This is a genomic window from Humidesulfovibrio idahonensis (assembly GCF_054657715.1).
Genome location: NZ_BAAHYE010000003.1, coordinates 1200851 through 1255774, shown reverse-complemented (window position 1 = coordinate 1255774; position 54924 = coordinate 1200851). Strand labels below are relative to the sequence as shown.

Annotated in this window: 54 protein-coding genes and 1 pseudogene (2 of these 55 only partly in view); 25 read left to right on the top strand and 30 right to left on the bottom strand. The window is 65.7% G+C overall.

The features are described 5' to 3' along the window. The 4 genes from eno to ACYQ4W_RS11965 all read left to right on the top strand — a co-directional run. Positions 1-642, top strand: the final stretch of a protein-coding gene (gene eno / locus ACYQ4W_RS11980; protein WP_459856897.1) for a phosphopyruvate hydratase. It extends 666 nt beyond the left edge of the window; only the last 642 of its 1308 coding nucleotides appear in the window; its start codon lies off the left edge, out of view; it ends in the stop codon at positions 640-642. A gap of 95 nt (positions 643-737) precedes the next feature. Further along, positions 738-1346, top strand: coding sequence for a hypothetical protein (locus ACYQ4W_RS11975; protein ID WP_459856895.1), 609 nt, complete (start codon positions 738-740; stop codon positions 1344-1346). A gap of 149 nt (positions 1347-1495) precedes the next feature. Continuing rightward, positions 1496-1876, top strand: coding sequence for a hypothetical protein (locus ACYQ4W_RS11970; RefSeq protein WP_459856892.1), 381 nt, complete (start codon positions 1496-1498; stop codon positions 1874-1876). An 842-nt stretch (positions 1877-2718) separates the two neighbouring features. Continuing rightward, positions 2719-3549, top strand: coding sequence for a penicillin-binding transpeptidase domain-containing protein (locus ACYQ4W_RS11965; RefSeq protein WP_459856889.1), 831 nt, complete (start codon positions 2719-2721; stop codon positions 3547-3549). Positions 3550-3633: 84 nt separating this feature from the next. On the opposite strand, the gene ACYQ4W_RS11960 is transcribed toward ACYQ4W_RS11965, so the two are convergent. Further along, positions 3634-4578, bottom strand: coding sequence for an ACP S-malonyltransferase (locus tag ACYQ4W_RS11960; protein ID WP_459856886.1), 945 nt, complete (start codon positions 4576-4578; stop codon positions 3634-3636). A 9-nt stretch (positions 4579-4587) separates the two neighbouring features. After that, complete coding sequence (gene radA / locus ACYQ4W_RS11955) at positions 4588-5982, bottom strand: DNA repair protein RadA (protein WP_459856883.1); 1395 nt, start codon at positions 5980-5982, stop codon at positions 4588-4590. A gap of 674 nt (positions 5983-6656) precedes the next feature. On the opposite strand from radA, the pseudogene ACYQ4W_RS11950 reads away from it, so the two are divergent. Beyond that, a pseudogene (locus tag ACYQ4W_RS11950) lies at positions 6657-7301 on the top strand (methyl-accepting chemotaxis protein); the annotation flags it as partial. An 81-nt stretch (positions 7302-7382) separates the two neighbouring features. Here ACYQ4W_RS11950 and ACYQ4W_RS11945 read toward each other — a convergent pair. Beyond that, complete coding sequence (locus tag ACYQ4W_RS11945) at positions 7383-8477, bottom strand: adenine nucleotide alpha hydrolase family protein (RefSeq protein ID WP_459856880.1); 1095 nt, start codon at positions 8475-8477, stop codon at positions 7383-7385. 268 nt (positions 8478-8745) lie between these two features. Between ACYQ4W_RS11945 and ACYQ4W_RS11940 the strand changes: the two genes are divergently transcribed. Genes ACYQ4W_RS11940 through ACYQ4W_RS11930 form a run of 3 tightly spaced genes read left to right on the top strand, consistent with a single transcriptional unit; the run spans position 8746 to position 10556 of the window. Further along, on the top strand, positions 8746-10086 hold the full coding sequence (locus tag ACYQ4W_RS11940) for an L-cysteine desulfidase family protein (RefSeq protein ID WP_459856877.1): 1341 nt from the start codon (positions 8746-8748) through the stop codon (positions 10084-10086). After that, on the top strand, positions 10083-10238 hold the full coding sequence (locus tag ACYQ4W_RS11935) for a GNAT family protein (protein WP_459856875.1): 156 nt from the start codon (positions 10083-10085) through the stop codon (positions 10236-10238). Before ACYQ4W_RS11940 ends, ACYQ4W_RS11935 begins: the two co-directional genes overlap by 4 nt. A 24-nt stretch (positions 10239-10262) precedes the next feature. Continuing rightward, positions 10263-10556, top strand: coding sequence for a GNAT family N-acetyltransferase (locus ACYQ4W_RS11930; protein ID WP_459856872.1), 294 nt, complete (start codon positions 10263-10265; stop codon positions 10554-10556). Between the two features lie 84 nt (positions 10557-10640). Here the strand turns inward: ACYQ4W_RS11930 and ACYQ4W_RS11925 are convergent, their stop codons facing one another. Then, entirely contained in the window at positions 10641-11054 is a 414-nt protein-coding gene (locus ACYQ4W_RS11925) for a universal stress protein (protein WP_459856869.1), read from the bottom strand. Between the two features lie 414 nt (positions 11055-11468). Continuing rightward, positions 11469-12713 (bottom strand): MFS transporter, encoded by a 1245-nt coding sequence (locus ACYQ4W_RS11920; protein ID WP_459856867.1) that lies wholly within the window; start codon positions 12711-12713, stop codon positions 11469-11471. A gap of 401 nt (positions 12714-13114) precedes the next feature. On the opposite strand from ACYQ4W_RS11920, the gene ACYQ4W_RS11915 reads away from it, so the two are divergent. Beyond that, a complete protein-coding gene (locus ACYQ4W_RS11915) occupies positions 13115-14359 on the top strand; it encodes an ammonium transporter (RefSeq protein ID WP_459856864.1) in 1245 nt (414 codons plus the stop codon). 125 nt (positions 14360-14484) lie between these two features. On the opposite strand, the gene ACYQ4W_RS11910 is transcribed toward ACYQ4W_RS11915, so the two are convergent. Beyond that, a complete protein-coding gene (locus ACYQ4W_RS11910; protein ID WP_459856861.1) occupies positions 14485-14682 on the bottom strand; it encodes a hypothetical protein in 198 nt (65 codons plus the stop codon). A gap of 145 nt (positions 14683-14827) precedes the next feature. Here ACYQ4W_RS11910 and ACYQ4W_RS11905 point away from each other — a divergent pair, with 145 nt between their 5' ends. Then, positions 14828-15484 (top strand): lactate utilization protein, encoded by a 657-nt coding sequence (locus tag ACYQ4W_RS11905; RefSeq protein WP_459856859.1) that lies wholly within the window; start codon positions 14828-14830, stop codon positions 15482-15484. A 163-nt stretch (positions 15485-15647) separates the two neighbouring features. After that, positions 15648-17204, top strand: coding sequence for a sensor histidine kinase (locus ACYQ4W_RS11900; protein ID WP_459856857.1), 1557 nt, complete (start codon positions 15648-15650; stop codon positions 17202-17204). A 73-nt stretch (positions 17205-17277) separates the two neighbouring features. On the opposite strand, the gene purM is transcribed toward ACYQ4W_RS11900, so the two are convergent. Further along, complete coding sequence (purM, locus tag ACYQ4W_RS11895; protein ID WP_459856854.1) at positions 17278-18330, bottom strand: phosphoribosylformylglycinamidine cyclo-ligase; 1053 nt, start codon at positions 18328-18330, stop codon at positions 17278-17280. A 139-nt stretch (positions 18331-18469) separates the two neighbouring features. Between purM and ACYQ4W_RS11890 the strand changes: the two genes are divergently transcribed. After that, the gene (locus ACYQ4W_RS11890) at positions 18470-18907 is read left to right on the top strand and encodes a hypothetical protein (protein WP_459856852.1); all 438 of its coding nucleotides are present in this window, start codon (positions 18470-18472) and stop codon (positions 18905-18907) included. 116 nt (positions 18908-19023) lie between these two features. On the opposite strand, the gene ACYQ4W_RS11885 is transcribed toward ACYQ4W_RS11890, so the two are convergent. Next, the gene (locus ACYQ4W_RS11885) at positions 19024-19893 is read right to left on the bottom strand and encodes a PilZ domain-containing protein (RefSeq protein WP_459856850.1); all 870 of its coding nucleotides are present in this window, start codon (positions 19891-19893) and stop codon (positions 19024-19026) included. Positions 19894-20019: 126 nt separating this feature from the next. After that, complete coding sequence (locus ACYQ4W_RS11880; RefSeq protein WP_459856847.1) at positions 20020-20520, bottom strand: hypothetical protein; 501 nt, start codon at positions 20518-20520, stop codon at positions 20020-20022. A 381-nt stretch (positions 20521-20901) separates the two neighbouring features. On the opposite strand from ACYQ4W_RS11880, the gene ACYQ4W_RS11875 reads away from it, so the two are divergent. From ACYQ4W_RS11875 to ACYQ4W_RS11850, 6 genes are all read left to right on the top strand, one after another. After that, positions 20902-21195, top strand: a complete 294-nt coding sequence (locus tag ACYQ4W_RS11875) for an FmdB family zinc ribbon protein (RefSeq protein ID WP_459856845.1) — start codon at positions 20902-20904, stop codon at positions 21193-21195. A 126-nt stretch (positions 21196-21321) separates the two neighbouring features. Next, on the top strand, positions 21322-22626 hold the full coding sequence (gene purB, locus ACYQ4W_RS11870) for an adenylosuccinate lyase (RefSeq protein WP_459856842.1): 1305 nt from the start codon (positions 21322-21324) through the stop codon (positions 22624-22626). After that, entirely contained in the window at positions 22626-23189 is a 564-nt protein-coding gene (gene pyrE / locus ACYQ4W_RS11865) for an orotate phosphoribosyltransferase (protein ID WP_459856839.1), read from the top strand. The genes purB and pyrE overlap by 1 nt, the downstream gene beginning before the upstream one ends. 71 nt (positions 23190-23260) lie before the next feature. Then, complete coding sequence (locus ACYQ4W_RS11860) at positions 23261-24532, top strand: L,D-transpeptidase family protein (protein ID WP_459856837.1); 1272 nt, start codon at positions 23261-23263, stop codon at positions 24530-24532. Then, on the top strand, positions 24532-25203 hold the full coding sequence (locus ACYQ4W_RS11855) for a hypothetical protein (protein WP_459856835.1): 672 nt from the start codon (positions 24532-24534) through the stop codon (positions 25201-25203). The genes ACYQ4W_RS11860 and ACYQ4W_RS11855 overlap by 1 nt, the downstream gene beginning before the upstream one ends. Then, complete coding sequence (locus ACYQ4W_RS11850) at positions 25175-27019, top strand: M99 family carboxypeptidase catalytic domain-containing protein (protein WP_459856833.1); 1845 nt, start codon at positions 25175-25177, stop codon at positions 27017-27019. The genes ACYQ4W_RS11855 and ACYQ4W_RS11850 overlap by 29 nt, the downstream gene beginning before the upstream one ends. 318 nt (positions 27020-27337) lie before the next feature. Here ACYQ4W_RS11850 and ACYQ4W_RS11845 read toward each other — a convergent pair whose 3' ends face one another. Then, positions 27338-27889, bottom strand: a complete 552-nt coding sequence (locus ACYQ4W_RS11845) for a thermonuclease family protein (RefSeq protein ID WP_459856831.1) — start codon at positions 27887-27889, stop codon at positions 27338-27340. Positions 27890-28068: 179 nt separating this feature from the next. On the opposite strand from ACYQ4W_RS11845, the gene ACYQ4W_RS11840 reads away from it, so the two are divergent. The 4 genes from ACYQ4W_RS11840 to ACYQ4W_RS11825 all read left to right on the top strand — a co-directional run bounded on the left by ACYQ4W_RS11840 (position 28069) and on the right by ACYQ4W_RS11825 (position 31563). Beyond that, positions 28069-28746 carry a response regulator gene (locus ACYQ4W_RS11840; protein ID WP_459856828.1) on the top strand — a complete coding sequence of 226 codons (678 nt, stop codon included), beginning with the start codon at positions 28069-28071 and terminating at the stop codon, positions 28744-28746. 226 nt (positions 28747-28972) lie between these two features. Next, positions 28973-29248 carry a co-chaperone GroES gene (locus tag ACYQ4W_RS11835; protein ID WP_459856825.1) on the top strand — a complete coding sequence of 92 codons (276 nt, stop codon included), beginning with the start codon at positions 28973-28975 and terminating at the stop codon, positions 29246-29248. Positions 29249-29302: 54 nt separating this feature from the next. Continuing rightward, a complete protein-coding gene (groL, locus tag ACYQ4W_RS11830; RefSeq protein WP_459856823.1) occupies positions 29303-30898 on the top strand; it encodes a chaperonin GroEL in 1596 nt (531 codons plus the stop codon). A gap of 263 nt (positions 30899-31161) precedes the next feature. Beyond that, a complete protein-coding gene (locus ACYQ4W_RS11825) occupies positions 31162-31563 on the top strand; it encodes a bacteriohemerythrin (RefSeq protein WP_459856820.1) in 402 nt (133 codons plus the stop codon). Between the two features lie 423 nt (positions 31564-31986). On the opposite strand, the gene ACYQ4W_RS11820 is transcribed toward ACYQ4W_RS11825, so the two are convergent. The 17 genes from ACYQ4W_RS11820 to ACYQ4W_RS11740 all read right to left on the bottom strand — a co-directional run bounded on the left by ACYQ4W_RS11820 (position 31987) and on the right by ACYQ4W_RS11740 (position 47968). Beyond that, on the bottom strand, positions 31987-33213 hold the full coding sequence (locus tag ACYQ4W_RS11820) for a methyltransferase domain-containing protein (protein WP_459856817.1): 1227 nt from the start codon (positions 33211-33213) through the stop codon (positions 31987-31989). Next, on the bottom strand, positions 33210-33785 hold the full coding sequence (rfbC, locus tag ACYQ4W_RS11815; protein WP_459856814.1) for a dTDP-4-dehydrorhamnose 3,5-epimerase: 576 nt from the start codon (positions 33783-33785) through the stop codon (positions 33210-33212). The genes ACYQ4W_RS11820 and rfbC overlap by 4 nt, the downstream gene beginning before the upstream one ends. A 5-nt stretch (positions 33786-33790) precedes the next feature. Beyond that, entirely contained in the window at positions 33791-34909 is a 1119-nt protein-coding gene (gene rfbG / locus ACYQ4W_RS11810) for a CDP-glucose 4,6-dehydratase (protein ID WP_459856812.1), read from the bottom strand. An 8-nt stretch (positions 34910-34917) separates the two neighbouring features. After that, positions 34918-35706 carry a glucose-1-phosphate cytidylyltransferase gene (gene rfbF, locus ACYQ4W_RS11805; protein WP_459856809.1) on the bottom strand — a complete coding sequence of 263 codons (789 nt, stop codon included), beginning with the start codon at positions 35704-35706 and terminating at the stop codon, positions 34918-34920. 28 nt (positions 35707-35734) lie between these two features. After that, complete coding sequence (locus tag ACYQ4W_RS11800; protein ID WP_459856806.1) at positions 35735-36514, bottom strand: cephalosporin hydroxylase family protein; 780 nt, start codon at positions 36512-36514, stop codon at positions 35735-35737. Continuing rightward, entirely contained in the window at positions 36511-37425 is a 915-nt protein-coding gene (locus tag ACYQ4W_RS11795; protein WP_459856804.1) for an NAD-dependent epimerase/dehydratase family protein, read from the bottom strand. Before ACYQ4W_RS11795 ends, ACYQ4W_RS11800 begins: the two co-directional genes overlap by 4 nt. A gap of 34 nt (positions 37426-37459) precedes the next feature. Then, positions 37460-38476 carry a TIGR00180 family glycosyltransferase gene (locus tag ACYQ4W_RS11790; RefSeq protein ID WP_459856802.1) on the bottom strand — a complete coding sequence of 339 codons (1017 nt, stop codon included), beginning with the start codon at positions 38474-38476 and terminating at the stop codon, positions 37460-37462. 524 nt (positions 38477-39000) lie between these two features. After that, positions 39001-39312: a cupin domain-containing protein gene (locus ACYQ4W_RS11785; protein WP_459856800.1), complete on the bottom strand. Its 312-nt coding sequence runs from the start codon at positions 39310-39312 to the stop codon at positions 39001-39003. Positions 39313-39371: 59 nt separating this feature from the next. Further along, positions 39372-40202, bottom strand: a complete 831-nt coding sequence (locus tag ACYQ4W_RS11780; protein ID WP_459856797.1) for an ATP-binding protein — start codon at positions 40200-40202, stop codon at positions 39372-39374. 108 nt (positions 40203-40310) lie between these two features. Continuing rightward, entirely contained in the window at positions 40311-41930 is a 1620-nt protein-coding gene (gene hcp, locus ACYQ4W_RS11775; protein ID WP_459856795.1) for a hydroxylamine reductase, read from the bottom strand. Positions 41931-42147: 217 nt separating this feature from the next. After that, positions 42148-43215, bottom strand: a complete 1068-nt coding sequence (locus tag ACYQ4W_RS11770) for an agmatine deiminase family protein (RefSeq protein WP_459856792.1) — start codon at positions 43213-43215, stop codon at positions 42148-42150. Between the two features lie 14 nt (positions 43216-43229). Next, a complete protein-coding gene (locus ACYQ4W_RS11765) occupies positions 43230-44315 on the bottom strand; it encodes a deoxyhypusine synthase family protein (protein WP_459856790.1) in 1086 nt (361 codons plus the stop codon). 80 nt (positions 44316-44395) lie between these two features. Then, positions 44396-44950, bottom strand: a complete 555-nt coding sequence (locus ACYQ4W_RS11760; protein WP_459856788.1) for a pyruvoyl-dependent arginine decarboxylase — start codon at positions 44948-44950, stop codon at positions 44396-44398. Between the two features lie 149 nt (positions 44951-45099). Then, on the bottom strand, positions 45100-46173 hold the full coding sequence (gene rlmN, locus ACYQ4W_RS11755; protein WP_459858540.1) for a dual-specificity RNA methyltransferase RlmN: 1074 nt from the start codon (positions 46171-46173) through the stop codon (positions 45100-45102). Next, positions 46173-46376 carry a hypothetical protein gene (locus ACYQ4W_RS11750; RefSeq protein ID WP_459856786.1) on the bottom strand — a complete coding sequence of 68 codons (204 nt, stop codon included), beginning with the start codon at positions 46374-46376 and terminating at the stop codon, positions 46173-46175. The genes rlmN and ACYQ4W_RS11750 overlap by 1 nt, the downstream gene beginning before the upstream one ends. A gap of 9 nt (positions 46377-46385) precedes the next feature. After that, positions 46386-47357 carry a hypothetical protein gene (locus tag ACYQ4W_RS11745; RefSeq protein ID WP_459856783.1) on the bottom strand — a complete coding sequence of 324 codons (972 nt, stop codon included), beginning with the start codon at positions 47355-47357 and terminating at the stop codon, positions 46386-46388. A gap of 14 nt (positions 47358-47371) precedes the next feature. Beyond that, positions 47372-47968: a hypothetical protein gene (locus tag ACYQ4W_RS11740; protein WP_459856780.1), complete on the bottom strand. Its 597-nt coding sequence runs from the start codon at positions 47966-47968 to the stop codon at positions 47372-47374. Between the two features lie 5 nt (positions 47969-47973). On the opposite strand from ACYQ4W_RS11740, the gene ACYQ4W_RS11735 reads away from it, so the two are divergent. The 3 genes from ACYQ4W_RS11735 (at position 47974) to ACYQ4W_RS11725 (ending at position 51624) form a co-directional block, all read left to right on the top strand. Continuing rightward, positions 47974-48684, top strand: coding sequence for a YggS family pyridoxal phosphate-dependent enzyme (locus ACYQ4W_RS11735; RefSeq protein ID WP_459856778.1), 711 nt, complete (start codon positions 47974-47976; stop codon positions 48682-48684). Positions 48685-48833: 149 nt separating this feature from the next. Then, positions 48834-49403, top strand: coding sequence for a DUF4390 domain-containing protein (locus ACYQ4W_RS11730; RefSeq protein ID WP_459856775.1), 570 nt, complete (start codon positions 48834-48836; stop codon positions 49401-49403). Continuing rightward, positions 49360-51624: a sensor histidine kinase gene (locus ACYQ4W_RS11725; RefSeq protein WP_459856773.1), complete on the top strand. Its 2265-nt coding sequence runs from the start codon at positions 49360-49362 to the stop codon at positions 51622-51624. The genes ACYQ4W_RS11730 and ACYQ4W_RS11725 overlap by 44 nt, the downstream gene beginning before the upstream one ends. Positions 51625-51648: 24 nt before the next feature. Here ACYQ4W_RS11725 and ACYQ4W_RS11720 read toward each other — a convergent pair whose 3' ends face one another. The 3 genes from ACYQ4W_RS11720 to ACYQ4W_RS11710 all read right to left on the bottom strand — a co-directional run. Continuing rightward, on the bottom strand, positions 51649-53394 hold the full coding sequence (locus ACYQ4W_RS11720; RefSeq protein ID WP_459856770.1) for a 6-hydroxymethylpterin diphosphokinase MptE-like protein: 1746 nt from the start codon (positions 53392-53394) through the stop codon (positions 51649-51651). A 247-nt stretch (positions 53395-53641) separates the two neighbouring features. After that, the gene (locus tag ACYQ4W_RS11715; protein WP_459856768.1) at positions 53642-54673 is read right to left on the bottom strand and encodes a class I SAM-dependent methyltransferase; all 1032 of its coding nucleotides are present in this window, start codon (positions 54671-54673) and stop codon (positions 53642-53644) included. A gap of 18 nt (positions 54674-54691) precedes the next feature. Then, positions 54692-54924 carry the 3' portion of a glycosyltransferase family 2 protein gene (locus tag ACYQ4W_RS11710; protein WP_459856766.1) on the bottom strand. Its footprint extends 898 nt past the window's final position, so only the last 233 of its 1131 coding nucleotides appear in the window; its start codon lies beyond the right edge, outside the window; the stop codon is at positions 54692-54694.

Genomic DNA, 54924 nt, shown 5'->3' with positions numbered 1-54924 from the left:
ATCCGCGCCATCGAGGCCGCGGGCTACAACCCCGGCTACGAGATCGCGCTCGGCATGGACTGCGCCGCCAGCGAGTTCTTCGAGAACGGCAAGTACAACCTCAAGGGCGAGGGCAAGATCATGTCCGCGCCGGAGATCATCGACTACTACGCCGACCTCGTGTCGCGCTTCCCCATCGTCTCCATCGAGGACGGCATGGCCGAGGGCGACTGGGACGGCTGGATCAGCCTCTCCGACCGCATGGGCAACGACATCCAGCTGGTGGGCGACGACATCTTCGTCACCAACCCGGACATCCTGGCCGAGGGCATTGAGCGCGGCGTGGGCAACTCCATCCTCATCAAGCTGAACCAGATCGGCACCGTGACCGAGACGCTCGACACCATCGAGATGGCCAAGCAGGCCGCGTACACCACGGTTGTCTCCCACCGCAGCGGCGAGACCGAGGACGCCTTCATCTCCGATCTGGCCGTGGCCGTGAACGCCGGGCAGATCAAGACCGGCTCCCTGTGCCGCAGCGACCGGCTGGCCAAGTACAACCAGCTCCTGCGCATCGAGGAGGACCTGGAGGAAGAGGCCATCTACTACGGCCCCATCCTGGCCGAGTCCTGGTTCGCCCACGAGCACGAGGAAGAAGAATAGGCCGAACGGCCCCGAGACGTTAAGATCAGAATGCCCGCCCTTGCGAAAGTGGCGGGCATTCTTCTTCTGAAGCAAGTGGGCACCAAGGGGGCGTGATGGGGAATCCAAGTGCCTTAGATGTGGTATTAGAAGAGTACAAACGCCACACTGAAGAGATTCGAATGCATATAGGGATGCAGCATTCGATAATCAACTATTTTTTCTTTTTTTACGCCGCCGCAGCGGCTGGAGCCATCTCAATTATTTCATCAAAATACATCGAAAATGTAGTATATGTATGTGTCGCTGTCCCGATATTCGCGACTGCGCTTTCCTTGTATTATGCCCAGCAAAACATATATATAGCGAGAAACGCACGTTTCTTGTATTGTTCAATTTCTCCAAGAATTAAAAAGTTAGTGCAACATGAGTCTGGAACTGTCCAATGGGAGAATTTTCTCATAAAAGCGAGATTGTCTCGGTACTCAATTGCCTATGAAGCGCTGTATCTTGTTTTTCATGTTATTCTTATGATTGTCCCATCAGTAATTGCGACATATGTGTATTTTACTCTTACAACAACATCAAACACTGCAGCTGTTTTGCTTGGCGGAAATGCCATGTTGCTGTTGTGGAAAATATCCTTGCCGTTGCTAAGCGTGATAAATGCAATAGGGCTATTCCTTTCAATTTGTGAGTATTCAAAAGTACAGAAAAGCTTTTGAAGGAATGAGTTAGGCGCATTCTGCGGCCTGTGGCGCATGTCACTTGCCGAACCCTTGATGTCTCCTCGCCCCCCCCTCTTTACTTCCCCCGCCAATAGGCGGAATATAGCAGCATAGAGAATCCCCTCAGCCAAGACGCGGGAGGACATATGACTGCGCAATCATCCCTGACCAAGCATGAGAACGAGTTGGAGGGCGCCCTGCGCCAGCGCGTGAACCGCGCCGAGAGCATCCTCGACGTGCAGAACGCCTTTGCCGAGTTCCTGCGGCAGATGCTCAGCCGCATCACCGGCGAGGACGTGGTGCTGGACGAAGGCGACGTGCGCGTGGACCCCAAGGTTGCGGAAGGCTTCGTCCTCGGCCCGGGCATCACGCAGAACCAGAGCTACGCGGCCTTCCTCGAACACTCCGACCTGCGCGCCATATTGCGCCGCCAGGCCGAGGACCCGGTCAAGCGCATCAACCACCTGGACAGGCACACGGAGCGGGCCGAGGCCAAGATGTTCCCGCGCCCGGACCGCAAGTTCTGAGCATTCCGCGCCGGAGCGCCCCGCATGGCGCCTGCGCTGGAGGAAGACAGCGGGGAGGCCTCTGTGCGGACCACATGGCTGCGGCAAGGAAGGGCGTCCCGCGGACACCGCGCCGCGCTGTTTGCCGCCGGCAGATTTTTCCCGATGAGGGCGACCGGCACAGCCCTGTGCGCTCTTGCGTTCGAGTTCCAAGGAGGGGGGCTGGCCGCAGCGCATCACCGGGCGTGATGCTGCATAAGGGCCGCCAATGCGGGGCGGTGTGCGAAACCGCTGCGGCGTCGAAGCGCGGGCGACGAGGACGCCCTTTGACGTTCCATGCCCATGAAATCGGCAGGTTGGACTATGGTTGTGCCGCGAACCGCAACAGCATGCTTTGCCGCACGCACGGCGGCAGAAGGGGCCGTGCGCGCGCTTAGGGCTTATTCCTGCGAAATATAATCCGAAACGGGTTGAGGACTGCAAGCACCCGCCCAACGCCAATGGCCGCACCAGGCTTCGAGCACGCCGAAGGAACGTATTCCACAACTTTCTCCCCATCCCAGCTCCTGCAGCCTTGGTGCGTAATGAATTCATGCCATTGCTCTTTAGAGATGCAGACAGAGCCTTCCGGGATCCTTGAGTGGACAACTGGTGTGTAAAAGCCTTTTGGCAGCCCCTCAGCGTCAAAAATGGCGAAGATTCGCATCAGTATTTCCTCTCCGAGATTACGACTGTCTATAAAAATACAATATAAACAGTTAGTTGTCAATAATATAGGTTGTCGACAAGTCCTCCTTCCCTGGGGGCGATAGCCATTTCCGGCCCCCTTGCACTCTGCGCACGCATGTTTGTATACCCGGCGCATGAAACACCGCGCGCTTCTCCTCACCCTGGCCCTTTGTCTGCTTCCCGCCCTGGCCGCCGCCGCCGACCTGGACCGCCCGGAATTGGCGCGGCTCTTTGCGGAGCGCGGCTTTGTGGGCTGCTTCGCGGTCAAGACCGGGGCCGAGGTCCTGCGCGTGAATCCGGAGCGCGCGGCCACGCCGTTCCGGCCCGCGTCCACCTTCAAGATCGTCAACGCCCTGGTGGCGTTGGAGAGCGGCGTTGCGCCGAACACGGAGTTTGCGCTGCCCTGGGACGGCGTTGTGCGCGAGGTGCCGGCCTGGAACCGCGACCTGACTTTGGAGCAGGCCTTCCGCGCCTCGGCCATCTGGTATTTCGTAGAGCTGGGCAAGCGCAACGGACGCGAGCGACTGGGCGAGGCCATGCGCGGACTGGGCTACGGCAACGCCGACGCTTCGGGCTCGGACCAGTTCTGGATCGACGGCGGCCTGCGCATCAGCGCGGACGGGCAGGTGCGCGTGCTGGACCGTTTGCAGCGCGGCGAAACGGCGTTCTCCACCCGCAGCGTGACCCTACTGCGGCAGATGATGCTCACGGACAAGGGCGTTGGTCCGGACGGGGCCTGGGCGCTGTACGCCAAGACCGGCATGGCCCCGCACGGCAGCGGCGCGGCAGACGCCCCCGTGGGCTGGCTGGTGGGCTGGGTGGAGCGTGGCGGCAGGACCTTCCCCTTTGCGCTGAACATCACCGCCCTGCCGGGAGAGGCCAAGCCCATGGCGAAGCTTGCCCCTGCGCGCCTGGAGCTGGCGAGGATTCTGCTCGACAGGCTGGGCATTCTGCCCGCGAAATAGCGCGCCAGAGCGGTTGCCAGAACGCAAAACGGCCCGGCCACCCCCATGAGGGCAGCCGGGCCGCGGTGTTTAGTGCGCAGGGGGCTACAGCGCCAGCACGGCGTCCAGGCTTCCGGCGCTTTGGGCGATGGCGTCGTCCTTGCCTTCCAGGTTCTGCCCCACCAGCTTGGTCAGCACGCTTTTGGGGCCAAGCTCCACAAAGCGCCGCGCGCCAGCGGCATAGAGCGACTGCATGGTGGTGGTCCACAGCACGGAGGACGTCATCTGCGCCGTGAGCATGGCCTTGAGCACGCCGGGGTCGCGCTCCGACTGGCCGGTGACGTTCATGCACACCGGGAACTGCGCGGGCTGCCAGCGCAGGTCTTCCAGCACCTTGGCGAAGGCGTTGGCGGGCTCGCTCATGAGCGGGCTGTGGAACGCGCCCGAAACAGCCAGCGGCACGGCGCGGCCCTTGGCTTCCTTCACCAGGGCGGCAACGGCGTCCAGGGCGGGCTTTTCGCCGCTGAGCACGAACTGCGCGGGCGAGTTGTAGTTGGCGATGCGCAGGAAGGCGCCGCTGGTCTTGGCGGCGCGGTCCACCAGGGGCTCCAGGGCGGAGAGCGGCAGCTTGAGCACCGCGGCCATGCCGTGGCCCTCTTTGCCCGCTCCGGCCATGAGCTTGCCGCGTTCGCACACGGCCTTGATCACATCCTCCACGCCAAGCACCCCGGCGGCGCACAGGGCGGCGAACTCGCCCAGGCTGTGCCCGGCGGTCCCGACGACGCGAAGCGCCTCGGCCTTGGGCTTGGCGGCCAGCCACAGGCTCACGTTCACCACGGTGAGCGCGGGCTGCAGGGCCTTGGTGTCGCTCATCTCCGGTGCCGGGGCGGCGCCTTCGTCCCCCCAGTAAATTTCGCGCAATTTGAGGCCGGAGTGCTTCTCGGCCAGAAGCCAGAGCTCCATGGCGGCGCTCTGCGCCTCGGCCAGGTCGCGGCCCATGTTGAGCTCCTGCGAGCCTTGGCCGGGGAAAAGGACGGCGGTGGGAAGCATCGTCTACTCCTATGCGTTGTGTTGCTGGCTGTTTGCTTGCGGGGCCGCCTTGCCGAACAGGGCGCGCCGCAGGTCATCAAGGGTCTTGCAGGTTCCGGCGTGGAACAGTGGGCCGTAGCCCAGGCGCGAGGCCTGCTTGAGGCGCGTCTCGTGTCCGGCCACGGGCCGCACATGGCCGTTCAAGTCCAGTTCGCCCCAGAAGGCGGAGCCCTCGGGCAGTGGGGCGTCGTAGTACGAGGAAAGCACGGCCGCCGCAAGGCCCAGGTCCAGACCGGGGTCGCGCAGGGCCAGGCCGCCGCCCTGCTTCACGTAGATGTCGCTTTGGCCCAGGGGCAGACGCAGGCGCTTTTCCAGCACGGCCAGAATCAGGTGCAGGCGGTTGGCGTCGAAGCCCAGCGCCGCGCGGCGGGGAATGGAAAGGAAGGACTTGGTGGCCAGGGCCTGGATCTCCACGGCGAAGGGCCTGCGGCCGTCCATGGCCATGGAGACGGACGCGCCGGAGAGGGTGGCGTCGCGCGCGCCGAGGAAGAATGTCGAAGGGTCGTCCACAACGGCGAGGCCCTTCTCCTCCATGGTGAAGACGAGCAGCTCGTCCGACGGGCCGAAGCGGTTTTTCAGCACGCGCAGCACGCGCGAGTAGTCGCGCCGGTCGCCTTCCAGGTAGAGCACGGTGTCGACCATGTGCTCCAGCAGCTTGGGCCCGGCGATCTGGCCGTCCTTAGTCACGTGGCCCACCAGCACCAGGGTTGCCTGGCTGCGCTTAATGGCCTCCACCAACTCGCCGGACACGGCGCGCACCTGGCTCACGCTGCCGGGTATGCCCTCGGCCCGGGGGCTGGCCAGGGTCTGCACGGAATCGACGATGACCAGGCCGGGGTGCTGGCCCATGTCGGCCACGACGCCCAGGGCCTCGTCGGCGTTGTTGGTGGCCAGGGCCATGAGCCCGGGGCCGAGCAGCCCAAGGCGCTCCGCGCGGCCGCGGATCTGCGCCAGTGATTCCTCGCCGGAAATATACACGGTGCGCGGCGTTGCGGCCTTGTGCGCCTGGCCGAGCTCCGCCTGCCTGGCCGCCAGTTGGAGCAGCAGGGTGCTTTTGCCCACGCCGGGCTCACCGCCCAAAAGCAGCGCCGCGCCGGGCACCAGCCCCGCGCCCAGCAGGCCGTCCAGGGCGGGAATGCCAGTGGGCCGTGCGCGCACCGCGTCGCCGCCCAGGTCTTCCAGGGCCTCGGGGCTGCTCAGGTTGGCCGGGCGGTTCTTTGCGCCGGTGCCGCGCGCGCTCCAGCCGCCTTCCACGGCCACGGCCTGCATGGTGTTCCATTCGCCGCAGCCGGAACACTGCCCAGTCCAGCGCGGGCTTTTAGCCCCGCAGGCCGAGCAGAGGTATTCTTCGCGCTGTTTCGCCATGGGCGCGTTATGCCCGGTTTGCGGCCTCATGACAATCCGGAGCCGGGCCGTCGTCTTCCCGGCCCCCTCGTCCATGGTTCAGCTTCCTGTACCTGTTGATGAATTTGTCAAAATCGCAGAGTTTTGTTGACAGAAGCAGAAAATTCCCTGAAATAATGGATACCCCCTATGCTGCGTTGCCCAAGGAGTTCCCAATGGTGCTTGATCTGAGGAAAAAAATTGTCGGCGGCTTCGCCATCGTGCTTGCCGTGTTCGCGGCGTCGGGGCTTTACGCCATCATGAACCTGCGGGAGCAGCAGACCGTGGTGCACGAGGTCGTGACCAACGACATGCCCATGGTGGATGTGCTGAACGAAAGCGCCGAGCTGCTGCAGGTGTACCGCAAGGCCGAAAAGGACGTGCTGCTGAACATCGGCGCGCCGGAAAAGCAGCAGGAGTACGTCAAGAAGCTGCAAGCCCTGAGCGCGGACACGCACAAGCACCTGGCCGAGCTGGACAAGGCCACCGCCGCCAACGAGGACCTTGCGCCGGAAATCCGCAAGCTGCCCGCCGTGGCGCAGGAGAACTTCGCCAGCTATGACAAGGTTGTGCTGGCCCTGGCCGACAAGCTCGCGGCCGACCCCACCGGCCGGAACATGGACTACCTTGCGGCCAATGCCTTGCTCAGCAAGGAGAAGAACAGCATCCACAAGGCGGAGAGCGTTCTGGCCGAGGTGGTGACGGGCATAGGCGCCATGCGCGACGTTTCCGCCACGCTGCGCGACGACATGCGCACCCTGGGCACTCAGGCAGAGGGCATCGGCCAGATCATGAACGTCATTTCCGACATCGCCGACCAGACCAACCTGCTGGCCTTGAACGCCGCCATCGAGGCCGCCCGCGCGGGCGACGCCGGGCGCGGCTTCGCCGTGGTGGCCGACGAGGTGCGCAAGCTGGCCGAGAAGACCATGGCCGCCACGCGCGAGGTGGGCGAGGCCATCGGCGGCATCCAGGGCGGCACGCGCAAGAGCCTGGACGGCGTGGAGCGCGCCGTGGACACGGTGGAGCAGGCCACGGAAAAGGCCCGGCGCTCCGGCGAGGCCCTGCGCGAAATCGTCGAGCTGGTTGAGGCCTCCTCTGACCAGGTGCGGGCCATCGCCACGGCCAGCGAGGAGCAGTCCGCCGCCAGCGAGGAGATCAACCGCAGCATCGAGGACATCAACCGGCTCTCCGCGGAGAACGCCGGGGCCATGCGCCAGGCCTCCGAGGCCGTGACCGAGCTGGCCGCCCAGACCCGCACCCTGCGCGAGCTCATCGAGACCATGAAGCGCGGCGGCTAGGGCGCCGGCATCCTCAAACGCAAAAGCCCCGGCAGGACAGAACGTCTTGCCGGGGCTTCTTTGCGTCAGCGTGATTGCGCGTTAGGGCTTGCGCTTCTTCCAGGCGTTCAGGGCCGCGCTCTTGGGTTCGGTCCAGCCCAGGGGCGTTTGCCGCGCGGGCGTTACCACCACCTCGGAGACATCATCGCCGCGCAGCACCAGCACGGTGACCGGCCTGCCGGCCTCGGCCTCGGCGCGGGCGCGGGGCGCATAGGATGCGGCGAAGGCGGCCGCGTCGGCCACCACGGCCTCGGGCCAGGCCGCGGCGTCGGCCTCGGCTTCGGTCTTGGCCGCGTACTGCCGCCCCACGGCCAGGGGCCCGATGAGGTCCTTGAGCCGGAAGCGCAGGTCCGTCGGGGTCACGGCCGCCTCCAGGGCGTTGTTGGCCTGCTCGTTGCGGCCGATGGAAAGCCAGTACGGACCGGCCCAGTACTGCCGCCCCAGGTGCGAGAACTCGAAGTCCTCCGGGCCGGGCTCGGCCTTGTGGGTGATGATGGGCAGGTAGCGCGCGGCGGGCTCGGCCTCGGCCAGGCGGCAGCCGCCCGCCGGGGTGGGGATGTCCGTGATGCCGAAGTGCGCGGCCAGTTCGAACTGGCCCTGCCTGCCCCGGCCCCAAATGCCCGGCAGGCGCGTGCGGTCCACAAGGCCGCTTTTCTCCATTTCCGTGGGGCCGAGCTTCTGGGCCGAGAGCGGCCGCAGCAGCACGTCGGCCACGCCCGCGTCCTTGCGGATGAGGTTCAGGGCATCGGCGCGCTGGCTCATGGGCCGCTGGCCAAGCACCTCGCCGGAGACGAGGAATTTCGCGCCGAACTGCGCAAGCAGGCCGCGCGCGTGGCGCAGCATGAGGATCTTGCAGTCCACGCAGGGGTTCATGTGCTTGCCGTAGCCGTGCTCCGGCGCCACCAGCATGTCCAGGTACAGGCGGCGCACGTCCACCAGCAGGGTTTCAATGCCATAGGTGGCGCGCCAGTGCTCCACCAGGTGCGGCTTGCCGAAGAACGGGCTCATGTAGTGCAGGCCTAAAACGCGCAGGCCCTGCTCCTGCAGCACCTTGATGGCCAGGATGCTGTCGAGGCCACCGGAGAAGAGGGCGAGGGCGTCCCAGGTTTTGCCGGAGATATTTGCGGGAATGTCCATGCGCGGGCTCTTACGTGAGGCCGCTGGCAAGGGCAAGGGCAGGGGGCTTTGCCCAGCCGCCAGGGGGTAGGCGGTATGCTTGACGCCCTGCCGCCGCCGCGCATACAGGTGTTTTCCTTGATGTCTCGCGCCGTGGCAGGCCCTGCGGACGGCAAGGGGAGCGGCTTTCCCGCGGCGGAACCCGTCCGGGGAGCTCTGGGGACGTGTTGGTGCGAAATGGCCGGAACCGGCTGATTGTTCATGTGATTTTTCCGCAAGGAGGCGCTGGATGGCGTTCACCGTAAAAGATGTGCTGCGTTTGCAGGTTGCCCCGGCCCTCGGCTGCACCGAGCCCGTGGCCGTGGCCCTGGCCTCTGCCGCGGCGGCCTCGCTTTTGCCCGGCGGACGGGACACGGCGGAGAGCATAGAAGTGTGGGTGGACCCCAACGTGTACAAGAACGGCCTGGCGGTCTCCATTCCCGGCACGGCGGGCCTGTGCGGCCTGGACACGGCCGCCGCCCTGGGCGTTGCCGGCGGCGACGCGGCCCTGCGCCTGGAGGTGCTGGACCCGGTGACGCCGGAGGTTGTGGAGGCCGCCAAGCGCATGCTGGCCCAGGGCCGGGTGCAGGTGAACCTGCTGGCCGACAGGCGCGGGCTGCTCATCCAGGCCGTGGCCAAGGGACGCACGCCGGATGGCGCGGCCCACGAGGCCCAGGCCGTCATCGAGGGCCAGCACGACCGCATCGTCTCCCTGAGCCTGGACGGCGAGGACATCGCCGCAAGCCCGCTGCTGGCCGAGGGCGGCGTGGGCGGCGGCGGGCAGATGGCCGAGCTGGAGGAATGGCTGCGCGGCCTCTCCCTGGCGGAGCTGCTGGTGCTGGCCGACGACCTGGACGCCGAGGACCTGGCCTTTTTGCAGCAGGGCGTGGCCTACAACACCCGCCTGGCCGAGCACGGGCTCAAGTTCGGCTGCGGGCTTGGCGTGGGCAAGACCTTTGAGCGTCTGGCCCGGCAAAAGCTCATCGCCAAAGACCTTTCCCTTGCGGCGCGCATGCTCACCAGCGCCGCGGCCGACGCGCGCATGGACGGGGTCAAGCTTCCGGCCATGAGCTCCGCGGGCAGCGGCAACCACGGCCTCACGGCGGTGCTGCCCATCTGGGCGGTGAAGGACTATCTCGTCTGCACGCAGGAAGACGTGCTCAAGGCCATCGGGCTTTCGCACATCGTCACGGCCTCGGTGAAGGCGCACACGGGCAGGCTTTCCGCCGTATGCGGCTGCTCCGTTGCGGCCGGGGCCGGGGCCACGGCGGGCATCGCCGCGCTCATGGGCGGCGACCTGCACCACATCGCCGGGGCCATCAAGCTGCTCATCGAGGACCTGGCCGGGGTCATTTGCGACGGAGCCAAGGCGGGCTGCGCGCTCAAGCTGGCCACGGCCGCGGGCACGGCGGTGCAGGCCGCGCTGTTCTCGCTGCACGGCATGCGCGTCAGCGCCACCAACGGCATCATCGCGGAATCGCCGGAGCAGACCATGCGCAACGTGGGCCAGCTCTCCACCGAGGGCATGGTGGAGACCGACCGCACCATCCTGGCCATCATGATCGAAAAGAAACTGGCCGGATACGTGTGAGCAAGGCCGCGCCAGCCGATCTTGCCCTGCCGCTCGCGGTCGTGCGGGCAGGGCGGGCCGACCACCTGGAGCTGCTTGGGGTCTGGGAGGCCTCGGTGCGGGCCACGCACCATTTTCTGGCCGAGGCGGACATCGCCGCCCTGAAGCCGTAAATCCTGCACGAGTACTTCGCCCTTGTGGATCTGTACCGCCTGCGCGGGGCCGGGGGCGAGGCGCTGGCCTTCATGGGCGTGGCCGGGCAGCGGCTGGAGATGCTCTTTGTCCGTCCCGGCAATTTCCGGCAGGGATTGGGCGGGCGCTTGGTCCGTCACGCCGTGCGGGCGCTGGGCGTGCGCGAGGTGGACGTGAACGAGCAGAATCCCGGAGCCCTTGCCTTCTACCAACGCCTGGGCTTTCAGATAGTTGGGCGGTCCGCCGTGGACGGGCAGGGCAGGCCGTTTCCGCTGCTGCACCTGCGGCTGCTGGCCTGAGCGCGGCGCAAAAAACGCCCGGCCAAGTCAGCGCGACCTGGTCCGGGCGTTTGTCATTCACAGATGCCGCTTGCCCGCCTGGGGCTAACGCACCACCAAAACCGAGCACGGCGCCAGGGCCACCACCTTGCTGGCCACGCTGCCCAAAAGCAGCCGGCGCGCGCCCTTCTTGCCGCGCGTGCCCATGACCACCAGATCGAAGCCGCCCTTCTCGGCCGCCTCAACGATGAATTCCTCCGGCGAAACGCCCGTCTCCAGCACTTCCTTGGCGGTCACGCCCTCGGCCTTGGCCACGGCCTGAGCCGCGTCCAGCGCCTTGGCGGCGCGCTGCTTCAGGCGATCGGTCGCCTGGCCGCCAAAGAGGCTTTCCATGTCCTCCACGGCTTCGGCAACGGCGAGCAAGGTCAGCTCCGCGCCTTCCTTCTTGGCCATTGCGGCGGCCTTGGCCACGGGCAGGTGCGCAGTATCCGACGGATCAACAGCGACGAGAATCTTCATGGAACTCCCCCTTGGTTGCGGTGCTGCCGCACCGTGCGGGGCCTGGCGGAACAAGCCTTGCGCGACCCCTGGAGCAAGGCTCGAAGTTTGAGGGAACACAAAAGAAGAATATGTGAAAAAGCGGACAAGTCAAGATTTGCCATGAAGTGAACGCACGCGGCCGCGCGCAGACGCGGGGGCCGGGCTGCATGCTGTCGCAGGGCGTGGCGTCGTCAGCCGCACGCGGGCGTCCGCGGGGGCGCCGGGTACTTGTGCGGGACGCCGACAGGCAGAGCGCTGCTGTGTCGTGTGCGGGCGGGCCGTGTGCGGATGCGTGGAGCCCGCCGCGCAGGACGTGGCCCCGCCCCATTGCGCGGCTTCGGACAGGGGCGCGTCGCGGCCGTGCCCACATCCTGCCCGGCACGGGCGCGGCGGCTACATCTGCCGGACCTGGGACTCGGCCTGGCGCATGATGCGCGCCACCGGGCGCACGCAGACGCCCGCCGCGAGCATGATGGCCCCGCTGACGCCGAAGAGCACCGCGTGGCTGCCATCGGCGGCCATGATGGCCCCGCCCAGGAAAGGCCCCACGAAGAAGCCTGCGTCCACGGCGATCATCAGCAGGTTGGCGTTGTACGTGCGCATGCGCGGGGTGGAGATGCTGAGCATGCTCGAGTTCACCAGGGGCATGGTGAGGGCCATGCCGACGCCGTAGAGCGCGGCCATGACCAGCAGAAGGCCGGGCGCGCCAGCATAGGCGAACAGCGGCACCAGCACGCCAAGGCCCAGAAAGGTCAGCTGCAGGGCCAGACCCCGGTTCAGGCGGTCCAAAAGCCGCCCGCCCACCACGCGCACCGAGATGGTGGCCGCGTTGGCGCAGGTGAAGAACGCGCCGGGGTTGGCCGCGCCCAGGCCGGTGGCGAAGTCGCGCATGAAGAAGAACACGATGGCGTGGGCCGCCACGAGGCAGAAGTTGGCCGCCACCAGCAGCAGCACGCCGCCGGATTTGAACGCCGCGCGCACCTCGTCCCAGCCGGGACGCTCCAGGTGCGAGGCCGGCAGGGAAGCGGCCAGGGCGCGGGTGCGCCGTCCCAGGGGCACCAAGAGCAGAAAGGCCGGCAGCATGAGCGGCGCGGCCAGGGCGTAAGCCTTGCCGTGGCTGGACAGGTGCGGCAGCAGCACTTCCACAAAGGGCGGCATGATGGCGTAGGGCAGCAGAATGGTGACGGAGAACAGGCCGAAGCCCTGGGCGGTCTTGTCGCGCGGCAAAAAGGCCATGAGCGTGCCCATGAGTCCGGTGACCACGGTGACGAAGCCCATGCCGTGCAGAATGCGCACGCAGGCCAGCAGGGGAATGCTGGTGGCGAAGGGGTAGCTCAACAGCGAAATGGTGGCCAGCGCCATGCCCACGCGCATGAACTGCACGCCGTTCTTGAGCGTGAGGTACCGGCCGAGAAACGGGCGCACCACAAGGGCGGTGAGCGGCTCCAGGGCCAGCAGCGGCCCGCGCCAGGCCGGGGCGATGCCGAGCTCCGTGAGGTAGCTGTAGAACCCGTAGAAGATGGCAATGTTGCAGAAAGCCAGCACGCTTATGGCGCAAATGGCCGCGAACTCGAAGCTCAAAAGGCGCGGCTGGTCCTGGGGAGCAAGGGGCGCTGTCGCTTGGGCGTTCAGGGGCATGGGGAATCCTGTTCTGCGCCGTGGGGCTGCGGCCAGGGCATCGGGCCGCGCCACAGCTGGCAGGTGCAGGAGATACCAGAGCCCGTGCCGGGTCGCAACCGGCGTTTCCGGCGATCTGCCGGGAAAGGGCGTGCTGCACGTTTTACAATATCGTCCATTTGTGGGCCTTGTCGTGTCTCTTATTCGTCTTTTTTGCGCCATTAATTTCCAATAAATCCTGGGAAAATTGTTTTACTGCTACATTATTGTCATAATTGCCTTCAATTTTGTCTTTCCACGCTCCGGAATTCTGGCTAAGAATGTCGCGCCGCCGTACGGGGCGGGCGGCAATCCCTCATCATCCCGGCCGGCGGACCAGCGCCGGGAGCTGACCACCGCGCCCCACGACAAGGGAGTGACACATGATCCAGGCGGGAGACACCGCATTCGTCCTCGTCAGCGCCGCGCTGGTGCTGCTCATGACGCCGGGCCTGGCGCTGTTCTACGGCGGCATGGTGCGCGGCAAGAACGTGCTCGGCACCTTCATGCAGAGCTTTTTCCTCATTTCGCTCATCAGCTTCGAGTGGATCATCCTGGGCTATTCCATGAGCTTCGGCCCGGACATCTCCGGGGTCACGGGCAGTCTGGCCTGGGCCTGGGTCGCGGGCGTGGGCGCGGCTCCGAACCCGGACTACGCCGCCACCATTCCCCACTCGGTGTTCATGATCTACCAGTGCATGTTCGCGGTCATCACCCCCGCACTCATCACCGGCGCCTTTGCCGAGCGCGTGCGCTTCGCACCCTTCCTCGTGTTCAGCCTGCTGTGGGCCGTGCTGGTCTACAATCCCGTGTGCCACTGGGTGTGGGGCGCGGGCGGCTGGCTCAAGGCCCTGGGCGTGGTGGACTTCGCCGGCGGCATCGTGGTGCACCTGACCTGCGGCGCGGCGGCCCTGGCCGCGGTGGCGGTCATCGGTCCGCGCAAGGACTACGGCAAGCGGCAGTTCTTTCCGCACAATCTGCCCATGACCCTCACCGGCACCGGGCTGTTGTGGTTCGGCTGGTTCGGCTTCAACGGCGGCAGCGCCCTTGCGGCCGACGGCGTGGCGGCCACGGCCTTTGTGGCCACGCACATGGGCGGCATGGCCGGCATGGCCATGTGGATCATCGTGGAGTGGTGGCACCGGGGCAAGCCCACCACCCTTGGCGCGGCCTCCGGCGCTGTGGCCGGGCTGGCCACCATCACTCCGGCGGCGGGCTTCGTCACCGCGCCGGCGGCCATGGCCATAGGCCTTGTGGCCGGCGGCGCGTGCTACCTGGGCGTGCTGGCCAAGTCGCGCCTGGGCTACGACGACAGCCTCGACGTCGTGGGCATCCACGGACTGGGCGGACTCATCGGCACGCTCATGGCCGGTCTTTTCGCCACCAAGGCCGTGAACGCGGCGGGCGTTGACGGGCTGTTCTACGGCAACGCGGCCCAGTTCGGCATCCAGGCCATGGGCGTGGGCGTCGTGCTCGTGTACGCCCTGGTCCTCAGCTGGGCGCTGCTCAAGCTGGTGGACAGGTTCATGGGCCTGCGCCTCACCGCGGACGCCGAGTCCCTGGGCCTCGACCAGTCCGAGCACACGGAATCGGGCTACAGCGACAGCCTGGACATCGGCGCGCGCTAGAACGTGCGGCATCAGAATGCGGAAGCCCCCGGCGTTGCGAAACGTCGGGGGCTTTTTGTTTTGCGCGCGGCAGGGCGGATGGCCTGCGCGGCCAACGGACGCAAGATCCGGAAAAGGGCAGGGGGCTATGTGCTGGGATCGGCCTGGGGCGCGCGCGTCTCAAGCAGCAGCCACGTGACGACCCTGCCCCCGGCCGCGGGCATGATGCTCCCCTCGGCCACGAGAAGCGGCGGCAAGACGACGCCTTGCGCCTGCCAAACGCCGGATTGCGGGCAATCCTGGCCTGTGATGACGCTGTTCTTCCGTCTGGGGGGATTGTTCATGGCCGCTCCTGCGTAGGACCATCTATACGTATTGTAGGGCGCCAACTATGTCAACGCTTATATTGATACTGACAAATATGACCGTCATTGACGCACCGTAGGGTCCCGCGCATATTGCAGGCACAAAACCGCATTGGAGGTCCACATGGACGCACCCGTTCTTCTGCAGCGCGAAAAGCTCGCCCCGCACCTCATCAAACAGCTGGGCAACCGGCGCATGGCGGCCAGCTACTGCCCCACGGCCGCAGCGGCCAAAGCCGAATTGCTGGCGCTCATTCCCGGCCCGGCCAGCGTGCTGCGCTGCGGTTCGGAATCCGTGGGCGGCCTGGGACTGTGGGGGGCCATTGCGGCCAAGCCTGGCGTCACGCTCATGGATCCTTACGAAAAGGGACTGACCCCGGAGGAGGCCTTCGACATCCGCCGCCGTGGCTTCATGGCCGATGTGCTGGTGACCAGCACCAACGCCCTCACCCTGGACGGGCGGCTGGTGAATTTGGACGGCAGCGGCACCCGCGTGGCGCCGATGATCTTCGGGCCCAAGAAGGTTGTGCTCTTGGTGGGCATGAACAAGGTCGTGGCCGACCTGGAGTCCGCCTTCGCCCGCGTGCGCACGGTGGCCGCCCCGGCAAACAACATGCGCCTCGCCGGTCCCCTCGGGCTCAAGAACCCCTGCGTCGAGGACGGCCGCTGCCACAACTGCCGCAGCGAGACGAAGATCTGCAACGCCTGGACCATCATCGAGGGCTCCAGCGTCAAGGACCGCATCCATGTGCTGCTGGTGGGAGAGGACCTGGGGTACTAGCTTTTGCGCCACTCCGGCCAAGCCAACGGGCGGGGCTGACCGCACTGCGGCGCCCCGCCCTTGCGCGGAAAATCGCCATGGCCTTGCGACAACTGCCGCTCTTCTGTATGCTCCGCGAACCTGGGCGCTCCGCGCCCCGCACGTTCACGAGGAGCAGGAGCTTATGCCAGGCCGCGATGCTGCGTCAGAAATCGAAAGTTCCCCGCTTCTGCCGCCCGCGCCGATAGAGCGCACCAGATTCCTCTGCGCGCTGTTCCTCGCTGTCACCGCCGTGCTCGGCCTGGCTGGCGGGCTCACGGGCACGCGGATTCTGGACAGCTCCGCGCGGCTCTTGGTGCCCATGGCCCCCAGCACGGCCGCCATGTTTCTGCTGCTGGCCCTGCCGCTGCTGCCCGTGGCAGCGCGTTCACGCATGCATTCCTCGCCGGGCAGATTGATTCTGGCCGCCCTGGCCGGAATCTTTGTGTTGCTGAACCTGGCGGGTTACGGCTCCGGGAGCTCCTCGGGCCTGCTCGACTGGTGGTTCCGCCAGCTGACGCTCATGACCGGCGCGCCGCATGTGAACATGTCGCCGGCAACGGCAACCCTGTTTGTCCTCTCCAGCATCTCGGCCATGGCCACCTTTTGGCGGAACGGCGGCTCCCGCGCCGCCGGCGGGCCCCTTGCGGGTTTGCTGGGCCTGGCCGTGGCCGCAAACGGCTGCGTCTTTCTCCTCGGCTATGCCTTTGGCACGCCGCTTCTTTACGGATCCGGCGTGGTGCCCATGGCCAGGTCCACGGCCTTTGCCTTCATGCTGCTTGGCGCGGTTTTGGTCTGCGCATCCGGACCGGAGCAGCTGCCTCTGCGGCTCTTCATCGGGCCGACGACCAAGGCCAGCCTGCTGCGGGCCTTTGTGCCGCTCATGGTTGCGCTTTCGCTGGGCAATTCTTTGATTCAGGAATGGAGCGCGCCGTATGTGGGCGAGGGCAACGCCCTTGTCGTGGCGGGCATCGCCATGGCCAGCGCCGCGCTTGTGGGAATGGTCGTGCTGGTTGTGGCGCGGCGGGTCGGCGGGGCCCTTGATGTGGCCGAGCAGCGCCGTGACGAGGCCGAACAGGTGGTGCGCGCGGCCCTGCACGAAAAGACAGTGATGCTCAAGGAACTGCACCACAGGGTGAAGAACAACATCCAGATCGTGAGCAGCCTGCTGACGCTCCAGGCCGAGTATGTCGTCGACCCCAGGGACCGCGTGCTGTTCGAGGAAAGCCGCAAGCGGCTCAAGACCATGTCCATGGTGCATGAGCATCTGTACGCCTCGGCGGACCTTTCGTCCGTGGACATGCGCGGCTATGTGGAGCAGTTGGTGCGGACCCTGGTTGAGGGCGCGCGGCCGCCGGTGCGCACGGAGTTCGTCCTTGAGGATGTCCGCCTGCCGATCATCCAATGCGTGCCCTGCGGCCTGCTGCTGAACGAACTGGTGATGAACGCCTTGAAGCACGCCTTTGCCCAGGCGGAAGATCCCTTGCTGCGCGTGGCGCTGCGCCCGGAGGGCGACGACCTGGTGCTGGCCGTGGAGGACAACGGCCCCGGCCTGCCGGAAGGCTTTGACCTTGGCGGGCACGGGACCCTGGGCCTGCTGCTTATGGGCAGCCTGGCCCAGCAGCTGCACGGGAGCCTGACGGCGGAGAACGGCGAACCGGGCGCGCGCTTCGTGCTGCGCTTTCCACGAGACGACAAGTAGAGCCCCCGGGCGGAGGGCAAACAAAAAGCCCCGGCGTGCCGGGGCTTTTTGTTTCCGCGAAGGGCGGGAGGGGCTATTCGGGGAAGTGCACCTGCACCTGTTCCTGATCCTCCACGCGGGTCTTGATCTCGCCGATGACGTAGCCCGGCACGTCCATGCCGGAGAGGCGGTTCATGATGTCCTCGGCCACGTCTTTTTTGGCGATGAGCACATAGCCGATGCCGGTATTGAAGATCTGCAGCATTTCCGGCCAGGAGAGCTTGCCCTGGTTCTTGAGCCACAGGAACACCGGGGTGACAGGCCAGGAGCCGAAGCGCAGGTGCGCGGTGACGGCCTTGGGCAGCACGCGGGGCAGGTTGTCGTAAAAGCCGCCGCCGGTGATGTGCGCCATGCCCTTGATGGGCAGGTCGCGCAGCAGGTTGAGCACGGGCTGCACGTAGATGCGCGTGGGCGCCATGAGCGCATCGGCCACGGTGACGGTGTCGCCGGGCAGAATGTCCGTGCCCTTGAGTCCGGAGGCGTCGTAGATTTTGCGGATGAGCGAGTAGCCGTTGGCGTGGGGGCCGCTGGAGGCCAGGCCGATGATCACGTCGCCGTTGGCGATCTGCGAGCCGTCCACGATGCGCTCGTAGTCCACCATGCCCACGCAGAAGCCGGAAAGGTCGTATTCGCCCTCGGGGTAGAAGCCGGGCATTTCCGCCGTCTCGCCGCCGAGCAGCGAGCACTTGGCCTGCTGGCAGCCTTCCACGATGCCGGAGATGACGCGCACGGCCACGTCGGAGTCGAGCTTGCCGGTGGCGAAGTAGTCGAGGAAGAACAGGGGCCGGGCGCCCTGCACCAGCACATCGTTCACGTTCATGCCCACCAGGTCTATGCCGATGGTGTCGTGTCCGCCGAAGGCGAAGGCGAGCTTGAGCTTGGTGCCCACGCCGTCGGTGCCGGAGACGAGGACAGGGGCTGCGATGTTGCCCAGGTCGGGCTTGAACAGCCCACCGAACCCGCCGATGCCGGAGAGCACGCCCTTGGTGTGGGTGCTGGCGGCGAGGGCTTTGATGCGCTCCACAAAGGCGTTGGCCTCGTCGATGTTGACCCCGGCAGCCTTGTAGGCATCGGCGCGATGGGACATGTTTTCTCCTCCTGCATGAAACGGCGTCGGTATTGGGCCGTTGCTTCTTTGTATCCGCGCAGTGTATACTGAAGCCGGGCAAGATTCAAATCTTAATTCCGAAGCCCTCCGGCCAGGCCGGATGTCCGAGGAGGTCGCCATGTTCCCCGTTCTGCTTCGCCGCGGCAAAATAACGCCTGCGTCCGCCCTGCGCGCGGTTGCTCTTTCCGCTGTGCTTGGCTTGGGCCTTTTTTGCGCGCCCGGCCTGGCGCAAAACGCCGTCAAGGGCCCGGCGGAGATTCCGCCCCCGCCCCAGAAGCCCGTGCCCATGAAGATGCTGGAGGAGGGCGCCGGAAGCCCCGGCGCGGAAAGCGTCCACAAAAGCAAGTTCCCGAACATCGACACGGCCAAGAACCGCCGGGACTATGAAATGGGCACCGACGCGGGCCAGCACAGCATCACGCTCGGGCGCGACGAGGAGAGCGGCGACACGGTGATGATCCACAAGCCGCCCAAGCAGGTGCAGCCGAAAACGTCCTTCGAGGAGCAGCCCATCCAGGTGCGGCCCATCGTGCCCACGGGACCATACGGCCGGTAGGTCGCTGCGGGTATTGGACACAAAAAAGGGCAGCTCCGCGGAACCGCCCGTCGTCTGCCTTGTCCGCATCCACCCCGCGACCAAAGGGCCGCCTGCCGCGTTTTTGACGCGCCGCGCTAGCCCATGCCCTTTTCGCGGTAGAGATCCAGGTTCCACTTGAACACGAACTTGCCCAGGCCGGAAACCTCGTCGAACTTCAGCGGCTTCCACACCATGCCCAGGTCCTCGTCGATGAAGCCCTCGGCCACGAACTCGAAGCCCAGGGCGGTTTCGCTGATCTGCGGGTCGTAAAACACGTTGCGCAGCGCGGCCTGAACCCAGAAAATGGCGGGCGGCGTACCCGGGGCGGCCACGGCCCGGAAGTTCATGGCGAAGCGCTCGCCCTTGAGCGGCTGGGGCATGGCCTCGCGCATCAGCCCGGCGTTGACCAGAAGCCGCACGCCGTTGGCGGAGAAGTTGTCGACCTTGTAGAGCTTTTCCTTCATCTGCTCCGGCGAGAAAAGGGGCTTGAGCTTGGTCATGTCCTGCCGGGCGGAGAAATCCGGCCAGACCGTGAGCTCCGGCACCTTGCGGGCGTCCACCTTGACGCGGACGCTGCGCCGCAGCTGGGCGCTCTTGAGATTTTGCGGAAAGGCCAGGCTGAAGTGCACCACGCCGCTTGGCCGCAGGGTGACCTCGCGCACGACCGTGTCGAAGGTGAGGTACTGCTCGCGTTCGCGCACCTCGCGGTCGCGCACCCGGAAAAAGCAGGAGAGGCTCGCCCCGTTGAAGGCCTGGGTGGCGCTCTTGAGGCTCGAAACCTCGATGGTCATGCCGCCGGCGTCATAGTCCAGCAGCGTGCCCGTCAAATCCTTGATGCTCGTTATGCCCTCGTCGAACTCGAGCTTGAGCTTGGAGCGCTGGTCACGGATGTCCTCCAGCAGATCGAGGATCATCAGCTGCTTGCGCTTGGCGTCGTCGTTCTCCCGGGACCAGAGGGCGCACACGTTGTAGAACCTCGCTTGCCAGGGGTGGTCATATCATGAAGCCGCAGGAAACCGGGCCGGGAGGCGAAGATCCGCCGTCCGGCCCTGGCGGTTTCTCATGCAAACCCTGGTCCAGGGACAACTTTTCTAGTTCACGGCGTTCGTCGCCGGGCGGTTGGGGTCGCCGCCGCCGGCAAGAAGCTTTTTCCGGTATTCCTTGACCTGGTCCAGGCTGTTCCAGCCCGCGTACATTTCGCGCCACTCGGCAAAGGGCATCTTGCGCTCGTCGAGGTAGGCCTCGTGGCCCTTGAGCCATACGCCGAAGACGTACAGCTCGATCTTGAAGGCCTTGGAGTCCATGGCCTTGGAGATGACGTCCGGGCCGTACTTGGAGCCGTCGTACCGGGCGCCCACAAAGGCGCACACGGAGGTCTGGCACTTCTCGTAGCTGATCTCGGTGTTGTTCAGCATGTCGAGCAGGGGGGCCAGGTGCTCCTCGTGCTCGTAGATGGCCTTCACGTCGTCCTCGGGAATTTCGAGCAGGAGCTTGCCGTTCTTCTCCACGGCGTAATAATGCCTCAACCACTGCTCGAACATGAACACCTCGGCGATGTCGGCCACCGCCTGGGTGTGAGTGTTTTTGATCATTGCTGCGACTCCTCGGTCGATTTGATTATCGCGGGTGTGAACCCGCCCGGTGATAATGAGGCCTGGGGCGGCCCGCGTCAAGGGCGGGGCTTGACAGCCGCGGACGACGCTTTACATACAGGGCAATGTGCGCTAGGAAGCGCGCAGTCAAGGCGCGTAGCGCGCATTTTTCCCAGGAGGACACATGGGCAAGCATAAGAAAGTTGAGAGAATGAAGGAAATCGGCCGTCGTCGCAAGCGTCGCGAGGAACGCCTCAAGGAACGCATTCGCGAGGCCAAGGCTGCGGCCAAGAGCAAATAGGAATCAGGTTGGCGGGCGGTCTTCGGGCCGCCCCGTCCTTTCCGGGCCTTCAGGGCCCGTTTTGGTTTGGAGGAAATTCCATGCCCATCTACGAGTACAACTGCCAGGACTGCAAGCAGATCTTCGAGGAATGGCAGAAGGACTACGAAGAACGGGACATTCCGTGTCCCGTGTGCGGCGGCACCGCAAGCCGGATCATCTCCAGCACCTCTTTCGTGCTCAAGGGGGGCGGCTGGTATGCCAGCGGCTACTCCGGACCTGCGCACACCCCTGAGAGCACGGCCCCGGCCGCGCCCGCGGGAGAAGCCGCAGCCAAACCCGCCGAAAAGCCAGCCGCGGCTCCAGCCGCGACAAGCACGGCGGCCAGCAGCTAGTCATACGGAACAAAAGGCAGCCACCGGCTGCCTTTTTCATGCGCTTTTCCCGGCGCGCGGCGGCCGCCGCTCCCTCATCCGGACCACGGCCGTCTGGACCAGCAAAGCACCTGACGGATACCACCCATGATCGAACGCTACTCCCGTCCTGAAATGGCAGCCTTGTGGACCATGGAGTCCCGCTTCGGAGCCTGGCTCGAAGTGGAGCTGGCCGTGTGCGAGGCCTGGACCCGCCTGGGCGTCATCCCGCAGGATGACATGCGAACCATCCGCGACAAGGCTTCCTTCGACGTGGAGCGCATCCTCGAAATCGAGGAGAAGACCCGCCACGACGTCATCGCCTTTTTGACGGCGGTGGAGGAGAAGGTCGGCCCGGCCGCCCGCTTCATCCACCTGGGCTGCACCAGCTCCGACATCGTGGACACGGCCAACGCCGTGCTGCTGGTGCGCGCGGGCAAGCTCATCCTGGCGGACATCGACAAGGTGCTTGGCGTCTTGAAGGACATGGCCCTGGCCCACAAGGACCAGCTGTGCATGGGCCGCACCCACGGCATCCACGCCGAGCCCACCAGCTTCGGCCTCAAGATGGCCGGCTTCTACGCCGAGTTCGCCCGCCACAAGGAGCGCTTCACCGCCGCGGTGGAGAACATCCGCGTGGGCAAGATTTCCGGGGCGGTGGGCACCTATGCCCATCTTTCGCCCGAGCTGGAGGCCATCGCCTGCGAGGTGCTGGGCCTCGGCGTCGACCCCGTGAGCACGCAGATCATCCAGCGCGACCGCTACGCGCATTACTTCACCGCATTGGCCCTGCTGGGCGGCGGGGTGGAGCGCCTGTGCACCGAGCTGCGCCACCTGCAGCGCACCGAGGTGCTGGAGGTGGAGGAGGGCTTCGCCAAGGGGCAGAAGGGCTCCAGCGCCATGCCGCATAAGAAGAACCCCATCAGCGCGGAGAACCTCTGCGGCCTTTCCCGCCTGCTGCGCACCAACGCCATCGCCAGCATGGAGAACATGCCCCTCTGGCACGAGCGCGACATCAGCCACTCCAGCGTGGAGCGCGTCATCATGCCCGACTCCACCATCCTGGCCGACTACGTGCTGAACCGCCTGGCCGGGCTTTTGAAGAACCTGCGCATCATCCCCGAAAACATGCAGCGCAACCTGGAAGGCTCCTACGGCCTGTTCTATTCGCAACGGGTGCTGGTCGAGCTTGTGGAGCTGGGCCTGCCCCGCCAGCGCGCCTACGAGATGGTCCAGGCCGCCGCCATGCGCTCGTGGGACACCCGCAAGCCCTTCCGCGACGAAGTGACCAATGATGCCGAAATTCGCAAACACTTAAGTCTAGAAACTCTTGAAAGATTGTTCGACCCCTGCTATTACCTGCGTTACGTGACGACGATACTAGAGCGCGTCTTCGGTCCCGGGGTGGTATAATGGTTCAGGAATCCAAAGAAAAACTCGCGCGCCTGCTCATGGCGCTGTCGTATGTCAAAGGCGAGGTCACCCTCACCTCCGGCCGCAAGAGCGACTATTATTTCGACTGCAAGCAAACCGCCCTGCACCCCGAGGGCGGTTATCTCATCGGCAAGCTGTTCCTCGACATGCTCAAAGGCTCGGGAGCGCGCGCGGTTGCGGGCATGACTCTCGGCGCCGATCCGCTCGTGGCTTCCGTTTCCGTGCTTTCGCATCTTGAGGGCCACCCCCTGCCCGCCCTCATCATCCGCAAGCAGTCCAAGGGCCACGGCACCAACCAGTTCCTCGAAGGATTGAAGAACGTCGCCCCCGGCGACGAGATCGCCCTGCTGGAAGACGTGGTCACCACGGGCGGCACCCTCGTCACCTCGGCGGAGCGCGTGCGCGCCGCCGGATTCAAGGTTGGCGCGGTGCTGTGCGTTCTTGACCGCGAGGAAGGCGGCAAAGAGAAGCTGGCCGAGGCCGGCCTCACGCTGACGTCGATTTTTACGCGCAACGAGCTTTTGGCTGCCGCCAAGGGCTGAGGCATAACGGGCGTCCAGGTCGCCGTCGCGCAGGGACCGGGTATGGCGCCGCAACCGACCGCGGAAGAGCCTTGAAAACCGTACGCACGCTTCTTTTTCTGGCAGGCCTCGCCTTGGCTCCGGCCTTGGCCTTCGCGGCCGGCTCCGGCTGGGAGACGCATCTTTCCTCGCAGCCCACGGGTCCGGAGCTTATCCTTGGCATCGACAAGGAAACGCAAACTTTCTACATGTTCGGCAAGAAAAGTCCGCTCGAGGTGCTGCGCAAGTTCACCTGCACCACGGGCCAGGACCAGGGCGACAAGACCCGCGAGGGCGACAAGCGCACCCCCGAGGGCGTGTACTTCGTGGAAGAAAAAGTGCCGGGCAAGCTGGACTTCGAGCTTTACGGCAACTATGCCTTCAGCCTGAACTTCCCCAACCCGGTCGACCGCCTGAAGGGCAAGACCGGACACGGCATCTGGATCCACGGGCGCGGCAAGCAGGTGGTCTCGCGCGACACGCGCGGCTGCGTGGCCCTCTCCGCCAACGACATCAAGAGCCTTGACGGACACCTGCCCTACGGCACTCCTGTCGTCATCGCCAAAAAGCTCACCTGGACCAAGGACGCGCAGAACGACGCCACCGCCCAGCAGCTGGCCGAGCGCGTGCGCCAGTGGGCCAACGACTGGCAGAACAAGCGCGAGCGTTTCTTCGAGTACTTCCAGCCCGAAAAGTTCGCCCAGACCGAGGGCGTGAGCTTCCCCTCCTTCAAGAGCCACAAGCAGGGCATCTTCGCCCACCAGCCGTGGATCCACGTCATGGTGGACAACGTGCGCGTCATTCAGGGCCCGGACTACTGGGTCACCACCTTCGACCAGTTCTACCGCACCCAGGACCTCATCTCCGCCGTGGGCAAGCGCTTCTACTGGCAGAAGGAGAAGGACGGCAGCTGGCGCATCGTCGGCGGCGAGTACACCGAGGCCGCGCCCGGCCCCCTGGAGACCCGCTACCTGACCTCCAAGCGCGCCGAAGTGGACAAGATGCTCAAGAGCTGGATGGAATCCTGGCTCTCGGCCGACATCGACAAGTACATGGCCTTCTACGCCGATGACGCCACCAACGGAAAGCAGTCCAACGCAAATGCCATCCGCGAGTTCAAGAAGACCCTGTGGACCAGCAAGACCCCCGTGCGCATCGCCGCGGACAAGGTCGAGGTGGCCATGCACAAGAAGGGCCTCAAGGTCAGCTTCATTCAGACCTATGAGGACAGCTCGGGCCATTCGGACAAGGGTCCGAAGACGCTCGTCATCGCCCCCCGCGGCGACGGTTGGGTCATCCTAAGCGAGAACTGGGGTAAGAGCTGATGCCGAACAGCAGCTACAGCGTGCTCTTCATGCGCGACGACGCGGACGTCAAAACTCTGCGCGTCAGCCCGAGGCGGCTCAAGCTGTTGCTGTGGTTCTCCATCGGCGTCGGGGTGCTGGTCCTTTTGGGCCTCATCGTGGGGCTGCGGTCCTTTGTGGGCTACCGCAGCGTGCTGCAGGACCGCCGTGATCTGGAAGTCAAATTGGCCGAGGCCCAGGTGAACCTGGAGCGCCTGGGCAACCTGGAAAAGATACAGAAGGGCGACGCAGCCCCGGGCAAGCCCGCCAAGGGCCATGCGCCGGACGCCTCGCCCCAGGCCGCGAACCGCGCCTTCCACAAGGTCAACGCGGGCACCATCACGGTCGAGAACTTCAAGGCCCAGGTGCAGGGCGCAAGCCTCACCGCCACCTTCGACCTGAACAACCGCGCCCAGGGCTCCGCCTCGGGCGGCATAACCCTGCTGCTGCTGCGCAACGATGGCTCGCTCACCGAACTTGACGCCGCCACCGCTTCTGATCTGACCTACCAGATAACCCGGTTCAAACGCATCTCCGCCAGTGCCCGCGTGCCGGAAGGACTGACCCGCAGGGAGGCCCTCGGCCTGCGGGTGGAGATCAAGAATTCCGACGGGGAAGTGATTCTTGGCGAAACGTACTCTTTGGGCAATTAGCCTCGCATTTCTGCTGCTCGCGGCCTCGGCCGCTCCGGCGGCCGCGTCTGCGCGCACGGGCTTCGTCTTTTTCGAGGGCACGCAGTACCCCCTGCCCGTGGTGTTCATCCAGGGCGAGACCCCCGGCCCCACGGTCATGGTGCAGGGCGGCATCCAGGGCGACGAGCCCACGGGCTTTCTTGCCGCGCAGTACATAGCCGAAAGCCGCGTGCTCAAGGGCAACCTCATCGTGGTGCCCCGGGCCAACGTGCCCTCCATCCATGTGCACCAGCGCGCGGTGAACGTGGACATGAACCGCCGCTTCGACCGCGACTACAACCAGTTCTACGAGGACCGCCTGGCGCGGGCCGTGCGTTTTCTGCTCTCGCAGTCCAGCGCGCTCATCCACCTGCACGAGGGCTCCGGCTTCTACGACCCCGTCTACGTCAGCGCCCTGCGCAACCCGTCGCGCTGGGGCCAGTCGGTCATCATCGACGCCAATGTGTACGAGCGTCTGAACCTGGCCCAGCTTGTGAATGCCGCCCTGCACGAGATCAACACCACGGTGAAGGATCCGGACTACCAGTTCAAGCTCTTCAACACCCGCACCTTCGAGCCCGACAGCCGCTACGCCACGGAAATGCGCAAGTCGCTCACCTATTATGCGCTGTCGAACCTGAACATCCCGGCCATGGCCGTGGAGGTGAGCAAGAACATCGGCGCGCTGGGCTGGAAGGTGAAGCATCAGGTCTACGCCACCTCGGTGCTCTTGCGGCACTGCGGCGTGGAGATCGTTCCGCCGCACATCGACGAGAATGAGGTGCAGCGCCTGTACGAGCGCTCCTGCAGCGTGAAGGTCAACGGCAAGCAGCTCGACGGCCAGTCCGTGGCCGTGCAGCCCGGCGGCACCCTCAAGATCGACAGCGGCTCCAAGGGCGATCCCCACGGTCAGGTGGTGGCGGTGTTCGCCTCCGACCGGCAGGGGCAGAACCTTGTGGATTCGCCGCGCATGGCCCTGGAATCCTTCCGCGAGATTGAAACCCGCGTGGACGGCCGCAAGGTCTCGTCCACCAGCGTGCGCTTCTCCGGCGAGATGCCGCCGCCGCTTCCGGCCGGTCCGCCGGTGTTCGTGTGCTGGCTCAACGGCAAAAGCGTGCAGGTGAAGCACGGCGGCAGTCTGCGCGCCGTTGCGGGCGACCAGTTCATCATCGAGGGCGTGCTGGGCAGCAAGTGGCGGGAAGTGCTGAACTTCAAGGGCTACACCGCCCGGCCGCAGGCCAACGACGGCCAGGACATGGGCTGGGAGATAATCCTCGACCCCGACGCCTTCATCGACAAGTACCGCCTGCCCTCGCCCGTGGCCGGGGCCGTGCGCTACCAGATCGCGCGCGAGACCAAGGGCGCAAGGCCCGCGTATTTCTACGTCGACATCGAACCGCGCAAGGTCCAGTCCATCAAGCTTGTGGACGCCAAGGGCCAGGCCGTCACCGTGCACTGGGCCAGCGGCGGGGAGATCAACCTTGCGCCCGGCGAGTACACCGTGGCCGAGACCGCGAGCAACGGACTGTCCAGCCGCATCCTTCCCCTGGTTGGGAACCGTCCGCTCAAGCCCGGCGACAAGTTCCGCATCGACGCAGACCATCCTCAGCTGCTTTCGCTCAAGCAGGCCACGACATTTGCCGGGCTGGGCGTCATGACCCTGGTGCCCAAGCCGGCGGCGAAAACCGTGGCCAAGGCTGCGGACAAGAGCGCGGACAAGAGCGCCGCAGCGGATAAGCCGGACGAAGCGGCCAAGCGCCTTTCCGGCACGCCCGTGCCCCACAAGAAAGTCTACTAGCCGCGCCGACGGGCATGGTCCTGGCTTGCCGGGGCCCAACCCTTTGCGCCGCTTGCCGCTGTGAGACCCGGCAGGGCGACTGGCGCGGCCAAGCAAGCGGCAAAGCATCCGCCTGCGTAAGACCAATCCCTGTTGCCTGTTCTGGCGCTTGTCCCCGTCATGCCCTCGCTGTGCGGCGCCATGCTCTCCGTCGCACCTCCACTGGTCAGTCCCGCAGGGACCGAAGCCACATACGCAGCTGCGCCGCCGAATACATGGCTCAGCGGGGCACACAAACCCTGCAACTGCGCCGCGCGGGCGCCATCGGCCTCTTCCGCGCTAGCGGAACACGACCTTGACCTTGCGCACAAGGGACTTCATGACCCGCGCGGGCGCCTTGTACCACTCCTCCACCTTGTGCTCCTTGCGCCAATCCGACGGGCGCGTGGGGTTGTCTTCGGCCCAAAGGCCGCGGCGCTCCTCGCGCGCCTTGTCCTGCAGCTCGCGCAGGCGCTGGCACAGTTCTCCCTGCTGGCAGTACTGGTCGTACACCCAGGCGCAGCCCTCGGCCACCAGCACCTCGTTGACCAGGGTGCCGTCGTCCAGGCGCACCAGGGCCACCGTGCGGCCATAGCGGTCGGTGTCGATGGGTTCGATGTGCAGCTCCTTGCGGGCGATGAGCTTGGACAGGCGCTGCTTGGCCTGCAAGCCGTAGGGCTGTTTGTACTCCGGCGCGTCGATGCCGTAGAGCCGCACGTTGACCAGGGTGTCTTCCGGCCCCGTGGCGGTGAAGGAGTCGCCGTCGCGGAGGGTTTTGACCGTGGCCGTGTAGGCGGAGGCGGCCGTGGCGCAACACAGGAGAAGCAGCAAAGAGGCCATGTATTTTGTCATGAATATAATGCTGCAAAATTCTGAAACATTGGTCAAGGATCATCGATAGTCTATTGGGAAAGTCGGATAATGCGTACCACCGCTACTTGACTGCGTACGTTCGGGTGCGTATCAAAGACGCAGAAAACAGCAAGCTGCGAAAACGCAGTGAGCGCCCCCCCCAAAAAAGGTAAGAAGACATGACCGAGAACACCGATTCCAAACGCTATCGCGTGCTGTTGGCCGAAGACCACGCCCTTTTGCGGCAAAGCCTCAAGGCCTATTTGGAGACCCAGGGACTCTGCCAGGTGATCGGCGAGGCCCAGGACGGCCGCGAGGCCATGCGTCTTTACGGCGAGCTCAAGCCCGACATCGTGCTCATGGACCTTTCCATGCCCGGCGTGGACGGCATGGTGGCCGTGAAGGCCATCAAGCGCGACTTTCCGGAGGCGCGCATCATCGCCCTCACCGCGCACCGCAGCGAGGACTACCTGCATGCGGCCCTGGATTCCGGTGTGGACGGCTACGTAGTGAAGGCCGCCAGCGCCGAGGATCTGCTCACCGCCATACGCGCCGTGTGCCGGGGCGAGGCCTATGTCAGCCCCGAGGTCTCGGCCACGCTCATCAACGGCTACCTGCGCAGCAGCCGCCCGGAGCGCACCTCGCCCCTGGACGGACTGACCGCCCGCGAGCGCCACATTCTGCAGATGGTGCTGCAGGGCTTCAAGAACAAGGAAATAGCCGAAAAGCTGTTCCTCTCCACCCGCACGGTGGAAAAGCACCGCGCCAACTTCATGAAGAAGCTCGATCTGCACAACCTGCATCAGGTGCGCACCTTTGTGAAAATGAGCGGCGTCGAGCTGGAAAGCGAAAACTGATCCCCACATTGCACGGCACCCCGGACAGGGCCGCAGGCGCAAACGCTTGCGGCCCTGTCTGTCTTTGCGCCGCAGCGAAGTTTTTCGCCCCGCACCCCGTTGACATCCCTCCGCCCCTGCTTATCTTTCCATCGCCCAAGCCGGACCGCCCGACTCAACAGCGCGGCGCTTCTGCCGCCCGGTTCGGCGGGGAATCAACTACACACACCTTTGAGGAGGAGTCCCAATGAAACTTGCACCGTTGCACGATCGCGTCATCATCCAGCGCCTGCCCGAGGAAGAAGTCACCGCCGGCGGCATCATCATTCCCGATAGCGCCAAGGAGCGCCCCATGCGCGGCACCGTCGTGGCCGCCGGCCCCGGCTCCGACAAGGTCAAGATGCAGGTGAAGAAGGGCGACGTCGTGCTGTTCGCCAAATACGCCGGCACCGAGTTCAAGATGGACGGCGAGGAATGCGTTATCATGCGCCAGGAAGAAATTCTGGCCGTCATCGAAAAATAGCCCGTTGCAATAACCGGCGCCTTGCCGCCGAATCTTCATAAGGAGCTGCGAAAAATGGCTAAGACCATTCGTTTTGATGAGGCCGCCCGCGCCGGGCTTAAAATCGGCGTGGACACCCTTGCCGATGCCGTGAAAGTCACCCTGGGCCCCAAGGGCCGCAACGTCGCCATCCAGAAATCCTGGGGCGCGCCCACCATCACCAAGGACGGCGTCACCGTCGCCAAGGAGATCGAGCTTGAGGACAAGTTCGAGAACATGGGCGCCCAGATGGTCAAGGAAGTCGCTTCCAAGACCAACGACGTCGCGGGCGACGGCACCACCACCGCCACCGTGCTGGCCCAGATCATCTTCGGCGAGGGCATCAAGCTCATCGCCGCCGGCCGCAACCCCATGAGCGTGAAGCGCGGCATCGACAAGGCCGTGGAAGCCATCGTGGCGGAGCTCGGCAAGCAGGCCAAGTTCACCAAGGACCGCAAGGAAATCGCCCAGATCGGCACCATCTCGGCCAACAATGACCAGACCATCGGCGACATTCTGGCCGAGGCCATGAACAAGGTCGGCAAAGAGGGCGTCATCACCGTCGAGGAAGCCAAGAGCATGGAGACCGTGCTCGACGTGGTCGAGGGCATGCAGTTCGACCGCGGCTACCTCTCCCCCTATTTCACCACCAATTCCGAGAAGATGACCACCGAGTTCGACGACGCCCTCATTCTGATCTCCGAGAAGAAGATCAGCAACATGAAGGAGCTGCTGCCCGTGCTCGAGCAGGTCGTCAAGATGAGCCGCCCGCTCATGATCATTGCCGAGGACGTGGACGGCGAAGCGCTGGCCACCCTGGTGGTGAACAAGCTGCGCGGCACCCTCAAGGTCTGCGCGGTCAAGGCCCCCGGCTTCGGCGACCGCCGCAAGGCCATGCTGCAGGACATCGCCGTGCTCACCGGCGGCCAGGTCGTGTCCGAGGACATGGGCCTGACCCTGGACAAGGTGCGCGCCGATTCCCTGGGCTCCGCCAAGCACATCGTGGTGGACAAGGAAAAGACAACCATCGTCGATGGCGCCGGCACCAAGGAGAGCATCAAGGCCCGCATCAAGCAGCTTGAGGGCGAGATCTCCATCACCACCTCCAGCTACGATAAGGAAAAGCTTCAGGAGCGCCTGGCCAAGATCGTCGGCGGCGTCGCCGTCATCAAGGTTGGCGCGGCCACCGAAGTGGAAATGAAAGAAAAGAAAGCCCGCGTCGAAGACGCCCTCAACGCCACCCGTGCGGCCGTTGAGGAAGGCATCGTCCCCGGCGGCGGCACCGCTTTCGTGCGCGCCTCCTCCGTGCTCGACGGCCTGAAGACCATCGACGACGACGAGGCCGCCGGCGTGCTGGTCATCCGTCGCGCCGTCGAGGAGCCCCTGCGCATGATCGCCGCCAACGCGGGCTTTGAAGGCTCCGTGGTTGTGGAGAAAGTCCGCGAGGGCAAGGCCGCGTTCGGCTTCAACGCCGCTTCCGGCAAGTACGAGGACCTCTACGCCGCCGGCGTCATCGACCCCAAGAAGGTCACCCGCGTGGCCCTGCAGAACGCCGCCTCCGTCGCCAGCCTGCTGCTGACCACCGAGTGCGCCGTGGCCGACAAGGTCGAAGAGAAGGAAGAAAAGAAGTAGGCGTCATCCCGACACGATTCCGCCTGGCCGGGTCCGCAAGGGTCCGGCCTTTTTTTTGCGCCCATGCCGCCGGCGGCTCTAATGCGCATGCGGCAAGGGGCCGATAAGTATGGCAACTGCCGCCATTCACATCGCGGCTGGGGCTCCGGTTTTCAGTTAAGGGAGGGGACCGGAGCCCACTTTTTTTCTATGCTTGATCGGCGCCGTAAATATGGTACGTAGTGATTGCGCAGCAATCCCTACCCCCCAAGGAGGCGTTCCCCATGGCCCGCATAGAATGGCAACCATCCCTGGCCATCGGCATCCAGAGCATCGACGAGCAGCACAAGGATCTGCTGCAGACGTTCAACGCCCTCATCGACAAGCAAGAGCATTCCGGCCTGTCCTGCCCGGCGGAGGATCTGGTGGCGCGGCTCAAGACCTTCGCCGCCGAGCACTTCCACATTGAGGAAGGCTACATGCAGGCCTTCAGCTATCCAGACCTGCCCGCGCACATGACTGAGCACGAGGCGTTCCTGGGCACAGTCGCCACGTTCGAAAACGCCTGCGCCGCGGGCAGCGCCACGGCGGAAGCCATCCTGAAATTTCTGGAAGAATGGATCAGCGGACATTTGGCCGGGGCGGACCGGCAGATGGGCCGCTATCTGGAAGACTACCTGCGCTAGAACCGCCCCACAGGCTCCGTGGCCGCGTATGGGCGGCGAATCCTGCAAGCGTATGGTTCCGGCGCACTCGGGCCTTGCCGCATGCCTGCAGGGCCCGCAAGCCCATGACTGCCCAGTCGGGCGTCTTGGCCTGGGCTTAAAGAGCGAGCCGTGTCCCTGCATTTGTTTCGCGGCGATGCTGCAACGCTGCGCCCGGCACGTGCCTGCATGCCGTCCCGTCTGCCGGGCCGCCCTTTTGTCCGCATTCCTCGTTCGCCAGCGGCAAGCGCAGCGCCCGCCCCAGGGGCGGCGCAAGCATGGCGTCTAGCCAGCCCCGACGCATCGACAACAGCAAAAAGGCCTGGATGCGAACGCCAGGCCTTTTGTGCCGCCCCACGCGGCGGGCGGACCTCGCGGCCGCCTGGGAGGTGCGAGTCCGTCCGGCTAGGGCTCCACGGACATGGTGTTGGTGGGAATGAAGCGGCCGCCCCACTCGCGGATGAAGGCGAGCTGGGCCTTGATCTCATCCTTGATGTTCCAGGGCAGGATGAGCACGAAATCGGGCTTCGCTTCGCGGATGGCGTCCGGGTGGCGCACCGGGATGCGGCTGCCGGGCAGGAACAGGCCCTGTTTGTGGGGGCTGGCGTCGCACACGAAAGCCACCTGGCCCGGCTTGACGCCGCAGAAGTTCAGCAGGGTGTTGCCCTTGGCCGCCGCGCCATAGGCGGCGACCGTTTTGCGCGCCAGGGTCTGCTCGGCCAGAAAACCCAGCAGCTCCGCCTTGATGCGCTCCACGCGGTCCTGAAAGCCCTGGTAGTAGGGCATGGTCTGCATGCCGGCCCCGATCTCCATGCGCAGAAGCTCGGCCAGGCGCGGGGTCTCCACGGCCAGGGGATCGCCCTGGGCGCGGGCGTGGATGCGCAGGGAGCCGCCGTGGGTGGGCAGTTCCTCGGCATCGTACACGCACAGGCCGTTGGCGGCGAAGATGCGGCGCACGGTGCCCAGGGAAAGATAGGAGAAGTGCTCGTGGTACACGGTGTCGAACTGGCACGACTCCACGAGCCGGTACAGGTGCGGGAACTCCATGTTGATGAGCCCGCCGGGCGCCAGGGCTATCCGCAACCCTCCAACGAAGTTGTTGATGTCTGGCACATGGGCCAGCACGTTGTTGCCCACGATGAGGTCCGCGCGCCTTCCCTCCGCCGCGAGGCGGGTGGCAAGCTCCACGCCGAAGAACTCCTCAAGGGTCTCGATGCCCTTTTGGCGCGCGGCCGCGGCCGTGCTGCCAGTGGGTTCAATGCCCAGGGCGGGCACGCCGTGCTCGCGCACGTATTGCAGCAGGTAGCCGTCGTTGCTGGCTATCTCCATGACGAGGGAGTCCTTGCCCAAACCCAGGCGCGGCAGGGTGGCCTCAACATAGGCCTTGGCGTGGGCCAGCCACGTGCTGGAGAAGGACGAGAAGTACACGTAGTCGGAGGAGAAGATTTCGCTGGAGCGCTTCACCTCGTCCACCTGCACCAGAAAGCACTCCGGGCAGGTGTAGAGCTTCAGGGGGTAATAGACCTCAGGTCCGTTCAGCTCCTCCTGCTTCAAGAAGGAGTTGGAGGGCGGCGCGGCGCCAAGGTCGAGAAAAATCTGCGAGAGCGGGGTGTTGCAGAAGCGGCAGTTCATAAAATCTCCAGGGGGGCGAAGTCTGGCCCGGCAGCGGGGTGGACAAGAGGGTGCGCGGCGTCGCGGGCGGAAAGGCCGACCACAGGCAGGGGCCAGGCAATGCCCAGGGCCGGGTCGTCGTAGCGCAGACCGCCCTCGTGCTCCGGGCTGTAGAATTCGGTGTGCAGGTACAGCAGCTCACAATCCGGCGTCAGGGTCTGGAAGCCGTGGGCAAAGCCCTGGGGCAGGTAGAAGGCCAGGTGGTTCTCCGGCGAGAGCTCCACGGCGTGCCAGCGCAGATACGTGGCCGAGCCCTTGCGCAGGTCCACGGCCACATCGAGCACCCTGCCGCGCAGGCAGCGCACCAGCTTGGCCTCGGCCTTGGGCGGTCGCTGAAAGTGCAGGCCGCGCACCGTGCCCTGGACGCTGGTGCAGGAGTGATTGATCTGCGCGATGGGCCCGGGCAGGCCGAGGGGCTCAAGCTCCTGGGCGCAAAAGAGCCGGGCGAAGCTGCCGCGCTGGTCGCCCACGGGGCGCGTCTCCACCACCATGAGGCCGGGCAGCGGCGTTGTATGCAGGGTGAGGGAGCCCATGGCGGCTACTCGGCGAAGAATTCGTTGATGCGCGTGCCGCACAGAGCGCGCAGGTCGGTCTTGCCCTCGGCCCAGGCCATGTACCAGCCGCAGGTCCAGATGAGCGCCGCGTCAAGCTCAAGCCTTGGGCGCCAGTCAAGCAGGGCGCGGGCCTTGGCGCAGTCCAGGGTCAGCAGCCCGGCCTCGTGCGGACCTTGCCCGGCGTTCTGGTTCAGCTCCAGGCGGGCGCCGCGTCCCCAGAGTTCGGCAAAGCGCGCCGCCACTTCGCCCACGGTGCGCACATCGCGGCTGGACGGGCCGAAGTTCCAGCCGCCGGCAAAGCGGTGGCCTTGTTCCAGCATGCGCCGGGCCAGCAGCAGATAGGCGGAAACGGGCTCCAGGGCGTGCTGCCAGGGCCGCACCGCATCGGGCCGGCGGATGTGCACGGCCTCGCCCTTGGCAAAGGCCCGGGCCATGTCTGGCACGAGGCGGTCGGTGGCGAAGTCGCCCCCGCCGATGACGTTGCCCGCGCGCGCCGTGGCCAGCACCGTGCCGTGGTCGGCAACGGTCTCGGCCGGGAAAAAGGACTTGGCGAAGCTGCCCGCTGCGATCTCCGCGCAGGCCTTGCTGGCGGAATACGGATCGTGTCCGCCCAGGCGGTCGGTCTCGCGGTAGCCGTGCACCCACTCGCGGTTCTCGTAGCACTTGTCGCTCGTCACCACCACGATGGCCCGGCGCTGCCCGGGCGCGGGCGGGGCCTGGCGGCAGGCCTCCAGAACGTTGACCGTGCCCAGCACGTTGGCGGCGAAGGTGGCGGCGGGGTCGGCGTAGGACGGGCGCACCAGCGACTGCGCGGCCATGTGGACGACCACCTCGGGCTGAAACTCGGCCACGGCACGCGTCAGGCGCGGCAGGTCCAAAATGTCGGCATGCAGGGAGGTGAGCCCTGCCGGGGGCGCGCTGTCCAGCCCGGCGAGACAAAAGAGGCTGGGCGTGCTTGGCGGATCCAGGGAATAGCCCAGCACCTGGGCTCCGGCGCGCTCCAAAAGCAGGCACATCCAGGCGCCCTTGAAGCCGGTGTGCCCGGTGATGAGCACCCGGCGGCCCTTGTAGAACCCGTCCATGACGTCCCTGACGCGCAGCATGGCCGCCCCTACCAGATCTTCCAGCCGGCGCGGTTCTCGGCCCAGAGCTTATTCAGGTATTCGGTGTCGCGCAGGGTGTCCATGCAGGACCAGAACCCGTGGTGGCGGTACACCATCAGCTCGCCTTCGTCGGCCAGCTGCTCCAGCGGCCCGTACTCCAGGTCGCAGGAGTCCTCGGCGCGCACGCGCTCGAAGATGGCCCGGTTCATGACCATGTAGCCGCCGTTGATGTATTTCTCCGCGCCCAAGCCGGGGCCCTCTGGCTTTTCGTTGAAGCGCGCCACGCGGTCGCCCTCGATCTTCAGTTCGCCGAAGCGCGAGGCCGGGTTCACGCCGGTCAGGGTGACCATCTTGCCGTGGGCCTTGTGGAAGGCGAGCAGGGCGTCGATGTCGACATTGGCCACGCCGTCGCCGTAGGTCAAAAGAAAGGTGTCGCCCTTGACGTACTTTTCCACCTTCTTGAGGCGCGCGCCCTTGAGGGCCTTCTCGCCCGTGTCGGCCAGGGTGATCCTCCAGCCGCATTCCTCGTGGCAGGAGTGCAGCTGGGCCTTCTCGGGCTTGCCCAACTCGATGGTGACGTCGTTGTTCATGGCCTCGTAGTTGAGGAAATAGTCCTTGATCATCTCGCCCTTGTAGCCCAGGGCCAGAACGAAGTCGGTGTGCCCTCGCGTGGCGAAGATCTTCATGATGTGCCACAAAATGGGGCGCGGCCCGATGTTGACCATGGGCTTGGGCCGGAACTCCGTTTCTTCGCGCAGGCGGGTGCCAAGCCCGCCGCAGAGGATGACGACTTCCATGAGGGTATCCTTGTGTGGGTCTGGGGCGCTAGTCCTTGACGCAGCGCAGGTAGCCGCGCGGAGCCATGCTCACGGCGAGCTTGGCGTCCATGGCCTCGTCGATGACGAAGCGGTCGTTTGTTTGCAGAAAGGCGTCCACCGCGGTCATGGGATTGTCGCCGATGCCCCAGGGCCGGTCCGGGTAGAAGTCGCCGGGCATGTTCTCCACAACGGTGTCGAAGACCACCAGCCAGCCGCCCTTGCGCACCAGGGGCGAATAAAGCTCCAGCTCGCGCAGCACATGGGCGTGGGTGTGGTTGGAGTCAAGCACAACCAGGGGGTTCTTGCGGCCTTTGATGGACTCGCGCACCTGGGCGGCGATGGCGTCGTCCACGCTGGAGCCCTGGATCATGCGGATGTGCGGGGCCATGGGGTGAGCCTCGATGGCCGCGCGGTTGTGCGCGCGGATGTCGATGTCCACGCCGACCACGTAGCCGTCGCCGCCGAGCATGCGCAACAGCGAGGCCGAGAACACGAGGCTGCCGCCGTGGGCGATGCCCGTCTCCACAATGACGTCGGGCTGCATGTCCCAGACGATTTCCTGCATGGCGACCATGTCTTGGGGATACTGGATGATGGGCCGGCCCATCCACGTGAAGTTGTAGGAATATCCGGCGGTGGTGGAGGCGACGGTGAAGGCCTGGGCCGTTTCCTTCAACTTCTGGTCCGTGCCCATTTTGGCTATGCGCTCGGTCCGTTCCTTCTTGAACTGCTCGGTCATGTCCGTCGTCGTGTCCACGGCCTCATCCTTGCTGGCGTTTGCGGTCATAGTTCTTGGTCCGGGCTCGCAGCCAGGGCTGCGGCAAGTTTTGCGGTGTCGGCCCAGAAGCGCATGGGCTCGTAATCCGGGTAGGGGTAATGCCCAAGGTTGAGCCCAAGGTCTGCGCCGCGCCGGCGCAAATGCGCCTCCACCAGGGCGCGCACGGTCACCGGGCGGCCGCTGGCGCAGTTTATGACGCCCGTGACGCGGTCCTGCAAGGCCACGCGCGCCAGCAGGTCTGCCACCTGCGTCACGGAAAGATAGTCGCGCACCTGTTCTCCGCCGGACATATCGAATGTCGTTGCGCCCGAATTGATAGCCCGGTCAAGTTGGGAGAGCAAGGATTTTTCAGACTGGCCTGGGCCGTGCATGTAGAACAGCCGGGCCCATTGGAGGGTTGCGCCACGGGCCGCGCAGACGGGTTCGAGGGCCAGGCGCAGGGCGTTTTTGGCGCGGCCATAGGCCGTGACCGGAGCGCAGGGCGCATCCTCGGCCAGGGCGCCCTCCTGCAGGCCGTATTCCAGGCAGGTGCCCGTTACCAGCAGGTGCCGCGCCCCGTGCTCCACAAGCCGCGAGAGGAAGGCCAGATGCCGCGGCAGCACTTCCGTCACCTGGGACTCGGCCTTGTAGTTGGGCAGGCCCTCCCAGGCCAGGTGCAGAATGCGCCCGTGCCCGGCCAGCATGTCCATCTGCCCGTCGGAAAGGTCGGCGATGTCGCCCTGGATGACCTTGGCCCGGCCATGCCAGGGCATGGCCTCGGCCTTGGCCGCGTCGCGGCACAGGGCGCTGACGTCGCAGCCATGCGCCAGCAGGGCCTCCACCACATGGCGGCCCACAAAGCCCGTGGCCCCGGTGACGAGCACCCGCAGCGGCTCTTCCGCGTTCTGCTCCCCGTGTTGCCGCGCGCCTGTCACTGGCACGCCGTCCTTTTCGCTTTGGCCATCGTTTTCCCCCTTACCCGCGCGTGGCCGTGAGCCGCGCAAGAATGTCGTCCAGCTCCGCCCAGGCGTCCGCGCCCGCCGGAGCCAGATAGGCCGCAAGCTCGGCCTGGCGCAGGCTGTCGGCCTCGCGCCGGGCGCGCGCGGCCAAAGGGGGCACCAGGGCATGCAGGGCCCGCCGGAAATATTTGGGCAGCTTGCGCACAAAAGGCCTGCGCGGCCGGTGCTGGCAATATCCGGCGATGAATGCGGCCAGGGAGGCAAGCACCGCCTGGCGCGCCTTCTGCGGCGCAAGCTTGGCCGTGTCCGCCAGGGCGGCGGAAAGCCGCGTTATGAAGCGCCCGTAAACCTCGCGGTACTGCGGGGCCGTGCTGACCACGGCCAGGCTGTCGTTCTTGGTCCCGGCAAGGTCCTGGCTCGGCACGATGTCGCGCACGGTGTGCAGGGTGGGCAGAACCGCCACCTTGCCCAGAATGGCGGCGGCCACGCCCAGGGCCAGCTCGCTCGCGGCATAGAAGCGTTCCGCCTCGTGCCCGGGGCCGAAGGCCAGGCGCGGCACCGCCACGCGCAGCACGGCGTAGAACAGCGGCACGTAGGGCCTGTTCAACTCCAGCAGCCGCGCCACGGGATCGTCGCTCATGATGCCCGCCCGGTGCGTGTCCCGGTAGCAGGGCTCCACCAGCGCGCCGGCCTTGCCGCGCACCACCCGCAGGTAATGGCCGTGCGCGCCGCAGTGGTCGGGGTGCCGGTCGAGGAAGTCCGCGCAGCGCAGAATGCTCGCCGTGGAGGTGAAGTCGTCGTCGGCGCAGAGCACGCAGTAGGGCGTGTGCGCCAATGCGGCCAGGCGCTGGAGTTTGGCCTCAAAGGGCACGCTGGGAAGATGCAGGTAGCGCACCTGCGGAAAATCCCCGGCTTGGGCAAAGGGCTCTGGCGAGGAATCGGCCACGATGACGGGCAGGCCGCTTGGCGCGTAGTGCGCCAGGGCGCGCGCCAAAAGTTCCGGGCGGCGGTGGCTGGGAATCAGGATGGTCACGCGGGCGTCAGACATATCCGTGAAGTATGGCCGAGGCTCCGGGCTTTGTCAAAACAGCCGGGGCGCCCCGGCCTTGCTCCCGTCCTCCCGCCCGCTCTTTTCCCCTCATTCTCCTCCCATTACCCCCATCCCGGCGCTTTCCCGCCATTACAAGCGAACAGGCTCTTCCGGCGGCTTTGCGCGGAAGAGCCTGTTCGCTTGTCTGGGGAGTCCAGAGGGCCCCGTGCCCTCTGGCGGGGTTCCAGGGGCAGCGCCCCTGGATTCTCCGGCGACGCCGACGGGGGAGCCTGGATGCGCCTCCGGCGGCCGGGGGCTGGCCGCCCCCGGACCCGGCGAAAGGGACGCTGGGTTGTTCTCACTGCCCGAGGTCGGCGTCTCTGGATTCTCCGGCGACGCCGACTGTGGGAGCCTGGATGCGCCTCCGGCGGCCGGGGGCTGGCCGCCCCCGGACCCGGCGAAAGGGGAGCGGAATCGTTCCCTCCGCTGGAGTCCGGGGAGGGGGCGCTCCAGGGCATGCAAGGCTTCTAGATAGGCGGGGTGATGGTGACCAGCACGCGCAGGTCCGTCACCGCGCCCACGCCGTGCTTGGTGGCGATGGGGCAGATGAGCGTGTCGCCCGGCTTGGCCGGGATCTTGCCGTCGGCGGAGAGGAACTCGCCCTGGCCTTCCAGAATGGTGAGCACCAGTTCGCCCTCGATGTTGTGCGAGTGCAGGGGCAGGCCTTGGCCAGCCTTGAAGTTGAAGTTCAGGACCTTGGCGAATTCGCTCTCGTGCACCACGGTGATGCTGGGGGCGTTGTCCTTGAAGGTGTTTTCGAAGAGATGCGCGATCTTCATGATGCTTCTCCTTACTGTTGTTCCTTCGCCGTTGAGCCCCTGCCAGCGCAGGGCCGGGATTACAGGCCCATGGGCTTGAGGCCGCCGGGCGCCTCGGTCTGGATGCGGCCGTCGCGCGTGATGACGATGGTCTCCAGGGGCACGTTCTTGCCCGCGGCCGCCACGGCGCGCTGGGCTATGGCGGTCATGCCGTTGCAGCAGGGCACTTCCATCTGCACCACGGTGATGTCCTTGATGGCGTTGCTGGTCAAAATATCTGCCAGTTTCTGGACGTAGGCGGCCGCGTCGTCGAACTTGGGGCAGCCCAAAAGCAGCACCCGGCCGGCCAGGAAGCGCTCGTTGAAGTCCGGAAAGGACGGCGGCACGCAGTCGGCCGTCAAGAGCAGGCTGGCGTTTTGCAAAAACGGCGCGGTGGGCGGCACGAGGCGCAGCTGGATGGGCCAGTGCGTGAGGTTCGACACCCCTGCGGACTGCTGCCGGGGCACGTTGGCCTGCTGGCAGGGGGATGCGCCGGCCTGGGGCGCGCGCTGGTTCATGCTCATGACCCTGCTGCCGGGACAGCCGCCGTGGGGCTTCGGCGCGGAACCGCCAAGGCCAAGGCGCAGGCTGGCCGGGTCGGGCATGTGGCCGGGCACTTCGCGTCCTTGGGCCTTCAGGTGCCGGGCCACGGCTTCGGGATCAAAGTCCTCCACCTCCACCTCCACAACCTTGAGCGCGCCGGTGGGGCATTCGCCCAGGCACGCGCCCAGGCCGTCGCAGAACACCTCGTTCACGAGCTTGGCCTTGCCGTCGATGATGGCGAGGGCTCCCTCGGCGCAGCCGGTGACGCAGTTGCCGCAGCCGTTGCAGAGTTCCTCGTTGACGGTGATGAGCTTGCGGGTGGCTTTCATGGTCGGTTCCTCTTGGAAGTGGCGCGGGGGCGTTCGCAACCCCCGCGCCGGTGGAGTGTGGAAGCAAGGAGCAATGCTAAATTAGGAATGATTCTCGTTTTGGCAAGGCTAGCCGAGAATGGCCTTCAGGTCCTCGTCCGGGGTGGTGATGGGCTTGATGTCAAAGGTCTTGACCAGGAAGTCCAACACGTTGGGGGTGACGAAGGCCGGGAGGCTGGGTCCAAGGCGGATGTTCTTGATGCCGAGGCTCAGCAGGGTGAGCAGGATGGCCACGGCCTTCTGCTCGTACCAGGACAGGATCATGGACAGAGGCAGCTCGTTGACGCCGCAATTGAAGGCCCCGGCGAGCGCCAGCGCGATCTGGATAGCCGAGTAGGCGTCGTTGCACTGGCCCACGTCGAGCAGGCGGGGAATGCCGCCGATGTCGCCCAGGCTCTTGTCGAAGAAGCGGAACTTGCCACACGCAAGGGTCAGGATGATGGTGTCCTTGGGGGCCTTTTCCACGAACTCGGTGTAGTAGTTGCGGCCGGGCTTTGCGCCGTCGCAGCCGCCCACCAGGAAGAAGTGGCGGATCTTTCCGGCCTTCACGGCGTCGATGACCGTGCCGGCCACGCCCATGACCGTGTTGCGGGCAAAGCCCACGTTGACGCTCACGCCTTCCACGTCGTCGGTGAAGCCGGGCAGCTCAAGGGCGCGCTTGATGACCGCGCTGAAGTCCTCGTTGCCCACGTGCACCGCGCCGGGCCAGCCCACAAGGCCGGTGGTGAATATGTTCGGCAGATAGCTGGCCGCGGGCTTCTGGATGCAGTTGGTGGTCATAAGCACCGCGCCGGGGAAGGCCGCGAACTCCTTGATCTGGTTCTGCCAGGCCGTGCCGTAGTGGCCGTAGAAGTGCTTGTAGGCCTTCAGCTTGGGGTAGCCGTGGGTGGGCAGCATCTCGCCGTGGGTGTAGATGTCGATGCCCTTGCCCTCGGTCTGCTTGAGCAGGGTCTCCAGGTCCTTCAGGTCGTGGCCGGAGACGAGGATGCACTTGCCCTTGCGGTGGCCCAGGGGCACGGCGGTGGGCACCGGGTGGCCGTAGGCGCCGGTGTTGGCGGCGTCGAGCAGCTCCATGGCCTTGAGGTTGGCCTTGCCGCAACGCATGGCCAGGTCGACCCAGGCGCCCAGGTCCAGGTCGGTGCGCAGGGCGCTGGCCAGGCCTTCATAGATGTACGCGGCAACGCTGCCGTCGTACTGGCCCAGCAGCGCGGCGTGGTCGGCATAGGCGGCGACGCCCTTGATGCCGTAAAGCACGGTCTGCTTCAGGGACTGGATGTCGGCGTTGGGGTCCACGGCGTTGATGGCGTGGGCCTCGCCCTGGGCCACCAGTCCGGCGATGTCGGCGGCGGGGGTGAACTTCAGGCAGTCGCAGTCGGAGATGACGCCCAGGGAGCCGACGCGGGCGGTCATGCACTTGCGCAGTTCAACGGCCTGGTTGATGAGCGGCACGAAGCGAGCGGCGTCGAAGTTGACGTTGGTCAGGGTGCTGAACACGGCCTTGTAAACGAAGAGGTCGGTGTCCTTGTCCTGAATGCCTTTCTTGGCGGCTTCAAACGCCACCACGGAAAGACCCTGGCAGGCGTAGATCAAGAGGTCCTGAAGGGCGGCGACGTCGGGCTGCTTGCCGCACACGCCGATCTGGGTGCATCCGGTTCCTTTGGCGGTCTGTTCACACTGGTTGCAAAACATGGTCTGCCTCCTGGTTGGAAGTGGATTGTTTTCGTCCATGCCCTCCGTGCCGGAGGGGGAGCCCGGTTGGCCGTGCTCACAGCATAGGGAATAGGACAATCCTTGCGGCCTTTCTTTGACTTGTGTCAATGGGCGCTGCTTTTTATGAAAAAAACCGCCCGAGGCTGGAGCCAGGGGCGGTTGTAACGATCGGAGACGAACAAAACCAGGATGTTGGCTAACGCGCTTTCGGCTCCTGCCTCGTTAAACAATGCACCGTGCCCAGGCCCCACACCAGGTCCACGGCGTGGATGCCGACCACGGGCCGACCGTTTTTGCCGCCGAAACATTCCGCGAGGATACCCAGCGCGATGCGGTCGTTCGCGTCGTTGAAGGTGGGCACCAGCACGCAGGCGTTGGTGATGAGGAAATTGGCGTAGCTTGCGGGCAGGCGCAGGTCGTCGAAGAAGAGCGGCGCGGGCATGGGCAGGCGCACCACCTGCGGCCGCGAGCCGTCCTCCAGCCTTGCCGCTTCCAGGCGCTCGCGGTTCTCCTCAAGAATGGCGTGGTTCGGGTCCGCCGGGTTCTTCTCCTCACACAGCACCAGGGTGCGCGCGTCGGTGAAGCGGCAAAAATCGTCCACATGGCCGTGGGTGTCGTCGCCCACAATGCCGTTGGCCAGCCAGATGGTGTTCGGGGCGCCCATGCTTTTGGCGAAAACGGCCTCGTAGTCCTGGTGGGTGAAGCCGGGGTTGCGCACCTGCACTTCCGGGTCCAGGCAGCATTCCTCGGTGGTGACGAGGCTGCCGCGCCCGTTGATGTCGATGGCGCCGCCCTCGAAGGTGACGAGCCGGCCCTGATGCTCCACCGGGGCATAGGCCATGCCGAGCGCGCTGGCCACGGCCTGCGGCACGCGCGCATCGAGGTGGTATTCCGGGTATTTGCTCCAGGCGTCGAAGCCGAAGCCGGACACGGCGATGGCGCCGCCCGCCTCAACGAAGCAGGGGCCGCAGTCGCGCATCCAGCCGCGGTCCGTGGGGATGCGGAAGAAGTCCACGCGGGCGAGGTCCACGGCGGCCTTGGCCAGCTGGCCGCGGGCGCGCTTCTCCACCGCGGCGTCGGCCACCAGCACGCGGGCGCGCTCGCTCCCCGGCGCGTTGGCGATCTTGCGGATGATCTCCGCAAAGGCCCAGGGCATGGGCGCAAACTTGCCCGGCCAGTCGCGTGGGGCTTGGGGCCAGGTTATCCACGTGGCGGCGTGGGGCTCCCACTCCGCGGGCAGGCGCAGGCTTGGGGCGGCGCTCATGTTCCGCGCCCCGGCTACTTCTTGCCTTTTTTCTTCAGGCGGTCCTGCAGACCCTTGATGAGAATGGGCCAGCACAGGGTGGCGTCGGCATGCACCTCGGCGAAGCGCCCGCCCTCGGCCGGGGGCACGAACTTGCCCCAGCTGATGCCCTCCTGGTAGGTGCAGCCGGAAAGACCGCCCCAGTGCACGGGCTCCGGGCAGATGCGGATGGCGTAGGTGAAGCGGCGCTCGGGCAGGTCGCGCTCCAGGCGGTCGCTCATGACGTCGAAGAACGGGCCGATCTGCTGCGCCCAGTTGCGGGGCACGCCGCCGCCGATGGTGAAGATGGCCATCTTCTTGGCGCCGAACATCTTCTTGGAGTAGCTGAACAGGTCCATGAAGGGGTTGAACTGGAAGGGCAGGGCCTCCGGGCCTTTTTCGCCCAGCAGGTGGCCGAAGTCCTTGGCGAGCACGCTGCAGGCCACGTCCAGGGCCAGCTCGGAGTCGGTGAAGGCCGGAATGTAGACCGGCACGCCCTTCTTGTAGGCGCTCTTCAAAATGCCGGGGCCGTTGTACTTCTCGGAAAGATGCTTGCCGATGGCCTTGCAGATGAGCTCGCTGGACAGGTGGGTGACTTTCTCCACGTCCATGAGCTGGTGCATCACCTCGCGCACCACGAGTTCGGCCTGGGTGAAGTTGGCCTCGGGCTCCAGGGTGTCGTACACGCGGTTGTAGCCGGCGTCGAACAGGGCCTTGTCGTTCATGTCGGCGTCGTACTTGAAGTGCTTGAGCCCGATGGACTCGATGAAGCCGTGGGCCATGAGCGCGCCGGTGGAGACCACCACGTCGAGCCAGCCCTCGTCGATCATCTTGATGAGCAGCTTGCTCTGCTTGGCCACGGTCATGGCGCCGGAGAAGGTGCCCACGACCACGCAGTCCGGGTCGCTGACCATGGCTTCAAGAACGTCGAGGGCCTCGCCCAGGCTGCGGCCGCCAAAGGCGGTGCGGCCCATGGCGGTCAAGAGTTCGTCAAAGTCGCCAATGGCGTCCGGGTCGAGTGTGGTCAGCGGGGTCAGCTGGTCTTTGACGCCGTCGTGCAGGGTGCGCTTCATGGTGGACATTCGAGCTTTCCTTATGACAGAGCCTCCCGCTCCCTTGACCGGAAACGGGAGGCCCTTTCGTGGTTCTGTTTGGGGGCGGCTTACAAGATGAAGACGACGGCGGAGACCGTGGTCGTCCACATGTTGGTGGCGCCCATGGCGGAAATGGGGGCGGAGAGGGAGTCGATGATCTTGCCGCTCATGAGGTAGACCTCGCGGCGCTCGTCGTAGCCGATCTCGGGGTCGAAATCGACGCCCAGGGTGGTGGCCAGCATGGTGGAGGCCAGGTCCTCGGCGAAGTCGCCCAGTTCCTTTTCTTCTTCACCGAAGCTGTGGTGCTCGGAGATGTATCCGTAGTGCTCTTTGTCCGAGGGGATGGCCATGCCCACGGCGCTGCCGACGAGGCGGCCCTTCTCGTTGGTCTGGTTGCGGGCCATGACGCAGAAGGTGACCTGGCCGGGGTGCAGGCTCTTGACGCCTTCTTCCAGGCTCACAAGCTCGCAGTTGGGCGGATAGATGCTGGAGACGTAAACAAGGTTCTGTTTTTCGATGCCGGCCTCGCGCAGGGCCAGCTCGAAGGATTGCAGCTTGTTTTTGTGGACGCCTACGCCTTTGGTGAAAAAGGCGCGGGTAGGAACCATGGGGTAGTTGGCCATGTATTGACCCTCCTGGGCTTGGGATAACGCCGGGTGTCCCGACGAATGACGCCATATATTTTTTTGGAAGGGCTGGCTACTATTAAATTGGCCGGGCCGTGGCAAGCACACTCCGCGCGCCACACCGGGGCCGTAAGCCAACCTTCCGATTATCCTGCTATAAGTTTCAGCTGGCCGCAGGCCGCGGCGATGTCCTGGCCCATGCTGCGGCGCAAGAAAGTGGTGATGCGCTTGCTGCGCAGGTAGTCCTCAAAGGCCAGCACGTCGGCCTGCTGCGGCGCGCGGAAAGGCGCGGCGATGCCCGAATCCGGGGGCGGCGGATTGTAGCCGATGAGGTTCACCTTGCAGCGGCGGTGGCCCAAAAGCTTCACCAGCTGCTTGGCGTGGGCGATGCTGTCGTTCACCCCGCCGAGCATGATGTACTCGTATGTCACGCGCTCGCGCGGCTTGATGGGATAGCGGTCCAGGCAGGCCAGCAGCTCGTCCAGGGGCACGCGCGCGGCCTTGGGCATAAGCTTTGCGCGCAGCTCTTGGGTCGGCGCGTGCAGGCTTATGGCGGGCACGGCCAGGCCGGAGTCGCCCAGGATCTTGAGCCCGGCCGGAATGCCCACGCTGCTCACCGTGGCTCGGCGCGAGGCGATGGAGATGCCCTCGGCGCTGCCGAGCGTCTCCAGGCTGCGCAAAAGTTCGGTCAGGTTCATGAGCGGCTCGCCCATGCCCATGAACACCAAGTTGCGCACGGTGGGCAGCCCGGCCTGCGCCAAATGCGCGCGGCCCACCAGAATCTGCCCCAATATCTCGCCCGCGGTCATGTTCCGCGTGAGGCCCAGCTCGCCCGTGGAGCAGAAGGCGCAGGCCATGGCGCAGCCCACCTGGGTGGACAGGCACTGGGTGTAGTGCGGCCCCATGGGAATGAGCACTGTTTCGATGCGTTCGCCATCGGCCAGGCGCAGCAGCAGCTTGATGGTGCCGTCCACGCTTTGGCGCACCACGTCGATCTGCGGCCGGTCGAGGCTGGCGCGCTCCGCCAGCTTGGCCTTGAGGTCCTTGGAAAGGTTGGTCATGTCGCCGAAGCCGAGGGCGCCCTTGTGCCATATCCAGTGCCAGAGCTGGTCCGAGCGGAAGCGCGGCTGCTTGAGCTCGTCGACCACAAAGGCCTCCAGCTCGGAGCGCGTCAGGTTCAGGAGGTTGGTCCTGGGGCGTGTATCGGCGGCGTTGGTCATCACGCAAGCATGTACCAGCACCGGGGCGGATGCACAAGCGGCCGCCGGGGCTCGGCTCCGCAGGTGGGCCCGGCCCCGGCATCCGTGACCACGCGGCCGTTTTCGGCAATAAGGACGCCGTCGGGATACGGGGCGTCGTCCGTCCCGCGTCCCTGTTCCCCGCCGCCGCTCCCGCCAGCCTCGCCGTCCTGCCTCGCCGTCATGCGCCGCGCCTAGCGTTTGGTCTTGGGGCGCTCCCAGGATTCGTTTCTGGAGTTGTACTCCAGCCCGCGCTCCATGGTCGTGATGCTGAGCCCGCGCAGGCCGACGCTGACCCGGTGGCGCGAGGCCAGGAAAATGAGCTCCCCGTTGTCGTTCGGATATGCATATTGCGCCGTCATCTGTGTGACAAAGCTCGCCTCGACATCATCCTGGCGAGGAGCCTCCAGAAGCTTTTCGAACTCCCATCCAAAGGGCCGCATGGGAAGAAAGTAGACAGCCGCCCGGTTCGGTTCGCTCATGTCGCAAACCGTCAGGATATGCGTGTTCATACTGACATTCCAGGGGTAAGTGGCACCTGATGCCTTTGCGGGGAGATGGTCATCCCCTTGGAATACCTTGTAGGACTTAACCATGAGTCCATCTCTTTGAACCGTGTGTTGGGCAGCTAACCGGACGATCAGCTTGAGGGAGTCGTTCATGAACAGGCTTTCGCCCAGGGGCTGCGCATCGAGATATCGTTGCTGGTCTGTCCCTTCCCGCCGCAATTGCGCCGGGTTGGTCTCCAGATCGATCTCCATGGTGTCGGTTTTGACGCCGACGCCGTGGAGCGTGGTGACGCGGTCGACGCGGTAGCGCTTGGGATTGGGGGCCGCGGTTGAGGATTTGTGTCCGGGAACGGGCCGCAGGTTTCGCCATCCCGCCGCCACCGGGCCGCTCCAAAGCTGCGAGGGTGAACGGCTGTCCCAGAGGTCTTCCACAAAGCCCACATACAGGCGTTCGCCCGTGCCGCTCGGCTCCGGAACCGAAAAAATGCTGACCCATGCCCTGTATGGACCGAGCATATGCACTTCGTGCGAGCCGGTGCAGACGATGCGGCGGGCAAGGGGATCATCAAGTGCGAAGGGCGGTTTCCTCTCCCACTCCGCCTGGGCGGTGGCGGTCAAGCTTGAGAGCAGGAGACAGAGGAGGAGGATTCGACGCATCTTGAACTCCTGATTCAGTTTCGAAACACATTGATGTGATAGTGGTTTTTGTGAGCGTTGAGCAAAGCGGGGTCCTTTATGGGCACCCACTTTCCGTCCAATCCTTTGTTCCACCCACCATTCGGCCCAATGAATTGGTTGACGCTCTCGTTATTCTTCGCCCACTCTTCGATGTTGGCTGCGGCCTCATTTGCCCGCTTGCCCTCTGGCGTCTGCGTCCTCTCCAAATCCTTGCCGCCCGCACCGATGCCGCGTCCGTCTTCATTCCAAGGCCGTCTGCCGTTTCTGCTTGCGAACATAAAGAACCGCCAGTGCATTTGCAATGGAGTATAGCTTGCTCTTTTTGCGGTGGAGAAAATGAACATGATTTGGTCGGTGAAAAGAAAAAAAAGCGGGTTGACAGCATGTTGCGGCGGCGGGCCGAAGGCGGCGCGTAGTGACGGGCATCGCCGCTTCCAGATCGCAACGCTTGCTCCAGCAGCGTTGCCGCCAAGGCCGTCGTTGACGGGCCAACCCCGCGCGTTGCTTGGTCTCGGCCGCACTGCCGCCTCTCCCGCCGTCGAAGCGCCGCCGGCGCCCCTTCCCTGGCGCGCTGTTTTGGCGTAGGGCATGGCCCATGAACCGCGCCGAAGAACTCTCCAAACGTCTTGCCGATGTGAAGCGCCGCATGGCCGCCGCCTGCGTGCGCTCCGGCCGCGCGCCCGAGAGCGTGCGCCTGGTGGCCGTGAGCAAATTCCACCCCGCCTCCGATGTGGCGGCCCTGGCCGCAGCGGGCCAGCGCGACTTCGGCGAGTCTTACGCCCAGGAGGCCCTGGCCAAGCAGGACGCCTTGGTGGACCAGGACATCCTCTGGCATTTCATCGGCGGTTTGCAGACCAAGAAGGCCCGGCAGGTGGTGGGGCGCTTCGCCCTCATCCACAGCCTGGACTCGGAGAAGCTGGCGCGCGAGCTGGCCAAGCGCGCCCGCGAGGAGCGCATCCTGCAGCCCGTGCTCATCGAGGTGAACATGGGCGAGGAGCAGAAGGCCGGGGTGGAGGAGAGCGATCTCATCTCCCTGGCGGAGCTGGCCGTCTCCCTCAAGGTCCAAGGCTGCGGCCTCGACCTGCGGGGGCTCATGTGCCTGCCGCCGGTCTTCGACGACCCCGAGGAGGCCCGGCCCGCCTTCGCCTACCTGCGCGAGCTGCGCGACGACCTGGCCGGCCGCCTGGGCGTTTCCCTGCCGGAGCTTTCCATGGGCATGACCGGCGACTTCGAGGCGGCCATCGAGGAAGGCGCGACCATCGTCCGCGTGGGCACGTCCATCTTCGGGCCACGCCCCGCGCACTGAGCGGTTTTGCCCAGGCTCCGCGCACTTTTCCACAACCCCTCGCGCCGCCCGCGGCCTTCTTGATAATCCCCGGTGCGGGTGCTATCCTGCGCGGATAGTGAGTTCCGCGCGTTGGCGCGGACCCGAAGAACGTCCACACTGGAACGCCCATGCCGATTCGCCGCCGCACCCGTCTGACCACCCTGGTTCTCGCCCTGGGGCTTTGCCTGTGGGCGCAAAGCGCCTTGGCCGCGTCGCTGGTGCTCTCCAATCTGGTGGTCGACAATCAGGCGGGCGTGCTGGCCGCGCGTTTCGGCGTCTCCCTCGACTCCCAGGCCGAGCTTTCCGATGCGCTCACCAGCGGCGTCACCCTGGCGCTGACCTGCAAATGCAAGCTCACCAAGCGCGGCGGCGTGTTCTCCAGCCCCCAGGTGGCCGCGGCGGACATGGTCATCCGCGTCAAGTACGACTCCCTGACGAAAGAATACCTGATGCTTTTGCCCGGCCGCGACGCGCCCCTGAAGAACGTGCGGCTGGACGAGCTGCTGCGCGCGGGCTGGGGGGCGCTCTCCCTGGAGATGGGCCCCTGGAAGGTGCTGGAGCGCGGGCAGAACTACACCTTGTCCCTCGACATCCGCCTGCACCAGGTGGACATTCCCAACTGGTTCCGGCGCACCCTGTTCTTCTGGGCCTGGGATGTCGCCCCCCAGGCCTCGTACCAACTGCACTTCAAGCCTTAGGCCCGCCGTGGAAGCGCCGACACAGTCCCCCCCGGCCACTTCGACGGAAGTGCGCGAACGGCTCCGGCGCCGGCGCGAGACAAGCATCGCCATCATCGGCATCCTGGCCTTCGTGGTGCTCACCTGGGTGGAGCTCAAGCTCCTGGGCGTCAATTCCTACCTGTTCCTCGGCCTCTTCAATCTGAATTTCATCCTGCTGCTCGTGGTGCTGTTCGTGGTGGGCAGAAACGGCGTCAAGCTCATTTTGGAGCGCCGCCGCAACGTGCTGGGCTCGCGCCTGCGCACCCGGCTGGTGTCGGCCTTCATCCTGCTCTCGCTGGTGCCTGTGGCGCTCATGTTCTACGTTTCGGCCAAGTTCGTGCAAACCAGCGTGGACTACTGGTTCAAGACCCAGGTGGAAGACTCCATGGAGCAGTCCCTGGAGATCGGCCGGGCCTTCTACCTGTCCGCCCAGAACCGCGTGGAGCAGCGCGGCCGTGAGGTGCTCTCCCAGGTGGCGGCCAACCACTACACCTGGGGCGGCAAGAACATGGACAACCATCTCACGGAGTCCATGCGCGAATACGGGCTCTCGGTCATCGGCGTTTTGAGCCCGGACGGCCGCGACCAGAACAAGCACCCCCCGCAGGTGTTCGACCGCGTCTGGGCCGAGGCCCGCACCAAGGTGGACCTGAACGACCTGCGCAAGAACCCGCGCTATGTCTCGGTCATGCTCTCCAGCGCCGGCAACGACCTCATTGTGGGCATTTTGCCCGTGGACGAAGGCAAGACCGGCTTCCTCGTGGTGGGCGAGAGCATCGGCGGCGGGCTTCTGCACAAGCTCGACCAGGTCGTGCGCGGCCTGGACGAATACAAGAAGCTCCGCAAGCTCAAATATCCCTGGAAAATGAATCTCTACCTGACCCTCGGCGTCATGAGCCTTCTGATCGTGCTCGGCGCCTCGTGGTTCGGCTTCCGCCTGGCCAAGGAGATCAGCGCGCCGGTGCAGGCCCTGGCCGCCGGCACGGAGCGCATCGCCAAGGGCGATCTTTCCGTGCGCCTGGACGACGCCGGCGACGACGAGTTCGGCTCCCTCATGCGCTCCTTCAACCACATGGCCGAGGACCTGGACGCCGGGCAGACGCGCCTGATGAACGCCAACGAGCGCATGGGCCAGCAGTACGAGGAGCTGGAGCGACGGGGCCGCTACATTGAGGCCGTGCTCGACAACATCACCAGCGGCGTCATCTCCACCGACGCGGCCGGGCGCATCGGCACCGTGAACAAGGCCGCGGAGTCCATGCTGGGCGTGCGCGCGGAGCAGTTGGTGGGGCTCAAGGCCCAGCATCTGGTGCAGGGCGAGTTCTCCGAGCTGTTGACCGAGGCTTTGAAGCACCTGGCCAAGGTGCCCGAGGCCCGCTGGACCCGGCAGATAGATTTGCAGCTGCGGGAGCGCACCGCGCGTTTTCTGGTGAACCTGGTGGGCCTGACCAACGGCGGCGTGGACGGCGGCGGCGACGGCACGGGCCTTGTGGCCGTGTTCGAGGACATCACCGAGCTGGAGAAGATGCAGCGTCTGGCGGCCTGGCGCGAGGTGGCCCAGCGCATCGCCCACGAGATCAAGAATCCGCTCACGCCCATCAAGCTTTCGGCCCAGCGGCTCTTGCGCAAGTTTTCCGGCGTGGCGCAGGACAAGAGCTTCGACGACTGCGCCGAACTCATCGTGCGCGAGGTGGAGCGCCTGCAGCAGATGGTGGGAGAGTTTTCGAACTATGCCAAGCTGCCCGAGCTCAAGCTCGTGCCGGGCGATCTTTCCGCCCTGCTCGCCGAGGTGGTGGGCACCTTCGCCACGGCCCACCGCGAAATCGTCTGGGAGCTGGACGCGGCAGCGGGCATGCCCGCGCTGCCCTTCGACGCCGAGGGCCTGCGCAAGGTCTTCATCAATCTGCTGACCAACGCGGCCGAGGCCCTGGAAGGCCACGCCGAGGGGCGCGTCAGCGTGCGCGCCGCGGCCGACCCCGCGCGCGGCGTGGCCCGCGTGAGCGTGGCGGACAACGGCCCGGGCTTCAGCCAGGAGGAGCGCGCGCGCATGTTCGAGCCCTATTTCTCGCGCAAGAAGACCGGCACGGGCCTGGGCCTCACCATCGTGCGGTCCATCGTCACCGACCACAAGGGCCAGGTGCGCGTGGAGGCGGCCAGCCCGCACGGCAGCATCTTCCTGGTGGAGCTGCCCCTGGCGTAGGCGCTGCGCCGCCGCTACCCCAGCCTACCCCATCCGGCGCAGCAGTTCCTCCTGCCGCTCCAGCTGGTCCACGAATCCGCGGGCCATGCGCTCCACATACTCCAAGTAATACCGCAGCCCCCAGGCCTTTTGCCCTTCGTCTCCGGAGGCGAAATACGCCGCGTGGAAGCGCTGATTGTCGAAGTCCTCGTAGCGCTGCACCAGGTAGCTCACGTTGTTCTGCTCGAACTGGGCCAGGAGCTGCGCGCCCGCGGCGGCGAAGGCCGGGCCGTCGTGCGCCAGTATGGTCCCCACGCCGTTCGTTATGGCGCTCCACATCTTCTTTTCGCGCGCGGTCATGGCCGCGACAGGGCCGCGTTCGAGCCGCGGCGCGGGGGCGAGGGCCGCGCGGGCCAGCCGGCGGGGCAGCAGCCCTGTGGGCTCCACGGGACAGTCCGCAATGTGCCGTATGCCCGGGCCATGCAGGATGGTCTCGGTGGTGAGGGTGACGCAGGGCACGCCGCTGGTGCGTATCTCGTCGCGCAGCCACTGGGCGGCATCGAAGAAATTCAGGGTGGTGTAGCGGGTGTTGCCGGCCATGTCCGCCACGGGCACAAGCTGGGGCCAGGCGTTGGCGAGGGGACGCTGTGCCTGCGCTTCGCCCGCGCCCTCGTGGATGCTCCCGCGCGAGTACGCGAGGGTCCAGGGGTCGGGGGAGCAGAGCTGCGCGCCCACCAGCACGCAGCGTGCGCAGCCCATGTGCCGCGCCAGCGAAAACGCCGTGGTGATGACCGAGCCGTGCAGCCGCAGGTTGCCCCTGTTGCCGAAGAGCTCCGGCATGTCGTTGCCGAAAAGGAATTTGCGGCCAAAGGTCGCGCCGCCCAGGTCCGTCAGGCAATGGGCCACCAGGAACACGTCCGGCAGGGGCGGCAGGTCCGCCCAGGACTTGGCCGTGTGCACGGAGGTGTCGTTGGCCACCACGAAATGCGGATGCACGCCGGCCGCCGCCAGGGGCTTCAGGGCGTTGTTCACGGCGATGAGCACCGCATCGTGCTGCACCCGGCGCAAATAGTCCAGCCGCTGCGGCAGGTCCGGCCCGGCGGCCACCAGCACGGCGGTCTCGCCCCGGAAGGCGCCGCGCAGGGGCCGGATGTCCGGCCAGCGCAGATACTCGGCGATGTTGTCGTAGGCGTGCTTCTGCTGGTCGTAGAACATGCCGCGGGCCATGGGCCGCATGGGCAGGCTGCGGGCGTTGCGCTGGCCGCTCAGCTGATACATGCGGTGCCGGTAGAACAGGTTCTCCACCAGACGCACCAGCCGGGCTTGCGGCGCGGGCCCGTCCTCCGGGGCGCAATGGCGCGGCGCGAAGCCGGGCAGGGCGTAGAACACGGGAAAGCCCAGGGCGAACATGGAGCTTGGCAGCAACTGGGCCACCGGCGGCGTAAAGGCGTCCGGGTCGCCCAGCAGGATCACCGCGCGCTTGGCCAGCAGCGCTGGCGGCACGCTGGCGGCGAACTGGGCCAGCCGCGTCGCGTCGTGCTCGAAAATGAGCAGCAGCGCGTCCTTGCGCTCCAGGCAGCGGCGAAAGGTCGGGGTATCGGCCGCGCCGAGAAAGACGATGAAGCGCGTCTTGGCCAGCACGGCCTCGACAGGCAGCCCGGGGGGCAGGGTCTCGTAGACCTTGGGCAGACCGGCGTCGGAGAAAGGATAGGCGTAGGCCGGGTGCTCGTATTCCCACAGGGGGACATGGACGTGGAAGGCGTGGTCGGCCAACCCCGCCTCCGACGGCATCTCTGCTCCCGCTGGCGCTTCCGGGTGCGCGCCCGACTGTGCGTCCGCCTGCGCATCCGCCTGCGCATCCGACGGGGCATCCGACGGGGCGTCGCCAGGACGTTCCCCGGCGCTGGCCGCGCCGGGCGTTTGTGTCCGCGCGCCCGGCTGTGCGCCCGGCTGTGCGCCTGGGGCGGCGAAAAGCACCCCGAGCTCTTTGAGGACGGAAAACAAGACCAGAGGGTTCATCGCATGCTCAAACCCGCAATTAGCAGACGGCCGGCAAAACAGGGTGCTCCAGCGGAGCCTCGCTGATCTTTCTGGCCACCACAACCCCCCGGCGGGAATCTTCTATGGTTGTGCTGCGCAAAATTTCAAAGCCGGAACTCTCCACCCAGTCGCGCAGGCAAGTCAAGTTCGGCACCCACCAGTTGCTCCATTCATTCTCGTACTCGCCCTTGATGTAGCAGGCCATGGGCAGGTCCGACATGTCGGCGATGAAGCGCTCTTTCCCGATCCAGGCCGTGTCGACCAGGGGGGCGCCTTCCAAAATTGCTCCCTCGACCAGCGCGATGCCTCCCATTTGCAGCACGGCGTTGATGTTCGCCAGGGCCCCCAGCGGATTCTTCAGGTGGTAATAGACCCCGAAGAAGGTCACCAGGTCGAAGGTGCCGTGCTGCTGCGGGAGCAGATCGTACACGTTGGCGCAAATGTGCCGCGTGGGCAGGCCGTTGACCTTGCACATGGTGTCGAACCCGCAGTGGGTGGGCACCTGGATGTCGAAGGCCGTGACCTCGGCCCCGCGCCGGGTCATCTCCAGCGTGTACGGGCCGTCCCAGGCGCCGATGTCGAGCGCGCGCAGGCCGGTCAGGTCGCGCACCTCCGGGTGGTCCAAAAGCTCCGGCTTGTAGCGGCACACGCCGGGGGTCTCCACGCCGGGCAGTATCTCGTAGCGGTGATACCACCAGGGCACGGCGCACAGCCGCTCAAAAACCTCCGGGGCGAGGTTTGCGCGGTGCCGCTGAAAGAACAGCGCCGCGCCCGGCAGGATCTTGCGCCTGGGAATGCCAAGGGCCAGCGCCTGCTCCATGATCTCGGCATGAAAAACGCTGGCGATGTACACCTCGTCGCAGCTGAACCGGTCCAGCTGCTCCGGGCCTATCACCGGTTTGCCGTGAAAGGTGGCGGGCCGGTTGGGGTTGTTGTCCACATAAAATTTTATTTGGTTCGCAAGCTCCGGGAGGCTCGCCAAGATCCGCTCGGCGTAGCTTCCCGTTCCCCAAATGGCTATTTCGGCCATGGCGACCTCATGTTTTGGTTACACGTCCTTGGAGTGGTTCGACTGGCTGCAGAACTCTTGAGGCGGGGGCAGAATCTTGAACTTTTCGCTCATGGGCGTGGAGCGCTTGGCCCACCACTGCTTGGCCGAAAGCCACAAGTAGTATCGCAGAGAGCATGTGAATATCTTTGGGTATTTCGCCAGCAGCCCCGGCCATTCGCGGAACTTCACCAGCTTCATGAGGAACAGGACAAGCCCCTTGCCCATGAAGA

Coding starts and splice junctions, on each gene's coding strand:
- rfbG (WP_459856812.1), bottom strand. CDS start 34,909: ATGCTGCGCGTCAGGGACGTCATGGACGGGTTCTACAAGGGCCGCCGG.
- ACYQ4W_RS11715 (WP_459856768.1), bottom strand. CDS start 54,673: ATGGCCGAAATAGCCATTTGGGGAACGGGAAGCTACGCCGAGCGGATC.
- ACYQ4W_RS11905 (WP_459856859.1), top strand. CDS start 14,828: ATGGACGCACCCGTTCTTCTGCAGCGCGAAAAGCTCGCCCCGCACCTC.
- ACYQ4W_RS11840 (WP_459856828.1), top strand. CDS start 28,069: ATGACCGAGAACACCGATTCCAAACGCTATCGCGTGCTGTTGGCCGAA.
- ACYQ4W_RS11960 (WP_459856886.1), bottom strand. CDS start 4,578: ATGCTTCCCACCGCCGTCCTTTTCCCCGGCCAAGGCTCGCAGGAGCTC.
- ACYQ4W_RS11915 (WP_459856864.1), top strand. CDS start 13,115: ATGATCCAGGCGGGAGACACCGCATTCGTCCTCGTCAGCGCCGCGCTG.
- ACYQ4W_RS11940 (WP_459856877.1), top strand. CDS start 8,746: ATGGCGTTCACCGTAAAAGATGTGCTGCGTTTGCAGGTTGCCCCGGCC.
- ACYQ4W_RS11735 (WP_459856778.1), top strand. CDS start 47,974: ATGAACCGCGCCGAAGAACTCTCCAAACGTCTTGCCGATGTGAAGCGC.
- ACYQ4W_RS11835 (WP_459856825.1), top strand. CDS start 28,973: ATGAAACTTGCACCGTTGCACGATCGCGTCATCATCCAGCGCCTGCCC.
- hcp (WP_459856795.1), bottom strand. CDS start 41,930: ATGTTTTGCAACCAGTGTGAACAGACCGCCAAAGGAACCGGATGCACC.
- rfbC (WP_459856814.1), bottom strand. CDS start 33,785: ATGGGCTCCCTCACCCTGCATACAACGCCGCTGCCCGGCCTCATGGTG.
- ACYQ4W_RS11770 (WP_459856792.1), bottom strand. CDS start 43,215: ATGAGCGCCGCCCCAAGCCTGCGCCTGCCCGCGGAGTGGGAGCCCCAC.
- groL (WP_459856823.1), top strand. CDS start 29,303: ATGGCTAAGACCATTCGTTTTGATGAGGCCGCCCGCGCCGGGCTTAAA.
- ACYQ4W_RS11760 (WP_459856788.1), bottom strand. CDS start 44,950: ATGGCCAACTACCCCATGGTTCCTACCCGCGCCTTTTTCACCAAAGGC.
- ACYQ4W_RS11765 (WP_459856790.1), bottom strand. CDS start 44,315: ATGTCCACCATGAAGCGCACCCTGCACGACGGCGTCAAAGACCAGCTG.
- ACYQ4W_RS11965 (WP_459856889.1), top strand. CDS start 2,719: ATGAAACACCGCGCGCTTCTCCTCACCCTGGCCCTTTGTCTGCTTCCC.
- ACYQ4W_RS11730 (WP_459856775.1), top strand. CDS start 48,834: ATGCCGATTCGCCGCCGCACCCGTCTGACCACCCTGGTTCTCGCCCTG.
- ACYQ4W_RS11785 (WP_459856800.1), bottom strand. CDS start 39,312: ATGAAGATCGCGCATCTCTTCGAAAACACCTTCAAGGACAACGCCCCC.
- ACYQ4W_RS11720 (WP_459856770.1), bottom strand. CDS start 53,394: ATGCCGTCGGAGGCGGGGTTGGCCGACCACGCCTTCCACGTCCATGTC.
- purB (WP_459856842.1), top strand. CDS start 21,322: ATGATCGAACGCTACTCCCGTCCTGAAATGGCAGCCTTGTGGACCATG.
- ACYQ4W_RS11875 (WP_459856845.1), top strand. CDS start 20,902: ATGCCCATCTACGAGTACAACTGCCAGGACTGCAAGCAGATCTTCGAG.
- ACYQ4W_RS11920 (WP_459856867.1), bottom strand. CDS start 12,713: ATGCCCCTGAACGCCCAAGCGACAGCGCCCCTTGCTCCCCAGGACCAG.
- rfbF (WP_459856809.1), bottom strand. CDS start 35,706: ATGGAAGTCGTCATCCTCTGCGGCGGGCTTGGCACCCGCCTGCGCGAA.
- ACYQ4W_RS11825 (WP_459856820.1), top strand. CDS start 31,162: ATGGCCCGCATAGAATGGCAACCATCCCTGGCCATCGGCATCCAGAGC.
- ACYQ4W_RS11820 (WP_459856817.1), bottom strand. CDS start 33,213: ATGAACTGCCGCTTCTGCAACACCCCGCTCTCGCAGATTTTTCTCGAC.
- ACYQ4W_RS11880 (WP_459856847.1), bottom strand. CDS start 20,520: ATGATCAAAAACACTCACACCCAGGCGGTGGCCGACATCGCCGAGGTG.
- ACYQ4W_RS11890 (WP_459856852.1), top strand. CDS start 18,470: ATGTTCCCCGTTCTGCTTCGCCGCGGCAAAATAACGCCTGCGTCCGCC.
- ACYQ4W_RS11845 (WP_459856831.1), bottom strand. CDS start 27,889: ATGACAAAATACATGGCCTCTTTGCTGCTTCTCCTGTGTTGCGCCACG.
- pyrE (WP_459856839.1), top strand. CDS start 22,626: ATGGTTCAGGAATCCAAAGAAAAACTCGCGCGCCTGCTCATGGCGCTG.
- rlmN (WP_459858540.1), bottom strand. CDS start 46,173: ATGACCAACGCCGCCGATACACGCCCCAGGACCAACCTCCTGAACCTG.
- ACYQ4W_RS11855 (WP_459856835.1), top strand. CDS start 24,532: ATGCCGAACAGCAGCTACAGCGTGCTCTTCATGCGCGACGACGCGGAC.
- ACYQ4W_RS11975 (WP_459856895.1), top strand. CDS start 738: ATGGGGAATCCAAGTGCCTTAGATGTGGTATTAGAAGAGTACAAACGC.
- purM (WP_459856854.1), bottom strand. CDS start 18,330: ATGTCCCATCGCGCCGATGCCTACAAGGCTGCCGGGGTCAACATCGAC.
- ACYQ4W_RS11750 (WP_459856786.1), bottom strand. CDS start 46,376: ATGACGGCGAGGCAGGACGGCGAGGCTGGCGGGAGCGGCGGCGGGGAA.
- ACYQ4W_RS11910 (WP_459856861.1), bottom strand. CDS start 14,682: ATGAACAATCCCCCCAGACGGAAGAACAGCGTCATCACAGGCCAGGAT.
- ACYQ4W_RS11800 (WP_459856806.1), bottom strand. CDS start 36,514: ATGACCGCAAACGCCAGCAAGGATGAGGCCGTGGACACGACGACGGAC.
- ACYQ4W_RS11780 (WP_459856797.1), bottom strand. CDS start 40,202: ATGAAAGCCACCCGCAAGCTCATCACCGTCAACGAGGAACTCTGCAAC.
- ACYQ4W_RS11740 (WP_459856780.1), bottom strand. CDS start 47,968: ATGCCCTACGCCAAAACAGCGCGCCAGGGAAGGGGCGCCGGCGGCGCT.
- ACYQ4W_RS11945 (WP_459856880.1), bottom strand. CDS start 8,477: ATGGACATTCCCGCAAATATCTCCGGCAAAACCTGGGACGCCCTCGCC.
- ACYQ4W_RS11970 (WP_459856892.1), top strand. CDS start 1,496: ATGACTGCGCAATCATCCCTGACCAAGCATGAGAACGAGTTGGAGGGC.
- ACYQ4W_RS11900 (WP_459856857.1), top strand. CDS start 15,648: ATGCCAGGCCGCGATGCTGCGTCAGAAATCGAAAGTTCCCCGCTTCTG.
- ACYQ4W_RS11745 (WP_459856783.1), bottom strand. CDS start 47,357: ATGCGTCGAATCCTCCTCCTCTGTCTCCTGCTCTCAAGCTTGACCGCC.
- ACYQ4W_RS11925 (WP_459856869.1), bottom strand. CDS start 11,054: ATGAAGATTCTCGTCGCTGTTGATCCGTCGGATACTGCGCACCTGCCC.
- ACYQ4W_RS11725 (WP_459856773.1), top strand. CDS start 49,360: ATGTCGCCCCCCAGGCCTCGTACCAACTGCACTTCAAGCCTTAGGCCC.
- radA (WP_459856883.1), bottom strand. CDS start 5,982: ATGGCGAAACAGCGCGAAGAATACCTCTGCTCGGCCTGCGGGGCTAAA.